The 57,671-nt window shown below is 66.0% G+C and carries 47 protein-coding genes (1 of these 47 running past the window's edge); 19 read left to right on the top strand and 28 right to left on the bottom strand.

Annotated elements, in window-relative coordinates; genetic code table 11:
• Nucleotides 1-485: the 3' portion of a protein phosphatase CheZ gene (locus QX070_RS25840; RefSeq protein WP_315739983.1), read on the top strand. The gene continues 37 nt to the left of window position 1, outside the view; only the last 485 of its 522 coding nucleotides appear in the window; its start codon lies beyond the left edge, outside the window; its stop codon occupies nt 483-485.
• A gap of 132 nt (nt 486-617) precedes the next feature.
• Here QX070_RS25840 and QX070_RS25835 read toward each other — a convergent pair whose 3' ends face one another.
• Nucleotides 618-1,952: a dihydroorotase gene (locus tag QX070_RS25835; protein ID WP_315740182.1), complete on the bottom strand. Its 1,335-nt coding sequence runs from the start codon at nt 1,950-1,952 to the stop codon at nt 618-620.
• Between the two features lie 198 nt (nt 1,953-2,150).
• On the opposite strand from QX070_RS25835, the gene QX070_RS25830 reads away from it, so the two are divergent.
• The 7 genes from QX070_RS25830 to QX070_RS25800 all read left to right on the top strand — a co-directional run bounded on the left by QX070_RS25830 (nt 2,151) and on the right by QX070_RS25800 (nt 8,236).
• Nucleotides 2,151-3,035: a folate-binding protein gene (locus QX070_RS25830; protein WP_315739982.1), complete on the top strand. Its 885-nt coding sequence runs from the start codon at nt 2,151-2,153 to the stop codon at nt 3,033-3,035.
• A gap of 9 nt (nt 3,036-3,044) precedes the next feature.
• Nucleotides 3,045-3,674: a DNA-3-methyladenine glycosylase I gene (locus QX070_RS25825; RefSeq protein WP_315739981.1), complete on the top strand. Its 630-nt coding sequence runs from the start codon at nt 3,045-3,047 to the stop codon at nt 3,672-3,674.
• Entirely contained in the window at nt 3,671-4,288 is a 618-nt protein-coding gene (locus tag QX070_RS25820; protein ID WP_315739980.1) for an HD family hydrolase, read from the top strand. The genes QX070_RS25825 and QX070_RS25820 overlap by 4 nt, the downstream gene beginning before the upstream one ends.
• Before the next feature lies 1 nt (nt 4,289).
• Nucleotides 4,290-4,529, top strand: coding sequence for a hypothetical protein (locus tag QX070_RS25815; protein ID WP_315717219.1), 240 nt, complete (start codon nt 4,290-4,292; stop codon nt 4,527-4,529).
• On the top strand, nt 4,526-4,750 hold the full coding sequence (locus QX070_RS25810; protein WP_315739979.1) for a hypothetical protein: 225 nt from the start codon (nt 4,526-4,528) through the stop codon (nt 4,748-4,750). The genes QX070_RS25815 and QX070_RS25810 overlap by 4 nt, the downstream gene beginning before the upstream one ends.
• Nucleotides 4,751-4,851: 101 nt before the next feature.
• Nucleotides 4,852-5,358 (top strand): tyrosine phosphatase family protein, encoded by a 507-nt coding sequence (locus tag QX070_RS25805; protein WP_315739978.1) that lies wholly within the window; start codon nt 4,852-4,854, stop codon nt 5,356-5,358.
• A 193-nt stretch (nt 5,359-5,551) separates the two neighbouring features.
• Nucleotides 5,552-8,236, top strand: a complete 2,685-nt coding sequence (locus QX070_RS25800; protein WP_315739977.1) for a DUF2339 domain-containing protein — start codon at nt 5,552-5,554, stop codon at nt 8,234-8,236.
• 12 nt (nt 8,237-8,248) lie between these two features.
• Here QX070_RS25800 and QX070_RS25795 read toward each other — a convergent pair whose 3' ends face one another.
• The 5 genes from QX070_RS25795 to QX070_RS25775 form a co-directional block, all read right to left on the bottom strand.
• The gene (locus QX070_RS25795; protein WP_315739976.1) at nt 8,249-9,937 is read right to left on the bottom strand and encodes a methyl-accepting chemotaxis protein; all 1,689 of its coding nucleotides are present in this window, start codon (nt 9,935-9,937) and stop codon (nt 8,249-8,251) included.
• Between the two features lie 459 nt (nt 9,938-10,396).
• Complete coding sequence (locus QX070_RS25790) at nt 10,397-10,630, bottom strand: DUF6894 family protein (protein ID WP_315739975.1); 234 nt, start codon at nt 10,628-10,630, stop codon at nt 10,397-10,399.
• A 176-nt stretch (nt 10,631-10,806) separates the two neighbouring features.
• Complete coding sequence (locus QX070_RS25785; protein WP_315739974.1) at nt 10,807-11,460, bottom strand: hypothetical protein; 654 nt, start codon at nt 11,458-11,460, stop codon at nt 10,807-10,809.
• 114 nt (nt 11,461-11,574) lie between these two features.
• Entirely contained in the window at nt 11,575-12,561 is a 987-nt protein-coding gene (locus tag QX070_RS25780; protein ID WP_315739973.1) for an MDR family oxidoreductase, read from the bottom strand.
• A 64-nt stretch (nt 12,562-12,625) separates the two neighbouring features.
• Nucleotides 12,626-13,873 carry an MFS transporter gene (locus QX070_RS25775; protein WP_315739972.1) on the bottom strand — a complete coding sequence of 416 codons (1,248 nt, stop codon included), beginning with the start codon at nt 13,871-13,873 and terminating at the stop codon, nt 12,626-12,628.
• Between the two features lie 357 nt (nt 13,874-14,230).
• Here QX070_RS25775 and QX070_RS25770 point away from each other — a divergent pair, with 357 nt between their 5' ends.
• From QX070_RS25770 to QX070_RS25760, 3 genes are all read left to right on the top strand, one after another.
• Nucleotides 14,231-15,829: an L-aspartate oxidase gene (locus tag QX070_RS25770; RefSeq protein ID WP_315739971.1), complete on the top strand. Its 1,599-nt coding sequence runs from the start codon at nt 14,231-14,233 to the stop codon at nt 15,827-15,829.
• 850 nt (nt 15,830-16,679) lie between these two features.
• A complete protein-coding gene (locus QX070_RS25765; protein WP_315739970.1) occupies nt 16,680-17,573 on the top strand; it encodes a hypothetical protein in 894 nt (297 codons plus the stop codon).
• A gap of 152 nt (nt 17,574-17,725) precedes the next feature.
• The gene (locus tag QX070_RS25760; RefSeq protein WP_315739969.1) at nt 17,726-20,071 is read left to right on the top strand and encodes an ABC transporter substrate-binding protein; all 2,346 of its coding nucleotides are present in this window, start codon (nt 17,726-17,728) and stop codon (nt 20,069-20,071) included.
• A 4-nt stretch (nt 20,072-20,075) separates the two neighbouring features.
• On the opposite strand, the gene QX070_RS25755 is transcribed toward QX070_RS25760, so the two are convergent.
• From QX070_RS25755 to QX070_RS25745, 3 genes are all read right to left on the bottom strand, one after another.
• Nucleotides 20,076-21,557 carry a cell wall hydrolase gene (locus tag QX070_RS25755; protein ID WP_315739968.1) on the bottom strand — a complete coding sequence of 494 codons (1,482 nt, stop codon included), beginning with the start codon at nt 21,555-21,557 and terminating at the stop codon, nt 20,076-20,078.
• Between the two features lie 439 nt (nt 21,558-21,996).
• On the bottom strand, nt 21,997-24,960 hold the full coding sequence (gene ppdK / locus QX070_RS25750; protein ID WP_315739967.1) for a pyruvate, phosphate dikinase: 2,964 nt from the start codon (nt 24,958-24,960) through the stop codon (nt 21,997-21,999).
• Nucleotides 24,961-25,067: 107 nt separating this feature from the next.
• Nucleotides 25,068-25,223, bottom strand: coding sequence for a DUF3096 domain-containing protein (locus QX070_RS25745; protein WP_012042558.1), 156 nt, complete (start codon nt 25,221-25,223; stop codon nt 25,068-25,070).
• Between the two features lie 250 nt (nt 25,224-25,473).
• Here QX070_RS25745 and QX070_RS25740 point away from each other — a divergent pair, with 250 nt between their 5' ends.
• The gene (locus tag QX070_RS25740) at nt 25,474-25,827 is read left to right on the top strand and encodes a DUF1236 domain-containing protein (protein ID WP_315739966.1); all 354 of its coding nucleotides are present in this window, start codon (nt 25,474-25,476) and stop codon (nt 25,825-25,827) included.
• Nucleotides 25,828-26,086: 259 nt separating this feature from the next.
• Here QX070_RS25740 and glyS read toward each other — a convergent pair whose 3' ends face one another.
• From glyS to QX070_RS25710, 6 genes are all read right to left on the bottom strand, one after another.
• Nucleotides 26,087-28,381, bottom strand: a complete 2,295-nt coding sequence (gene glyS / locus QX070_RS25735) for a glycine--tRNA ligase subunit beta (RefSeq protein ID WP_315739965.1) — start codon at nt 28,379-28,381, stop codon at nt 26,087-26,089.
• Nucleotides 28,382-28,734: 353 nt separating this feature from the next.
• The gene (locus tag QX070_RS25730; protein WP_315739964.1) at nt 28,735-29,673 is read right to left on the bottom strand and encodes a glycine--tRNA ligase subunit alpha; all 939 of its coding nucleotides are present in this window, start codon (nt 29,671-29,673) and stop codon (nt 28,735-28,737) included.
• Nucleotides 29,674-29,801: 128 nt separating this feature from the next.
• The gene (locus QX070_RS25725; protein WP_315739963.1) at nt 29,802-29,993 is read right to left on the bottom strand and encodes a hypothetical protein; all 192 of its coding nucleotides are present in this window, start codon (nt 29,991-29,993) and stop codon (nt 29,802-29,804) included.
• Between the two features lie 106 nt (nt 29,994-30,099).
• The gene (locus QX070_RS25720; RefSeq protein WP_315739962.1) at nt 30,100-31,002 is read right to left on the bottom strand and encodes a S49 family peptidase; all 903 of its coding nucleotides are present in this window, start codon (nt 31,000-31,002) and stop codon (nt 30,100-30,102) included.
• A 242-nt stretch (nt 31,003-31,244) separates the two neighbouring features.
• A complete protein-coding gene (locus QX070_RS25715; RefSeq protein ID WP_315739961.1) occupies nt 31,245-32,009 on the bottom strand; it encodes a tRNA1(Val) (adenine(37)-N6)-methyltransferase in 765 nt (254 codons plus the stop codon).
• Nucleotides 32,002-32,229: a DUF2007 domain-containing protein gene (locus QX070_RS25710; protein ID WP_315739960.1), complete on the bottom strand. Its 228-nt coding sequence runs from the start codon at nt 32,227-32,229 to the stop codon at nt 32,002-32,004. The genes QX070_RS25715 and QX070_RS25710 overlap by 8 nt, the downstream gene beginning before the upstream one ends.
• A 135-nt stretch (nt 32,230-32,364) precedes the next feature.
• Here QX070_RS25710 and QX070_RS25705 point away from each other — a divergent pair, with 135 nt between their 5' ends.
• Nucleotides 32,365-33,375: a polyprenyl synthetase family protein gene (locus tag QX070_RS25705; RefSeq protein ID WP_315739959.1), complete on the top strand. Its 1,011-nt coding sequence runs from the start codon at nt 32,365-32,367 to the stop codon at nt 33,373-33,375.
• Between the two features lie 227 nt (nt 33,376-33,602).
• On the opposite strand, the gene QX070_RS25700 is transcribed toward QX070_RS25705, so the two are convergent.
• From QX070_RS25700 to QX070_RS25690, 3 genes are all read right to left on the bottom strand, one after another.
• On the bottom strand, nt 33,603-34,505 hold the full coding sequence (locus tag QX070_RS25700) for a 4-(cytidine 5'-diphospho)-2-C-methyl-D-erythritol kinase (RefSeq protein WP_315739958.1): 903 nt from the start codon (nt 34,503-34,505) through the stop codon (nt 33,603-33,605).
• Between the two features lie 169 nt (nt 34,506-34,674).
• On the bottom strand, nt 34,675-36,471 hold the full coding sequence (locus QX070_RS25695) for a tetratricopeptide repeat protein (protein WP_315739957.1): 1,797 nt from the start codon (nt 36,469-36,471) through the stop codon (nt 34,675-34,677).
• Between the two features lie 241 nt (nt 36,472-36,712).
• Complete coding sequence (locus tag QX070_RS25690) at nt 36,713-38,371, bottom strand: electron transfer flavoprotein-ubiquinone oxidoreductase (protein WP_315739956.1); 1,659 nt, start codon at nt 38,369-38,371, stop codon at nt 36,713-36,715.
• A gap of 303 nt (nt 38,372-38,674) precedes the next feature.
• Between QX070_RS25690 and QX070_RS25685 the strand changes: the two genes are divergently transcribed.
• Nucleotides 38,675-39,496 carry a uracil-DNA glycosylase gene (locus QX070_RS25685; RefSeq protein WP_315740181.1) on the top strand — a complete coding sequence of 274 codons (822 nt, stop codon included), beginning with the start codon at nt 38,675-38,677 and terminating at the stop codon, nt 39,494-39,496.
• Nucleotides 39,497-39,619: 123 nt separating this feature from the next.
• Here the strand turns inward: QX070_RS25685 and QX070_RS25680 are convergent, their stop codons facing one another.
• From QX070_RS25680 to QX070_RS25665, 4 genes are all read right to left on the bottom strand, one after another.
• Nucleotides 39,620-41,128 carry a glycosyltransferase family 39 protein gene (locus QX070_RS25680; RefSeq protein WP_315739955.1) on the bottom strand — a complete coding sequence of 503 codons (1,509 nt, stop codon included), beginning with the start codon at nt 41,126-41,128 and terminating at the stop codon, nt 39,620-39,622.
• 209 nt (nt 41,129-41,337) lie between these two features.
• The gene (locus QX070_RS25675) at nt 41,338-42,192 is read right to left on the bottom strand and encodes a ribonuclease HII (protein ID WP_315739954.1); all 855 of its coding nucleotides are present in this window, start codon (nt 42,190-42,192) and stop codon (nt 41,338-41,340) included.
• 75 nt (nt 42,193-42,267) lie between these two features.
• Nucleotides 42,268-42,717 carry a VOC family protein gene (locus tag QX070_RS25670; RefSeq protein ID WP_315739953.1) on the bottom strand — a complete coding sequence of 150 codons (450 nt, stop codon included), beginning with the start codon at nt 42,715-42,717 and terminating at the stop codon, nt 42,268-42,270.
• Nucleotides 42,718-42,747: 30 nt separating this feature from the next.
• On the bottom strand, nt 42,748-43,926 hold the full coding sequence (locus QX070_RS25665) for a PA0069 family radical SAM protein (RefSeq protein WP_315739952.1): 1,179 nt from the start codon (nt 43,924-43,926) through the stop codon (nt 42,748-42,750).
• 190 nt (nt 43,927-44,116) lie between these two features.
• On the opposite strand from QX070_RS25665, the gene QX070_RS25660 reads away from it, so the two are divergent.
• From QX070_RS25660 to QX070_RS25645, 4 genes are all read left to right on the top strand, one after another.
• Nucleotides 44,117-46,534, top strand: a complete 2,418-nt coding sequence (locus QX070_RS25660) for a phosphoketolase family protein (RefSeq protein WP_315739951.1) — start codon at nt 44,117-44,119, stop codon at nt 46,532-46,534.
• A 176-nt stretch (nt 46,535-46,710) separates the two neighbouring features.
• Nucleotides 46,711-47,283, top strand: a complete 573-nt coding sequence (locus QX070_RS25655; RefSeq protein ID WP_315739950.1) for a glycosyl transferase — start codon at nt 46,711-46,713, stop codon at nt 47,281-47,283.
• Between the two features lie 64 nt (nt 47,284-47,347).
• The gene (locus QX070_RS25650) at nt 47,348-48,277 is read left to right on the top strand and encodes a helix-turn-helix domain-containing GNAT family N-acetyltransferase (RefSeq protein WP_315739949.1); all 930 of its coding nucleotides are present in this window, start codon (nt 47,348-47,350) and stop codon (nt 48,275-48,277) included.
• 136 nt (nt 48,278-48,413) lie between these two features.
• The gene (locus QX070_RS25645; protein ID WP_315739948.1) at nt 48,414-48,827 is read left to right on the top strand and encodes a hypothetical protein; all 414 of its coding nucleotides are present in this window, start codon (nt 48,414-48,416) and stop codon (nt 48,825-48,827) included.
• Between the two features lie 40 nt (nt 48,828-48,867).
• On the opposite strand, the gene moaB is transcribed toward QX070_RS25645, so the two are convergent.
• Both moaB and QX070_RS25635 read right to left on the bottom strand, forming a co-directional pair.
• Nucleotides 48,868-49,431, bottom strand: a complete 564-nt coding sequence (gene moaB / locus QX070_RS25640; protein WP_315739947.1) for a molybdenum cofactor biosynthesis protein B — start codon at nt 49,429-49,431, stop codon at nt 48,868-48,870.
• Nucleotides 49,432-49,440: 9 nt separating this feature from the next.
• A complete protein-coding gene (locus tag QX070_RS25635; protein ID WP_315739946.1) occupies nt 49,441-50,361 on the bottom strand; it encodes a neutral zinc metallopeptidase in 921 nt (306 codons plus the stop codon).
• A gap of 384 nt (nt 50,362-50,745) precedes the next feature.
• Between QX070_RS25635 and QX070_RS25630 the strand changes: the two genes are divergently transcribed.
• The gene (locus tag QX070_RS25630; RefSeq protein WP_315739945.1) at nt 50,746-51,879 is read left to right on the top strand and encodes a site-specific DNA-methyltransferase; all 1,134 of its coding nucleotides are present in this window, start codon (nt 50,746-50,748) and stop codon (nt 51,877-51,879) included.
• A 3-nt stretch (nt 51,880-51,882) separates the two neighbouring features.
• Here QX070_RS25630 and QX070_RS25625 read toward each other — a convergent pair whose 3' ends face one another.
• The 4 genes from QX070_RS25625 to QX070_RS25610 form a co-directional block, all read right to left on the bottom strand.
• Complete coding sequence (locus QX070_RS25625; RefSeq protein WP_315739944.1) at nt 51,883-52,899, bottom strand: hypothetical protein; 1,017 nt, start codon at nt 52,897-52,899, stop codon at nt 51,883-51,885.
• 432 nt (nt 52,900-53,331) lie between these two features.
• Nucleotides 53,332-55,866, bottom strand: a complete 2,535-nt coding sequence (locus QX070_RS25620) for an HWE histidine kinase domain-containing protein (RefSeq protein WP_315739943.1) — start codon at nt 55,864-55,866, stop codon at nt 53,332-53,334.
• Entirely contained in the window at nt 55,863-56,456 is a 594-nt protein-coding gene (locus QX070_RS25615; RefSeq protein ID WP_315739942.1) for a biliverdin-producing heme oxygenase, read from the bottom strand. Before QX070_RS25615 ends, QX070_RS25620 begins: the two co-directional genes overlap by 4 nt.
• Before the next feature lie 160 nt (nt 56,457-56,616).
• Nucleotides 56,617-57,237, bottom strand: a complete 621-nt coding sequence (locus tag QX070_RS25610; RefSeq protein WP_315740180.1) for a glutathione S-transferase family protein — start codon at nt 57,235-57,237, stop codon at nt 56,617-56,619.
• Nucleotides 57,238-57,671 lie beyond the last annotated feature (434 nt).

Genomic DNA, 57,671 nt, shown 5'->3' with positions numbered 1-57,671 from the left:
ACCTGGTCGAGATGTTCGGCCAGATTAGCAGCATGCGGCGCGAACTCGCCGCTCTTCAAGGCGACGGCAAGGGCAGTTTCGCGACGATGACCGACACCCTCGACGCGATCGTCGAGAATACGGAGGTGGCCGGGAACGCGATCCTCGAAAGCATGGAGGCGATCGGCGCCAGCGTCGCGAAGTTGCAGAGCGTCAAAGACCCGACGGCCGCGGCGGTCAGCGACGAGATCGTCGACAGCACGAACAAGGTGTTCGAGGCGTGCGCGTTCCAGGACCTCACAGGGCAGCGGATCACGCGGGTGGTCAAGTCGCTGCAGTTCATGGAGGACCACATCAACAAGCTCGTCCGCATCTGGGGAAAAGAGGAGCTGGCGCGGCTGGCCACCGAGCTTGCTGCCCCCTCGAGCGTCCCAGACTTGCTGGAGGGCCCGAAGCGGCCCGGCGTGGCGATTTCCCAGGACGACATCGACAAGCTGTTCGCGTGAACGACGGCCAGGCGTGATGCCCGCTCCGCGTCATTGCGAGGAGCAGAGCGACGAAGCAATCCAGGGCCGCGCAAGGACTCTGGATTGCGTCGCTGCGCTCGCAATGACGGAGCAAACTAACGCGTAGCGCCGCTACGGCCGCAGCGTCTCCATGAACCGCACCGGCTCGCCGGTCGCTGGCGTCAGCAGCTCGCTCTGCCACATCACGCGCTGGCCGCGGACGAACGTGCCGACCGGCCAGCCGGTGACGCGTAGGCCATCATAGGGCGTCCAGCCGGCTTTCGAGGCGACCCATTCGTTGGTGATGGTCTCGCTGCGCTTCAGGTCCACGATGGTGAGGTCGGCGTCGTAGCCGGCGGCGATGCGGCCCTTGCGGGCGATGTTGTAGATGCGGGCGGGGCCGGCGCTGGTGAGGTCGACGAAACGTTGCAGCGACAGCCGACCGGCGTTGACGTGGTCGAGCATGATCGGCACCAGCGTCTGCACGCCGGTCATGCCGGAGGGCGAGGCCGGATAGGTCTTGGACTTCTCCTCCGCGGTGTGCGGCGCGTGGTCGGAGCCGAGGATGTCGACGATGCCCTGGTGGACGCCCCACCAGATGACGTCGCGATGATCGACTGATCGCACCGGCGGATTCATCTGCGCGTAGGTGCCGAGCCGCTCGTAGCACTCCGGCGCCGCCAAGGTGAGATGATGCGGCGTCGCCTCGACGGTGGCGACGTCCTTGTGGTCGCGCAGATACACGATCTCCTCCTTGGTGGAGATGTGCAGCACGTGGATGCGCTTGCCGGTCTCGTGCGCGAGGGTGACGAGACGTTGCGTGGCGCGCAGCGCCGCCTCTTCGTCGCGCCACACCGGGTGTGAGCGCGGATCGTTCTCGACGCGCAGGTCCTTGCGCTCGTTGAGGCGGTACTCGTCCTCGGCGTGGAACGCGGCACGGCGGCGGATCACCTGGAAGATGCGGCGCAGGCTGTCGTCGTCCTCGACCAGCAGCGAGCCGGTGGAGGAGCCGACGAACACCTTTACGCCGGCGCAGCCCTCGGCGCGCTCCAACACCGGAAGCTGCTCGACATTCTCGCGGGTGCCGCCGATGAAGAAGGCGAAATCGCAATGCATGCGATGGCGGCCGGCAGCGACCTTGGCGGCGAACGCCTCTTCGGTCACCGTCAGCGGATTGGTGTTGGGCATCTCGAACACGGCGGTGACGCCGCCCATCACGGCGCTGCGCGAGCCGGTTTCGAGGTCCTCCTTGTGAGTGAGACCAGGCTCGCGGAAATGCACCTGGGTGTCGATCACGCCGGGCAGCACGTGCAGGCCCTTGCAGTCGATGATCTCGGCGGCCGAGGCTGTGCCGAGATCGCCGATCTCGACAATACGTCCGCCTGAAATGCCGATGTCGCGGACGCCCTCGCCGTCCTGATTGACCACGGTGCCGGATTTCAGAATGACGTCGAAGCGCGCGCTCATGAAGCCCTCATAGGATTTCATTCTCCTGACCGCCCCAAGACAGATCGATCATGCTGCGCGCCTGCCCATTTGCTGGCCTCCGGTGGCACGCGAGTCTCGATCTTTAGAATGAAGCCACCGCGCGGCGGCGTTTCAGCCTTGTGGTTTATGCCTGGGCGGCTTACGTTTCAGTGCGGCCTGTCGCAAGAGGTTTTTCGGATGAAGGCGACGTTTCTCGACGACCGGGGCGTGGTCCAGGTCAGCGGCGACGATGCACGCAAGTTCCTCAACGGTCTCTTCACCACCGACGTCACCAAGCTCACGCCCGGCGATGCCCGGTTCGGCGCGCTGCTGACGCCGCAGGGCAAGATCATCGTTGATTTCCTGGTGGCGCAGGTGCCGGCGACCGACGCCGGCGAGCGCTTCCTGCTCGACTGTCCGCGCGCGCTGGCGCAGGCGCTCACCGACAAGCTCAACCTCTACAAGCTCAGGGCCAAGGTCGCGGTCAGCAATCGCTCCGGAGAGCTCGGCGTGATCGCGGTCTGGGATGGCGCCATCGGCGCCACGCCGGAGCCGAGCTTCGTCGATCCGCGTCATGAGCGCCTCGGCGCGCGCGTCATTGCGCCGCAGGAGGCGCTCGCGGAGATCGCCGCACGGCTCGGGGCCGAGATCGTCGAGACCGACGCCTATGAGGCGCATCGTATCGACTGCAGCGTGCCGCGCGGCGGGCTCGACTTCACGTATGGCGATGCCTTCCCGCACGAGACCAACATGGACCGGCTGCACGGCGTCGACATCGGCAAGGGCTGCTATGTCGGCCAGGAGGTCGTGAGCCGCATGCATCATCGCGGCACCACGCGCACGCGCGCGGCGAAGGTGCTGCTCGACGGGCCGGGTCCCGAGCCGGGCACGCCGATTCTGGCCGGCGACAAGTCCATCGGCACCATGGGCTCGGCCGCCGCGCAGAGGGGCATGGCGCTGCTGCGCATCGACCGCGCCGCCGAGGCGTTGGAGGCGGGAACGCCGCTCACCGCCGGCGGCCTCGTTCTGCGCATCGCTGATCCCGACGCGCTGCAGGGCGCGCCGAAACAGACGGTCGCCTGAGCCGGTCTCATGGGTCGCGCTGCTGTCGTCCATCCCGATGGCCTGACGCGCTGCCCCTGGCCGGGCAGCGATCCGCTCTATGTCGCCTATCACGACACCGAGTGGGGCGTGCCGGAATATGACGACCGCGCGCTGTTCGAGAAGCTGATCCTCGACGGCTTCCAGGCCGGGCTGTCGTGGATCACGGTCCTGCGCAAGCGTGACAATTTCCGCCGCGCCTTCGACGATTTCCAGCCGGAGAAGATCGCTGGTTACACCGACAAGAAGATTCACGCGCTGATGAACGATGCCGGCATCGTGCGCAACCGCGCCAAGATCGAAGGGACGATTCTCAGCGCGAAATCCTGGCTCGACATCCAGGACAAGGGCCCCGGCTTCTCGAAGCTGCTGTGGAACTTCATGGACGGGGCGCCCAAGGTCAATCAGTTCAAGACCACCGCGAGCGTGCCGGCCTCGACACCGCTGTCGATCAAGATTTCCAAGGAGCTGGCCTCGCGCGGCTTCAAGTTCGTCGGTCCCACGATCGTCTACGCCTTCATGCAGGCGACCGGGATGGTCAACGACCATCTCGTCACCTGCTTCTGCCACGAGACCTGCAGCGGCAAGCGCCGCACCCCACGCCTCAAGCCTCCCAAATGACGACTGACAAGGCCCCGAGCGGGCACGACCGCGTCTGGCAGCGCATGCTGTCCGGCCGGCGGCTCAACCTCATCGATCCCTCGCCGCTCGATGTCGAGATCGCCGACATCGCCCACGGGCTCGCGCGTGTCGCGCGCTGGAATGGCCAGACCACCGGTGCGCACATCTTCTCGGTCGCGCAGCACACGCTGCTGGTCGAGACGGTGATGCGCGCGCGCAAGCCGAACATCGATGCCCGGCTGCGGCTCGCCGCGCTGCTGCACGATGCGCCGGAATACGTCATCGGCGACATGATCTCGCCGTTCAAGGCGGTGCTCGGCGACGGCTACAAGAGCGTCGAGAAGCGGCTGCTCGGGGCGATCCACATCCGCTTCGGGCTGCCGGCGGAGATTGCTCCTGAGATCGAGCGCCAGATCAAGGCGGCCGACCGCGGCGCCGCTTTTCTGGAGGCGACCCGGCTGGCCGGCTTCTCGGAGAGCGAGGCGAAGAAGCTGTTCGGTCGCGACCCCGGCCTGCCGGATGCCACCGTGGCGGACTATTTGACGCCCTGGAGCGCGGCCAAGGCCGAGAAGCAGTTCCTGACCCGCTTCCACGCGGTGCTGGGGTCGTGCTGAGATGCCGCTGACGCCGGACGAGCGCCGCAATGAACGGCTGAAGCTGGCGGCCAACTGGGTCAACACGCTGGCGACGGCCATCGTCACCGCCGGGACGTTCGTGCCGCTTGCCCAGTTCGTCTATGGGGTGCTGCCGCCCAGCACCCCCGCGGGCCTGATCTACGGGTCGGGCGTCGTTTGCATTATCACCGGAGTGCTCATACATTTGCTGGGTCAGTGGATCCTGGGAGGTCTTCGATGACCCTGCACCAGCTCGTTGCCCTGAGCTTTCCGCTTCTGACCGCCTTGGCCGTCGCCATCGTGGCCCTCTTCGTGCGCCGGCCCTGGTCCGAGAAACCGGTCGAGATCGCCCCCCAGAACCGTGAGCGGCTCCTCGACCATCTCGAGCGACTGAACGCGGAGATCGAAGGCAAGGCCCATCTGGTTCGCCAGGAGCTGCGGCAGCTCAAGAACACGCGCTGAGGGCTGTCGGCGCATATATGCGCCAGCCCGACAGCAGACATCCAAAACCCGCTTTTGCCCTTGTGCCCCCATTCGTATAATCGGGCCTCCAAAGGCTCGCCATGATCCACGTCTGCTCACTCGCCGCCCTGCCCGAGACCGTGCGCCTGACCGGCGCCAGCCACGTGCTGACCATCATGGCCAATGTCGAGCAGGTGAAGCGGCCGGAGACGATCCGCCCCGAAAACCATCTGCGGGTCTCGGTCGACGACATCACCGAGCAGCTTCCGGGCTTCATGGCGCCGAGCGAGGATCACGTCGCCCAGGTGCTGGAGTTCGTGCGCGGCTGGGATCGTGCGGCGCCGCTGGTGATCCACTGCTATGCCGGCATCAGCCGCTCCACCGCGAGCGCCTTCGCCACGGCCTGCGCGCTCAACCCCAATCGCGACGAGCTCGATATCGCCTGGGCGATCCGCCAGGCCTCGCCGATCGCCTCGCCGAACCGGCTGATCGTCAGCCTGGCCGACAGGGCACTGGGCCGCCAGGGGCGCATGGTGCGCGCGCTGGACGCGATCGGGCCCGGCGCCATGATGGTCGACAGCGCGCCGTTCCGGATCGATCTGGACTGAGTTGCGACGCGGCGGAGCCGCGTACCGGCGCGCCTTGAACTTTTGTTCCGCGGTTTGACACAGAGGGAACGACGGCCATCGGGTGACCCGCCGTGGGCCGTCGGCCGATTCGCTGCGCCAGCGGTCCACCCGCAGGCCGGCGCGTTCCACCCCTGACGCCCATCGGCGCCATCGATTGAGGATTCCCCGCGTGATGTTCGATTGGCCCCTGGATTGGATCGCGCTGCTGGTCGCGTTCGCGGCGCTCGCCTTCGCGCGCCGGATTTCCGATCGCCTGGCCGAGGTCCAGGCCCGGCTGGCCAAGCTCGAGGCGACACGCCCGATCGCGGCTGCGCCGGTGGTCGCGCCGCCGCTAAGCCCGCTTCAGGAGCCCGCTGAAGCCCCGCCAATGCCGCCGCCATTGCCGGAGCTGACCGAGCCTGCTCTCCAGCCCGCGGCGATGGCGAGCGACGACGCGGCCGAACAGCCGCCGCCGCTCGCGTCCCCGCCACCCGTGCCGCAGCCTGCGGCCGGCTTCGAGGAGCGCATCGGCACCCGCTGGGTGGTGTGGATCGGCGGGCTGACCTTGGCGCTCGGCGGCTTCTTCATGGTGCGCTATTCGATCGAGGCCGGCCTCGTCGGCCCCGAGGTGCGCGTCGCGCTCGGCGCGCTGTTCGCCGCCGCGCTGCTCGCGGCCGGCGAATGGACCCGGCGCAAGGAGAGCATCTCGCAGATCGCAGCGCTGCCGATCGCCAACATTCCGGCGATCCTGACCGCGGCCGGCACGGCGGTCGCCTTCGCCACGATCTACGCTGCCTACGCGCTCTATGAGTTCCTGCCGCCCGCGATCGCCTTCGTGCTGCTCGGCATCGTCGCGCTGGGCACGCTGGCGGCGGCGCTGCTGCACGGCCCGGCGCTGGCCGGGCTCGGCCTCGTCGCCGCATTCACGACGCCGGTGCTGGTGTCGACCGGCGAGCCGAACTACTGGGCGCTCTACATCTACCTCGCCATCGTCACCGCCGCCGCCTTTGCGCTGGCCCGCGTGCGGCTGTGGCGCTGGCTCGCGATGACCACGATCGGGCTGTCGTTCCTGTGGACCTTGCCCGGACTCGACGCGGGCGTCGAGACGGTGGCGCCGCATGTCTTCCACGTCGCTGTTGGTTTCGCGCTGGCCGCGCTGATCGTGGTCTGCGGCTTCATGTTCGGACCCGCCGCCGAGAACGACGAGGTCGAGCCGATCTCATCCGTCGGCCTGGCGGTTTATCTGCTCGGCGCCATGCTGGTCGTGCTGGCGAGCTTCCATGACGGCCTGGCGCTGATCGGCTTCACGGTGCTGGTCGCGGCGACGCTCGCGGTCGCCTGGCGCGCGCCGAGCGCCGTCGGCGCGGTGGCCGCCGCCGCTGCGACCGTGTTCCTCGTGTTCGCCGAATGGGCGCTGCGCGACAATCCGGACCTGCTGGTGCTGCCCGGCGGCGCGCTGCCCGGGATGGGGCCGAACCCGCTCGGCGCGTCGGTCACGTCGCATCTGGTGACGGCGGCGATCTTCGCGCTGGGCTTCGGCGGCGCCGGCTTCCTGGCGCAGGGCCGCTCGCACAACGCGGTCGTGCCGGTGGTGTGGTCGGCGGCCGGCGTGTTCACGCCGCTGGCGCTTCTTGTCGCGCTCTATGCGCGCATCGCCCATCTCGACCGCTCGATTCCGTTCGCGATCGTCGCCGTCGTGCTCGCCGCCGCGTTTGCCGTCGCCACCGAGGCGCTGACCCGGCGCGAGGAGCGTCCGGGCCTCAGTGCCTCGATCGCATTGTTCGCGACCGGCACGCTGGCCGCGCTGGCGCTGGCGCTGACCTTCGCGCTGGAGAAAGGCTGGCTGACGATCGCGCTGGCGCTGATGTCGCTCGGCACCGCCTGGATCTTCGAGAGCCGGCCGATCCCGTTCCTGCGCACGCTGGCGGCGGTCTTTGCCGGGCTCGTCGTGCTGCGCATCGGCTACGATCCGCGCATCGTCGGCGCCGATGTCGGCACCACGCCGATCGTCAACTGGCTGCTGTGGGGCTATGGCGTGCCGGCGGCGTCGTTCTGGGGCGCGAGCTATCTGATGCGCCGCCATGGCGACGACGCGCCGCTGCGCGCGGTGGAGGCCGCCGCCATCCTGTTCACGACCCTGCTCGCCTTCCTGGAGATCCGCCACGCCGTCAATGACGGCGACATGCTGGCGGTGCCGTCGCTCGCCGAAGTGGGGCTCGACGTCTGCGTGGCCCTGGCGCTGGCGATCGGGCTGGAGCGGCTGCGGGAGCGCAGCGGCAGCATCGTGCACAACATCAGCGCCGTGATCCTGACCGGCTTCGCCGGCGGCGCCACCGTGCTCGGCCTGCTGCTGTTCGAAAACCCGATGATCTCGGATGTCGCGATCAAGGGCGGCCTGCTCAACATCCTGATCCTGGCCTATGCGTTCCCGGCGGTGCTGATGCTGCTGTTGTCCTACGCGGTCGCAGGCCGCCGTCCGCCGGCCTATGGCAATACGCTGGCCGCGGGCGCACTGATCCTGGCGCTGTCCTATGTCAGCCTCGAGATCCGCCGGATCTATCACGGCCCCGATCTGACGGCAGGGCCGACCAGCGCGGCCGAGCAGTACACCTATTCGATCGCCTGGCTCGCCTTCGGCGTGGTGCTGCTCGGGATCGGAATCATCGTGCAGTCGCAACGCGCCCGTCTGGCGTCCGCCATCGTGATCGCGCTGACGATCCTGAAGGCCTTCCTGATCGACATGTCGGCGCTGACCGGCGTGTGGCGCGCTCTGTCATTCATCGGGCTCGGGCTGGTGCTGGTCGCGATCGGCTGGCTGTACCAGAAGGTGCTGTTCCGACGGCAGCAGCAGGCGCCGCCGGCTCAGCCGGCGGCGTAGCGCCATGTCGGATTAGGCCGCGCGCACCGACTCCAGGAACGACGCCACCTCACGCTTCAGCCGGTCGCTGTCCGAGGCCAGCGATTGCGCCGCGGCCAGCACGTGCGTGGAGGCCGTTCCGGTTTCCGTCGCGCCGCGCTGCACGTCGACGACGTTCACAGAAACCTGCTGCGTGCCCTCCGATGCCTGCTGGACGTTGCGCGAAATCTCCTGCGTGGCGGCACCCTGCTCTTCCACGGCCGCCGCGATCGCCGACGAGATTTCCGACAGCCGCTCGATGGTCGTGGAGATCGCCCGGATGGCGCCGACCGATTCCTGTGTCGCCGCCTGGATGCCGGACACCTGCTGGCCGATCTCGTCGGTCGCCTTGGCGGTCTGCTCGGCCAGCGCCTTCACTTCGGAGGCGACGACCGCGAAGCCGCGGCCGGCCTCGCCGGCACGAGCGGCCTCGATGGTCGCATTCAGCGCCAGCAGATTGGTCTGGCCGGCGATCGTGTTGATCAGTTCGACGACGTCGCCGATCCGCGCCGCGGCCTTGCTCAGCTCGCTCACGCGATCGTTGGTCATGCGCGCCTGGTCGACGGCCTCGGTGGCCATGCGGGCCGATTCCTGCACCTGGCGGCTGATCTCGGTGATCGACGACGATAGCTCCTCCGTCGCGGACGCGACTGACTGCACGTTGGTCGAAGCCTCCTCCGAAGCAGCCGCAACCGCAGTCGAGATCTCCTGCGAACGCGTCGCGGTGGATGACAGCGCGCCGGCGGAATGCTCGAGCTCGGTCGAGGCCGACGACACCGTCTGCACGATCTCGCCGATGGTCGCCTCGAACTGGCGGGTGATATTGTCGACGCGCCGGCCGCGTTCGATCTTGACCTCGGCATCGTGGGCCGCGAGCTCGTCGGCCTCCTTCTTGGCGATCAGCGCCTCCTTGAACACCTGCAGCGTATCGGCCATGGCGCCGATCTCGTTCGGCTCGCCGCGATGCGTGACTTCCGCGCCGAGATCGCCCTTGGCGAGCTCCTGCATCGGCTTGATGATCGACGCGATGCCGGACGAGACGTTCTGCACGAGATAGAATCCGACGGCGATGCCGGCGATGACGGCGGCGGCAATGATCGAAACCACGAGCCAGATCGCGCGCGAGAAGCTCTCGGCAGCCTGCCGCGTCGCGTTGTCGGCGCCCTTGTTGTTGAACTCGATGTCCTGGATGAAATACTTGTCGGCGTCGCGCGCGATCGCCGCGGCCGACTTTTCCAGCATTTCGGTGGCCTCGCGCGGAATCTTTCCGACGCTCTTGTTGGATTCATCCATCACCTGCTTGACGGCGACGACGTACTTCTCCCAGGACTGCACCCAGTTGTTGTAGATCGCGCGTTCCTCGGCCGAGGTGATCATCGGCTCGTAGGTCTTGCGGTCCTTGTTGATCGTCTCAAGGATTCCGTTGACGCGCTTCTCCGCGGCCTGCTTGGCCTCGGCCGTCTCCGACATCACATGCGCGCGCAAGGCGATGCGCAGCAGGTTGATGTCGGCGCGCAGCTCGCCGATCGCGCGCACGCTTGGCAACCAGTTGGTGGCGATGTCGACCGTGTTGACGTTGATCGACTGCATGCTGGTGACGGCGAGCACGCCGAGCCCGCACATGGTGACGAGCATGAAGGCGATGACCGAAATGATCTTCGTACGAATGGACATTGTTGACACGGAGGACCCCAGCTGACTGCGTGGTTCGGCCGCGTTCTGCCAGCGCCAGAGACGGCCCGAACATCCAGGTCTGCGCTGCGCTGCGCGGTCGAGGTCAGAGGATCAGAGGGCTCCGAAAATTCCGAACCCGCATGTCGTCTCTGACGACCTCATTGGGCGCGAAACAGGCTTATCGGAGGTTAATGCTTGGAACCGTAAGATTACTGACAATGCGCGTAAAATGATGGCCCTCAGGGACGGCGCGGTGCTCCTGAACCGGCGCCCGAGGCACCGGATCTCCCGATACCGTTGACGGATCGTGTGGAAGCAAAACCACGAACTGCGTTCGGCAACATCACAAACGCCGTCTGAGCGCGAGAAGTGTGACGGACGGAGAACACGCCCTCAGCGGACTGGCGCCACGGCGCACCGGACCTCGAATCCGATGGCCAGCGGCGCAATCACCCGGACAGTTGGAACTCAGCCGACCGCTTCGGACATCAGGCGGATCCGGAACACTGGCTGCTTGGCTTCGTCGAGCAGCTCCATCTGCCACTCGGCCCCCTGCTGCAACGACTTCGAGATGCCACCGATCAGGTCGGAGCAGACAGCCGTCAGCTCGTTCCAGGCGGTTTCCCGGTTGGCGAATTCATAAGGCTGATCAGCAGCGCCAGAATAGCGGCCCTGGCTGATTCGGAAGAAATAAAGCGACATAACGACCCTTTCTCGTGGGCCACCCCCCTGGTTGCAAACTGCACACGAGTCACTACCGAGGCATGAATTTAAGATTCCGTACGACTACGGCGCAATGACCACTAACGTGCGGTCAGCTTAAAATATTGCTCTATGTTAATAGGGGACTGGTTTTTCAATAATCGGTGAACTAACAACTAATCGGTCGAGCGACGCAGCTCCGGCGCCGCATCCGACTTCGCGTTATCGGATCTGGTAATTTCGGTCTTCGCGTTTTCGGCCTTGGCGTTTTCGGCCTTGGCGGCCTTCGCAGGATCCGCCTTCAGGGGTTCTACCTTGCTGCGCTCCACCCGCGGGGTCTCGACCCGCGCCGCCACTTCGGTGTGCAAGCCGTCGGCAGCGGGAACAGCAGCGCGCGCGGCGCGCGGCCGCGCCACGGCGCGCGCCATCAGCATGGTGGCTCCGCCCTGATGCTGGAAGTCGCAATAGGCGAAGGCGCCGAGCCCGGAGACCGAGCCGCGGAAGCTGCGGTCGTCCTTCTTGTCGAGGTTGAAGCACGGCTCGAACGGCATGCCCTTGATGGCAGCGCAAACGTTCTGGCCGCGAATCTGCAGGGTGTTGCCGGGCAGGCGGATATGACGCACCGGGCCAGAGCCGGAGAACTGCACCGCGCCCGCCGCGCCCATGTCGTCGAGGATGCGGCCCGCGCCACGGGTGCCGTCGACGCAGGTGAAGGCGAACACCTTTCCGGCGACGAATTTGCGGGCCTCGTCGGCTGTCATCGAACCCGCAACCGCAGGAGCAATCACGGCACCGGCAGTCACGGTCCCCAGCAATATACGCGCGAGCATGCATCAAACTCCCACTTAACCCAACGCAGCGGGTAAGGCGGTATCTTTACCCCATGCTTACCATACCAACCATGGCAACAATGGAGCAGCATGGTTTGAAAAGTCTGAACATCCTCAGGATATTCTTACCACCGTACGGCCGCGGACCTGGCCCGCGAGAATCTGCAGCCCCAGCGACGCCACTTGGTCCAAGGAAATTTCGTGAGTGATTTCAGCTAGTTTTGCGCGATCCAAATCAGTGGCGAGGCGCTGCCAGGCCGCCTTGCGCGCCGGCAGCGGGCACATCACCGAATCGATGCCGAGGAGGCATACGCCGCGCAAAATGAACGGCGCCACCGACGATGGCAAATCCATGCCGGCAGCGAGGCCACAGGCGGCGATGGCACCGCCATATTGGGTCATCGCCAGCAGGTTGGCGAGCGTATGCGAGCCGACGCTGTCGATGCCGCCCGCCCAGCGCTCCTTCGCCAGCGGCTTGGCCGGCCCGGACAGCTCGTTGCGGTCGATGATTTCGGCGGCACCGAGCGACTTGAGATAGTCGGCTTCGGCCAGGCGGCCGGTCGAGGCGATCACGTGGTAGCCGAGCTTGGCGAGCACCGCCGTCGCCACCGAGCCGACGCCGCCGGCCGCGCCCGTCACCACCACCGCCCCGCTGGCCGGCGTCAGCCCGTGCTTCTCCAGGGCCAGCACGGCCAGCATCGCCGTGAAGCCGGCGGTGCCGATGGCCATGGCATCCCGGGCCGACAGGCCCTGTGGCAGGCCGACGAGCCAATCGCCCTTGACCCGCGCCTTCTCGGCATAGGCGCCGAGATGGGTCTCGCCCATGCCCCAGCCGGTACAGATCACGGCATCGCCCGGCTTCCAGGCGGGATGGCTGGACTGCTCGACCGTGCCGGCAAAATCGATCCCCGCGATCATCGGGAAGCGCCGGACCACCGGCGCCTTGCCGGTCAGCGCCAGCCCGTCCTTGTAGTTCAGCGCCGACCACTCGACCTTGACCGTGACGTCGCCGTCCATCAGCTCGGCTTCATCGAACTGCGTCAGCGTCGCGGTCGTTCCCTTGTCCGCCTTGTCGATCCGGATCGCCTTGAACGTTCCCACAGCGGCACTCCCTGCGCTTTCTTTGTCTCACGCCATGTTTAGCCGATCGGGTCGGCCGCGCAACTCAGGTCGCGGGAACGGCACGCGCGACCGGCTTCTCGACGATCGGCAGGTTGATCAGCGCCGACAGCACGCCGAACAGGATCGAGAGCCACCAGATCGGCGTATAGGAACCGTAGCGCTCGAACACGATGCCGCCGAGCCAGACGCCGAGGAAGCCGCCGACCTGGTGGCTGACGAAGGCGAAGCCGTAGAGCGTGGCGAGCCAGCGGGTGCCGAACATGATCGCGACCAGCGACGAGGTCGGCGGCACCGTGGAGAGCCAGGCGAGCCCGGAGACCGCGCCGAAGGCGATCGCGGAGGCCGCCGTGACCGGGAACGAGATGAAGGCGAGCGTCGCCAGCGCACGGGTGAAATAGATGAAGGACAGGATGTAGCGCTTCGGCAGCCGGCTCTGCAGCCAGCCGACACTGAGCGAGCCGATGATGTTGAACAGGCCGATCGCCGCGATCACCCAGCCGCCAACCTGCGCCGACAGGCCACGATCGACCAGGAACGCCGGCAGGTGCACGGTGATGAAGGCGAGCTGGAAGCCGCAGGTGAAGAAGCCGAGCACCAGCAGCACGTAGGAGCGGTGGCCGAACGCCTCCATCAGCGCGGTCGTGAACGACTGCTGCTCGGCCTCCGACGGCTTGGCCTCGGCCGCCGGCGGCGTCGCCACGGCGAGCGACAGCGGCACGATGAACAGCATCAGCGTTGCGAACACCATCAGCGCGCTCTGCCAGCCGAACTGGTCGATCAGCGCGACGCCGAAGGGAGCGAACAGGAACTGGCCGAGCGAGCCGGCCGCCGTGCCGGCGCCGAGCGCGATGCCGCGGCGCTCCGGCGGCAGCAGCTTGCTGAACGCCGACAGGATGAGATTGAACGAGCAGCCTGACAGGCCGAAGCCGACCAGCACGCCGGCGCCGATGTTCAGCGACAGAGGCGAGCTGGAATAGCGCATCATCAGCAGGCCGCCGGCATAGAGCAGCGCGCCGACACAGATCACGCGCATCACGCCGAAACGATCGGCGATCGCGCCGGCGAGCGGCTGACCGAGCCCCCACAACAGGTTCTGCACCGCCACCGCAAGCGCGAACACGTCGCGTCCCCAGGCGAATTCACGGCTCATCGGCTGCACGAAGAAGCCGAGGCTGGAGCGCGGACCGAAGCTCAGCAGCGCAATCGCGCAGCCGCACACGATGATGACGACCGGCGTCCGCCAGCTCTGGCTGCGGGAGGCCGTGCCGAGATCGCCTGCCTGTACCGACATCCGTGTCCTCCCCTGCTGCGGTCGCTGTCCGCCGCGCCCTTCCGATTAATGCATCTGCATTGAACTCCCAAGCTCAAAAGCGGAACCCAGCCATGAAAAATTTCGATGCGGCGGCCAGCCATGAGCACGTGTCATCCGAAGCGAGTTCCCGCGGCGGAACTCGCTCATGCGTCCTTGTCCCGGCGCGAAACGTCCTGATGCGCGAGTCGCAAACGACGATTCATCCTGTGCGAGAGTGACCTTCAGAACAGCCGCTATTTGTCGCCAAACACCGATAAACAGCGAAGGAAGTCTCTGAAGAAGAACTAACAGGTACCGCGGTACACATGCGCACGGAATGTGGAATTTGGACATCACATGGACCACGATCAGATCGAGACATCCGGCCGCGTCGTGATCGTTGGTGCCGGAGTTGCCGGACTGTTCTGCGCGCTGAAGCTCGCACCGCAGCCGGTCACGCTGATCTCCGCGACCGCATTGGGTGAGGCCTCGTTCGGCGCGACGATGCAGGCCGACATCGCGGCAGCGGTTTCATCCGGCGACAGCCCCGATAGCCATGCCGCCGACATGATCGCTGCCGGTGGCGGCCTGGTCGACGCGACGGCTGCGCTGGCGCTCGCGCGCGACGCTTCGGCTGCAATCGAGGACCTGGTCCGCCTCGGCGTGGCTTTCGATCGTGATCACAGCGGCAGGCTGGCGACGTCTCGTGCGGCTGCGCACACCGCGCGACGGATTCTCAGCGTTCGCGGAGACTTCACCGGACAGGCGATCATCACCGCGCTGTCTCAAGCCGTGCGCGCAACGCCCTCGATCCGCATCATCGAGGGCCATGTCGCCGACGCGCTGCTGACGGAAGACGGCGCGGTGCGTGGCCTGCAACTGCGGCCGACCGACGACGATGCGGCCGCGCCGGTGCTGATCGCGGCGCCGGCAATCGTGCTGGCCACCGGCGGCATCGGCCGTCTGTTCGCCACGACCACCAATCCGCCGCACGCCACCGGCATCGGCCTCGCCATCGCTGCGCGCGCCGGCGCGGTCATTGCCGATCCGGAGTTCGTTCAGTTTCATCCGACCGCGATGATGACCGGTCACGATCCGGCGCCGGTTGTGAGCGAGAGCCTGCGCGGCGCCGGCGCCATCCTGGTCAACCGGCGCGGCCAGCGCTTCATGCTGCCGCGCCATCCGCTGGTCGATCTTGCCCCGCGCGACACGGTGGCGCGCGGCGTGATGGCCGAGATCATCGCCGGACGCGGCGCCTTTCTCGACGCACGCGACGTGCTCGATGACGACGTCGCCGAACGCTATCCGATGCTGCACCGGGCCTGTACCGCCGCGGGGCTCGATCCCACCCGGCAGCCGATTCCGGTGGCGCCGGCGGCGCATTTCCACATGGGCGGGATCGCGGTCGACGCGCAGGGCCGCAGCTCGATCGAGGGGCTTTGGGCGGCGGGTGAAGTCGCCGCGACGGCAACGGACGGCGCCAACCACATCGCCGGCAACGCGCTGCTCGCCGCGCTGGTGTTCGCCCAGCGGATCGCCGAGGATATCTCCGGCCGGACGTTCACCGCGCCCTCCACGCTACAGGACATTGCGTTCGCCGATCCGGCCGGCCCCTGTGCCGGCGCTGCGGCGAGCTCGCTGCGCGAGACGATGACGGCGCAGCTCGGCGTCATTCGCGACGAGGAGCGGCTGGCGGAGGCCATCGCCGCGATTGCCAGGATGGAGCGCGACGCCGGCAGCCCGAGGCTGCGCAACATGGCGAGCGCCGCGCTGCTGATCGCCACCGCGGCCTGGAGCCGGCGCGAGAGCCGCGGCGCGCATTGCCGCGCCGATTGCCCGGCCGAGAATCCGAGCTTCGCGCAGCGGACGATGACCACACTGGCCGCTGCCCGCGAGATCGCCGACGAGCTCGCGGCACGGCCGACGGCGCGGCAGTCGCGGCCGTTGAGCGCGTAGCAAGAGCTGATCCGACTGCGTCACGACGGAGCTCGGCAGTCGCGTTTTCACCGTCATTCGTGATCACCGTCATTCCGGGTTCAGGGCCTGCGGCCTTGTCCCGGAATGACGGTGCTCATGACGAAGCAGCCATCGTCGCCCAATACAGATATCACGACTCGTTGTTATTTGCTGCCTCGCCGGTATTTGGGAGCAGGCACGATGTAATTAGTGCGTGCCGTGTCGGCCGCGTGCATCCATTGATCCGCGGGCGCTGGACGAACAAATCGGCCGTACCGTTGCGCTGGTGCTCGTAGTCATCACGCGCACGATCTGAGCGGCCCTCGCCAATGAGTTGGACGAGGCCTTTCGTCGAAGCAGATCACCGGCTGACGCTGATGCGAATCGCCGCACGGATCGAGCACATCCTCTACGCGCGCGACTAATTCGCATCGATCTGTGGGGATACGCCACATGCTCCTGCGCCATGGCTTCAGATCGTTCTCGGCCAGACGCCGCCGCATTATCTCGTGCGCCCCGGCGCCGACGGCATTTACCAGCACCAACTAAATGGCTGGACAGGTTCGCCATGATTTCGGCAAAAGAACCGCAGAACCTGTACAAATAAGAAAAAGAGATGGTCGAAATTTAGCGGTGCTCAAGTAGTAGCGCGCGTTTTGTCCGTCCTGCTGACGAGGAAATGGGAATTCACGGCTGCCAGATCGCCGATTCACCGCTTGGCATGGCCATAGATTCGGTCATCGGTCTCGCCGCCGGTTTGGAAGCCGAGTCGCCGAGCAGAAAGGCGCCAAACGGTCCAGGGAGTGTTGCGGGGCGACGCGATGGCGCGTGTCCGCAGGAGTAGTTGAGGATGAGTTCCTTATTGCGGAGTAGCGGATCGCGGATCACCGTGGGTGATGCGCAGAGCGAACGTTGGCGCCCGGCAAAGCCTGCCGCTTTGTCCAACAGCCTCGCGCATGCGACGTCTGCGCCTGATGAGGATGCGGCCACCGATCTCTCCCGGCCGTGGTGGCAAACCGCTTCAGCGGTTGACGATGCGCCGATGCCAATGGCGCCAGCAGAAGCGGACCGATCCTGGCAGATCCCTTCACTCGATCCCGTCGTGATGCCTCCACCTCCGCCCGAACGGCTCGAATTCGATTCTGTTTTCCGGTTCGGTGCCGCAGTGGCCGCGCTTGCGTGCCTCGCGTTCTTTGCGGTGCGCATCATGCAGGCTCCGAACATTGAAACAGTTACGAAGTCTGAAGCGACCGCTTCATCGTCTCCCCGAAACTTCGGGACAGCGGGGAAATCGAAATCCGATGACGGCCAAGCATCGCTGGACGCCGCGGCGCACACGATCGGACGGGCCGATTCGATCGTGGCGTCGGTCCCGATCGTCAAGCCGGCTCCGGGCGGAGGCGAGACCCCGCAGTCAATTCCGCCGAAAGCATCTCGGACCATCGCGACCAGGAGCCCTGCACCGGCGGCCGCGTCTGCGCTGACCAAGAACGAGATCAGCGAAATGCTGAAGCGCGGACGCGATCTCATCGGCGCGGGCGACGTTGCGAGTGCCCGCCTGATCCTGGCGCATGTCGCGGAAGCGGACGCCGAAGCATCACTGACGCTGGCCGGCACCTATGACCCCGCGATCTTGTCCAACCTGAAAGCCGTTGGCGTCGCGCCCGATCCGGCCAAGGCCCGCGCCTGGTACGCGAGAGCCGCCGAACTCGGGTCACTCGAGGCTCGACGGCGGCTCGAGTGACCCGAGCTTCGAAACCGGGTGATCCAGCGCGGTCTCACGCCGGTCGCTGCGCAGGAATTGCGGCGGGGCGCGGACCGCCGGATCCTGGTCGATGGTGTCGTGCGGGCGACGCGCGTCCCCGCAAAGTGTTGTGTTGCGTGATGAGGTCCATGATGGGAATGTTTGATCGTCTGTTGCAACCGGCCTTGTCGTCGGCGCCCCGTGGTCCTCGGCTGCTTGGCGCGCCGGGTTCTCCGACCGTGGCGTTGCTCCTCGTGCTTGCCGCCGTGCCAGGCCTGGCGCATGCTGCCGAGGGCGAGATCCGGATCGGCAATACGACGCCCTACAGCGGGCCGGCGGCCGCCTACGGCAGCGTGAGCAAGGTCATCTCCGCCTATTTCCAGAAGGTGAATGACGAGGGCGGGATCAGGGGCCGCAAGATCACCTACATCTCCTATGACGACGGCTATAATCCGCAGAAGACGGTGGAGCTGACACGACGGCTGGTGGAGGAAGACAAGGTCGACGTCATCTTTGCGAGCGTTGGAACAGCGACCAGCGCGGCGGTGCGGCCTTATCTCAACGCGAACAAGATACCGCAATTGTTCGTCGGCTCCGGCGCCTCGATCTGGGATCAGCCTCGCGACTATCCTTGGACCATGGGAGCGCAACCCAGCTACCAGATTGAAGCTCATATTCACGCGCAATATCTGCTCGAGCAACATGCCGGTGGCACGCGCATCGGTGTGCTTTATCAAGACGACGAGTTCGGCAAGGACTATCTGAAGGGTTTGAAGGACGGGCTCGGCGGCAAGCTGCCGATCGTCGCGGAAGCGGCTTACGCGGTCACCGATGCCGACATCAATCAGCAGATCGCGAAGCTGAAGACCGCCGGAGCCAACATCCTGGTCGACGTCAGCACCCCGAAATTCACGGTGCTCGCGATCCGCCGCCTCGCCGAGCTCGGCTGGAGACCCGAGCACATCATCCCCACGGTTTCGGATTCGGTTGCCACCGTGCTGCAGCCTGCAGGCCTGCAGAACGCGGAAGGACTGCTTTCCGCCACCATCCTGTACGAGGGCGGTGTGCAGGGCGGCGATCCCGGCTTCGCCGAGTGGTCCGCGTTCATGGATCGCTACGCGCCTGCAATCAGCAAGAACAACAGCTTGGGAATCGTGGGCTACGCGCTTGCCAACCTGATGGTTGCGGTCCTGCGCAATTGCGGCGACGACTTCTCTCGCGACAACATCATGAGGCAGGCGCGTTCCTTGAAGGGGACGCCAATTCCCATGTTGATTCCCGGGATCGTCGCCAATACCAGCGCCAGCGACCACGCGCCGATCGAGCAGATGCAGATGAAGCGTTTCGTCGATGGCCATTGGGAACGGTTCGGGCCGGTGCGCAGCGGAATCGACCCGGGTGCGGTCAGCGATTCCTTCAAGGCGATCTTCCGCTATGCGTCGGCCAAGCGGGACCTCGCGAGCCAGCTCAACGCCAATACAGTGAGCCTGATGACGGGCTCGTATGGCAGCACCTATTCCCAGATGGGCGCCGACGTCGCCTCGGTCCTCAATGACGGCATCAACCTGCGGGTCATGCCGGTCCTCGGCAGCGGCTCGGTTCAGGCGGTGGCCGACATCCTCATGCTCAAGGGCGTCGACGTGGGAATCGTGCGCAAGGACACGCTGTCCTATCTCGAACGCAAGGACTTCGCGAGCAACATCCGCAATCAGCTCGTCTACGTCACCAAGATGTTCAACGAGGAAATGCATGTTCTGGCACCGCGATCGATCCGCACCATGCGGGAGCTCGACGGCAAGACCGTTGCGGTCGACCTGCCGGACGGCAGCACCTTCGTGACCGCGATCAACGTGTTCGAGCGGCTCGAGATCAAGCCGCATCTGCTCTATATCGAGCCGCGCATCGCGCTCGAAATGTTGCGCAAGGGGGAGATCGACGCGATGATTGCGGTCGACGGCAAGCCGGTGCCCTGGCTCAGCCAGATCACGGATGCCAATCTGCACCTCGTCCCGGTCGGCTACGACAAGACCTTGCGCGAGGATTACCTTCCATCCAAGCTCACCGCGGACGACTACCCCAACCTGATCTCCAATTCCGAGTCGGTGGAAACGATCGCAGCAGAGGCAATCCTGGCGTCGTATAATTGGCAGCCGGGAAGCGACCGCGATCGCCGGCTGTCGCTGCTGGTCGAGTCGCTGTTCTCGCGCATGTCGCAGCTGCAGCGGCCTCCCTTCCATCCGAAATGGCAGGAGATGGCGCCGCGCGCGCCGGTCGCCGGCTGGACCAGGTTCCGGGCCGCGCAGGAATGGCTCGATGGGACGACACGGATTCCGGCGGCCACTACGGCCACCGTTAAACCGTCGAAGCCGGTAGCGGCCGCCGCACCGTCCCCGCGCATTCCTGTCACGGCAAAGCCGGCGGCCGCAACGCCGCCGGACCAGGCGCGCCAGACCGAGTTGTATCGCCGCTTTCTCGAGTGGAATGCGACGCGTCGCTAGATGATTAGCGCCGCGTCCAGTTCGGATTGCTCTCGGCCTCGCTCTTGGCGGCCTCGGTGAGCTCGGCCGAAATGGCCGCGGTCTGCTGCGGCGTGCCCCAGCTCGGCGCGTCGCTGCCGTCGCCCCATTTCTTCGGCCGGTAGAAGGTGTGAACGCCGAACTTGTACATGCGCTTCATCTCGGCGACCCAGGACGGCCGCACCCAATAGGCATGATAGTGGGTCGACTTGCCCACCTCCGGCAGCCAGATCAGCCCATCCAGCATGGCCTTCGCGATCTTCTTGGCGCGATCCCACATCTCGGGCTCGCGGATCACATCCGGATTGTTGTCGCAGGCGAAGGTGAACTGGCAGGCGAAGTGGCGGTATTTGTTCTGGTAGACGACGCCGCACACCGTCGTCGGATAATAGCCGGAGAACGCCCGGTTCAGCACGACCTGCGCCACGGCCATCTGGCCGCGCACCGCCTCGCCGCGGGATTCGAAATAGATCGCTTCGGCAAGGCACTTCTCGGACTTGAAGCGCGCCTTCTCGTCCGTGAGGCTCAACCGTTCGGCCGGAGTCCTGTCGCGCTGATTGTCGGTGTTGACCTCGCCTTTCGGCGCGATGCTCTCGCCGCCATCACCGGCCTTGGCGGCATCGTCGGCCGGATGTGACAGCACCGCCATCGGCTTGAGGTCCGGATCCGGCATCACGATCAGCGGCGCCTCGCCCGGCAGCCATGTCTCCATGGTTCCGGCGGCAACGCCCAGCGACGACGTGCCGAAATAGAGGTTGGACGTCTTGATAGTGAGGCCGTCATAGCTGACGGCGCCATCTGCCAGAATTTGGTCGGCTGCAGGCTTCAGCTCGCCCGATGGCTGGATCTCGGACTTCGCCGCGTCGTACTGCACGAGCGGCGGCGCGCTCAGCGCCTCCTGCAATTCGGGATCGAGTGCAGAACGCTGCGGGAGCGGCGCCTGCGCCGGTGCTTCCGTCGTCTTGGCGCCGAACACCGAGGAGTTCGAATTGGGTTGCGTCGAGGGCGTGGGTGCAGGCTCGGAGGGCGCAGGCTCGACGGGCGCGGCCGATTCGGTCGGCTGCGCCGACGGCGTCGGGGGGCGCACGACGAGACGATCGCCCTTCAGCGTGCGATCGACCTTGGGGAAGTCGGAGGCCTGATAGCGTGGCGGAACCTGCAGCGCCGGATTGCGCGGCGTCGATCCGGTGATGTCGAGATCGCGCCCATCGAGGCTTGCGAGGCGGATGCTCACCGCCTGCGGCGCCGAGGTTCCGATCGGACGACCGAAACTATAGGTGGCGAGCTGAATGGAGGCCGCAGCCGAGAACACACGCTTCTGCCAGCGTTCGGCGACGCCCGGCTGGCGGGCGAGCAGAGAAGCGATGTCTTGATACCCGGTCTCTGTCGGCATCAGAGCGAAGACGCAGAGACCGAGTCCGAAGGACGCAAATCGCGCGCCCTTCGGATCGGGACGCAGAACTAACATCGATACGCTCAACGCAACGCTTACTGGATCGACCGAACAACAGTGCTTCCGTGCAATTCGATCTTCTCTCTTCGTATCGGGTTTAGGTTGCCGAGGAGTTAATCCGCGTTGCAATTGTGAAACAGGCAAGCGGGGAAGTTGCAGAGCGCCGAGCGATCGATATGTGTGGTAAACAGCGTACCGACGAGAACGGCGAACATTCAGTCAACAGACGCGGTGAATGAAAATCATCTGCACATCATGAGGCGGAGTGTTCCATCGGAACTGCAACGTTCGCTCTCTCCACTCGTCATTCCGGAGCGCCCCCGGAACGACGGCGGTGGTGGAGAAGAAGTGCACCTTGCGTCACGTGCGCGCCGCATCACGACGAACCCTCACCAATGAAAAAGGCCGGCAACATGTGCCGGCCTTCATCAGGATCAGATCGATCGCAGCAGGATCAGGCCTGGCTCGCGATCTCCTTGCCGAGCGCGGATTGCGCAGCGGCGAGGCGCGCGATCGGCACGCGGTAGGGCGAGCACGACACGTAGTTCATGCCGACCTTGTGGCAGAACGCGACCGAGGCCGGATCGCCGCCATGCTCGCCGCAGATGCCGACCTTGAGGTTGGGTCGCGTGGCGCGGCCGCGCTCGACGCCGATCTTGACCAGTTCGCCGACGCCCTCGCGGTCGATCGAGATGAACGGATCGATCTCGAGGATGCCCTTGGCGACGTAGGCGCCGAGGAAGCTGCCGGCGTCGTCGCGGCTGATACCGTAGGTCGTCTGCGTCAGGTCGTTGGTGCCGAACGAGAAGAACTCGGCGGCCTCCGCGATCTGGCCGGCCATCAGCGCAGCGCGCGGCAGCTCGATCATGGTGCCGACCTGGTACTCCAGCTTGGCGCCGGTCTCGCGGATCACGGCCTGCGCCATCGCGTCGATGCGCGCCTTGACCAGGTCGAACTCCGCCTTGGTCGCGATCAGCGGCACCATCACCTCGAGGCCGACGGCCTCGCCGGTGCGCTTCTCGGCCTCGACCGCGGCCTCGAAGATCGCGCGCGCCTGCATCTCGGCGATCTCCGGATAGGCGATGGCGAGACGACAGCCGCGGAAGCCGAGCATCGGGTTGAACTCCGACAGCTCGCGGGCGCGGTCGGCCAGGCGCCGCGGATCGGTGTTCATCGCGCGGGCGACTTCCTCGACCTCGGCCTGGGTGTGCGGCAGGAACTCGTGCAGCGGCGGATCGAGCAGGCGGATCGTGACCGGCAGGCCCTTCATGATCTCGAACAGCTCGACGAAGTCGGCGCGCTGCATCGGCAGCAGCTTGGCGAGCGCGGCGCGACGCTCCTGCTCATCCTCGGAGAGAATCATCTCGCGCACCGTGCGGATGCGCGTCTCCTCGAAGAACATGTGCTCGGTGCGGCACAGGCCGATGCCCTCGGCGCCGAACTTGATCGCGGTGCGCGCATCCTCCGGCGTATCGGCATTGACGCGCACGCCGGTCTCACGCACGGCATCCGCCCAGCCCATCAGGGTGCCGAACTCGCCGGACAGCTCCGGCTCGATCATCGGCATGCGGCCGGCCAGCACCTGGCCAACGGAGCCGTCGATGGTGATGACGTCGCCGGTCTTGAAGGTGCGGGAGCCGATGCTCATCGTGCCGCGGCCGTAGTCGACGCGGATGGTGCCGCAGCCGGACACGCAGGGCTTGCCCATGCCGCGCGCGACGACGGCGGCGTGCGAGGTCATGCCGCCGCGGGTGGTGAGGATGCCCTCGGCGGCGTGCATGCCGTGGATGTCCTCCGGCGAGGTCTCGATGCGGACCAGGATCACCTTGCGACCGTCGGCCTGCAGCTTGGTGGCCTCGTCCGAGGAGAACACGATCTCGCCGGATGCAGCGCCCGGCGAGGCCGGCAGGCCGGTGGCGACCACGTCGCGCTTGGCGGAGGGATCGATGGTCGGATGCAGGAGCTGATCGAGCGAGGCCGGATCGACGCGGAGCACGGCGTCACTCTGCGAGATCAGGCCCTCATTTGCGAGCTCGACCGCGATGCGCAGCGCCGCCTTGGCGGTGCGCTTGCCGCTGCGGGTCTGCAGCATCCACAGCTTGCCGCGCTCGACCGTGAACTCCATGTCCTGCATGTCACGGTAGTGCTTCTCGAGCAGCGTGTAGATGCGGGTCAGCTCGTGGAAGGCGTCGGGCATCGCGACTTCCATCGACGGCCGGTCCGAGCCGGACTCCCGACGCGCGTCCTCGGTGATGTCCTGCGGGGTGCGGATGCCGGCGACGACGTCCTCGCCCTGCGCGTTGATCAGGAACTCGCCGTAGAGCTTGCTCTCGCCGGTCGAGGGATTGCGCGTGAAGGCGACGCCGGTGGCCGAGGTGTCGCCCATGTTGCCGAACACCATGGCCTGGACGTTGACGGCGGTGCCCCAGGATTCCGGAATGTCATGCAGCTTGCGATAGGTCACCGCGCGCGTGTTCATCCAGGATGAGAAGACGGCGCCGATCGCGCCCCACAACTGGTCATGCGGGTCCTGCGGGAAGTCCTTGCCGGTCTCGTGCGCGACCGCGTCCTTGTACTTGCCGACCAGCATCTCCCAGTCCTCGGAGCTCAGGTCGGTGTCGAGCTGATAGCCCTGGGTGTCCTTGAAGCTGTCGAGGATGTCCTCGAAATGATGGTGCTCGAAGCCGAGCACGACATCCGAATACATCGTGATGAAGCGGCGATAGCTGTCGAAGGCGAAGCGGCGATCGCCGGACAGCGAGGCCAGCGCTTCCACCGTCTGGTCGTTGAGACCGAGATTGAGCACGGTGTCCATCATGCCCGGCATCGAGGCGCGGGCGCCGGAGCGCACCGAAACGAGCAGCGGGTTCTCCGGATCGCCGAACTTCTTGCCGGTCAATTTGCCGATGTAGTCGAGCGCCTTGTCGACCTGCGACTGCAGCTCCTTCGGATAGGTCTTGTCGTTGGCGTAGAAGTAGGTGCAGACCGAGGTCGGAATGGTGAAGCCCGGAGGCACCGGCAGGCCGAGATTGGCCATCTCGGCCAGATTGGCGCCCTTTCCGCCGAGCAGGTCGCGCAGGCCGGCTTTGCCTTCGGCCTTGCCGTCACCGAAGGTGTAGACCCACTTGTTCGGCTTGATCGCGGTGACCGCGCTCTTGGCCGGGGCCTTCGCAGCCGACGCCTTCACAGCCTTGGCGACCGGCTTGGCAGCCGTCTTGGCCGGCTTCTTCGGAGCGGTTTTCACTGGCGCTTTCGGTGCAGACCTGGGCGCGACCTTGGCCGGGGCCTTGGCGACGGGCTTCGACGCCGTCTTGAGCGCCTTGCGCGGTGGAGCGAGTGCTGCGGTCTTGGCCTTGCCGGGCTTGGAAGGCTTTGATTTCGCTGTAACTTTCTTAGACTTCGCTACCGCTTTGGCCATGAGGTGCTTCGATCCGCAAATGGGAGGAGAAATCGCGCGCCTTACACCACTTTGGGCGCCGCGGCGCAAGCTCGGGGGTTCCCGACCTTGGGACTAGAACGTGGGGACTAGAAGTGCAGCCACTTCAGCAGGCCCATGCCGATCAGGCCGTTCAGGATGAGGAAGATCGCGACGATCAGGTTCAGCAGGCGCGGCATGATCAGGATCAGGACGCCGGCGATCACGGACATGATCGGCGAGATATGGGCAACGGTCAGGGTCATCGACAAGCTCTGAATAATTGAATGACGAGGCTGGGGCGATTCGATTTGGCCGGACTTTATCCTGGCCCATCGTGGCGGAATAGGAGACGCACGGCACGAGTTCCGGTTCCCCCACCGCTGAATCTGCCGCAAAAATGCCACCGGTTCCACGTGGCCCCGCGCGGAACGATGACCTGTTGCCGGCATTGGGAAGCAGGTGCCGGCACGCGCCGGTCTCTCTCAGCGATCAACAGCTCAGGAGTCCCGTCCCATGCGAACCCATCTCACCCTTGCTGCCCTCATGGCCGCACTCGTGATACCGGCGGCGGCACAGGCGCAATCCTACACGACGGGCGTCGGGCGCAGCGTCGTGGTCGAGGAGGACGCTCCAGTGATCACGGTCGAGCGACGGCCGGAGTTTCGCGAATATGTCGTGCGCGAGCGTGTTCCCAACTATGTGATCCCCGATCGCGTCGTTGTTGGCACCGTGCTGCCAGAGTCCGGTGTTACATATTACGACGTTCCGCAGCGCTTCGGTGCGACACCTTATCGCTACACCGTGGTCAACGGCGAAACTGTCCTGGTCGAACCGCGATCGCGGCGGATCATTCAGGTCGTTGAATAGTTATAGAGCTGCATTTGGTCGCCAACGCCCCCGCAAGCGGCCAGATGTAAAAGGCCCTGCCCGGTTCCCCCCGCCGGGTAGGGCTAATTTTTATTGGCGCGTAACTTGTAGGGCGGGCAAAGCGGCCGCCGAAGGCGGCAGCGTGCCCACCATTCGGCAGCAACTCCGCTGCGAGACGGTGGGCACGGCGCCATTGCGATCGCGGGACGTGGGGATAGCACGGCAGCGCCTTTGCCCACCCTACGTTGCGATAGCGCGCTCAGCCCTCGATCTTTGAGAAGTCGGCCACCGCACGCGTCGCGCTGCGGATCTCGTTCAACAGCTTCAGCCGGTTCTCGCGGATCTTGGCGTCGTCATCGTTGACCTTCACCTTGTCGAAGAACGCATCGACCGCCGGCCGCAGCTTCGCCATCGCGTGCATCGCCGCGGCAAAGTCCTCCTTGGCGACGGCAGCGCCGGCTTCCGCCGCGACCTCGCCAATGGCCTTCGCAAGCGCCTTCTCCTCGTCGAGCTTGTAGAGCGCAGCGTCCGGCGCGCCGTCGAACTTGCGCTTGTCCTTCTTCTCCTCGATCGCGAGGATGTTGGACGCGCGCTTGGTGCCGGCGAGCAGGTTCTTGCCGTCGTCGGTCTCGAGGAATTTTCCGAGCGCCTCGACGCGGCGGACGACCATCAGGAGATCGTCCGCATCGGTCTGCTGGATCGGCGAATGTTCTACGCCTCCTAGAATATCCACCATCTGCTTTGATACGGCGGGCAACGCGAGGGTTGCATCCACCAGATCGAACCGAGCACCCTTTTCTCTAAGTTGAACCTTCAGTCGCTCTACGATGAAAGCGCGCAAATCTCTCTGTACTTGGATTGTACCATGATAGACATGGTCCACCCACGGCTCGATATGCTCGCCACTCTCTTTGAATCTCTCGACAAGGCTTGGATCATGTAGCAGCTCGGCGGCCTTTTGAACGAAGCCCGCATCTCTTTCGAAGAGACGATCCGCCTGATCTTCCAAGATTGGGCGGACGGCCTTATCAATCAGATCAAACAATCGAATTGAGAGTTCGTTCTCTAACACCAATCTGATGACACCCAGCGCCGCACGGCGCAGTGCATACGGATCTTTCGAGCCGGTCGGCTTCTCGTCGATCGCCCAGAATCCGACCAGCGTATCGAGCTTATCAGCGAGCGCCACGGCGACCGACACCGGATCGGTCGGCACGCGATCGCCGGGGCCCTGCGGCTTGTAGTGCTCCTCGCAGGCTGCGGCGACGGAGGCGTCCTCGCCCTGGGCCAGCGCGTAGTACTTGCCCATCAGCCCCTGCACTTCCGGGAACTCACCGACGACCTCGGTGAGCAGGTCGGCCTTGGCGAGCTTGGCGGCGCGCGCGGTCTTCGCAGCATCGGCGCCGACCAGCGGCGCGATCTCAGCGGCGAGCTTCTCGATGCGGGCGATGCGTTCGGCCTGCGTGCCGAGCTTCTCGTGGAACACGATCTGCTCGAACTTCGGCAGGCGCTCTTCGAGCTTCGTCTTCAGATCGGTCTCATAGAAGAACTTCGCGTCCGACAGGCGGGCGCGGATGACGCGCTCGTTGCCGGCGATGATGGTCTTGCCGCCGTCGGTGGCCTCGATGTTCGCGGTCAGGATGAACTTCGGTGCGAGGCCTCCCGTCTTGGGGTCGCGGACCACGAAGCATTTCTGGTTGTTGCGGATGGTGGCGCGGATCACCTCGCCGGGGACCTTGAGGTACTCCGGATCGAACGAACCCATCAGCACGACCGGCCATTCGACCAGGCCTGCGACCTCGTCGAGCAGGGCCTGGTCCTCGACCAGCTCATAGCCTTGCGCAAACGCGAGCTGCTTGGCGTCGGTGACGATGGTGTCCTTGCGGCGGTCAGGATCGAGCACGACCTTGGCGTCGAGCAGCTTGGCCTCATAGTCCTCGAAACGCCTCACCGAGATTGGCGCGGGCGCCATGAAGCGATGGCCGTAGGTGGTCTGTCCCGCCTCGATGCCGTCGACGGCGAAGCCGATGACGTCCGGCTCCTCGGTCTCAAGGCCGAACGTGGCGGTGATCGCATGCAGCGGCCGCACCCAGTTCAACGCGCCGGGCCTTTCCGAGCGCTTGCCCCAGCGCATCGATTTCGGCCACGGGAACGTTCTGATGATCACCGGCAGCATCTCGGCGAGCACGTCGAGCGTGGCGCGGCCGGGCTTCTCGATCAGCGCGACGTAGAAGTCGCCCTTCTTCGGATCGCGCTGAATCGTCGCCTCCTCGATCGAGGACAGGCCGGTCGCCTTGAGAAACCCCTGGATCGCCGCGTCGGCGCCGCCGACGCGCGGGCCCTTGCGCTCCTCCTTCAGGTCCGCCTGCCGCGCCGGGATGCCGTGCACGGTCAGCGCCAGCCGCCGCGGCGTCGCGAACGCCTTGGCGCCCTCATAGACGAGACCCTCGGCGACCAGCTTGTCGGTGACCATGCGGCGCAGATCCTCGGCCGCCTTGGCCTGCATGCGCGCAGGAATTTCTTCGGAGAACAGTTCGAGAAGGAGGTCGGGCATATTTAGAACTCGTTCGCAGGGCTGGCGGTGCTGCACTCCCCTCCCCCTTGCGGGGAGGGGTTGGGGGTGGGGGTCAGCGCGCGCTGAAGGTCGTGGGGAGCATCGTTGGCACAGCCGAGATCATCATTGTCGGCAAACGACCATGTGCGACCACGTACAAGGCCGTGGAGACCCATCAGGCATCTCGCCTGGGGACCCCCACCCCCGACCCCTCCCCGCAAGGGGGAGGGGAGCAGAGGCACCGCGTGTGTTGCGAGGTTGAGCTGCAAGACAAATCTCGATGCGAATGAGGAATTATTTTCCCGAGCGCCCCTCCCGCTCCAGGAATGATGAAGCGTCCGAGCCGCGAAGCTCTAACCAGCCCCCGCCCCGCCCGCTTCCGTGTGCAGCCAGGCTTCGCCGCAGGCTTTGGCCAGTTCGCGGACGCGCAGGATGTAGCTTTGGCGCTCGGTGACGGAGATGACGCCGCGGGCGTCGAGCAAATTGAAGACGTGGCTGGCCTTGATGCACTGGTCGTAGGCCGGCAGCGCCATCTGATGCTCCCGACGATTGCCATCGCGCCAGCCGGCATCGAGATATTTGCGGCAGGCGCCCTCGGCCATCTTGAACTGCTCGAACAGCATGTCGGTGTCGGCATGCTCGAAATTGTGCCGGGAATATTCGCGCTCGGCCTGCAGGAAGACGTCGCCATAGGTCACCTTGGCGTCGCCGTCGCGGCCGTTGAAGTTGAGGTCGTAGACGCGGTCGACGCCCTGCACGTACATCGCCAGGCGCTCGAGGCCATAGGTGAGCTCGCCGGCGACCGGCGCGCATTCGAAGCCCGCGACCTGCTGGAAATAGGTGAACTGCGACACCTCCATGCCGTCGCACCAGCACTCCCAGCCGAGACCCCAGGCGCCGAGCGTCGGGCTCTCCCAGTCGTCCTCGACGAAGCGGATGTCGTGCACGGCGGCGTCGATGCCGATGGCGCCGAGCGACTTCAGGTACAGCTCCTGAAGGTTCGGCGGCGACGGCTTCATGATCACCTGGAACTGGTAGTAGTGCTGCATCCGGTTCGGATTCTCGCCGTAGCGGCCGTCCTTCGGCCGCCGCGACGGCTGCACATAGGCGGCATTCCACGACTTCGGCCCAAGCGCGCGCAGGGTCGTCGCCGGGTGGAAGGTGCCTGCCCCCATCTCCATGTCGTAGGGCTGCAGGATCACGCAGCCCTGCTCGGCCCAGAACCGCTGCAGGGCCAGGATGAAGCCCTGGAACGAACGTTCGGGGCGCATGTGCAGAGGTAGCGAGTCCATCGTCGGTATCGGTCTTTCGCAGGCGTCGGAAAAGCGCGCGGACCGTATCGGCGGGGACATCAGGAATCAAGGCAATAGGGTCTCCGAACGGCGGCGACGTGCCGTCGCTCGAAGACCAGCGGCTCGCGTCAGCCCGGCCGGTAGGCGCCCGTGACGGGATCGCGGCGCAGAGTCTTGATCTCGGCGGTCTGCGCGGCCTCGGCGACGCGCGACAGTCGCGCCTCTTCGAGCTCCCGGTTGATCTTCTGAGCGGCCTTGTAGGCCCAGCGAACCACGGCAAGCCCGCCCAGCATACCCGCGAAAGCAACGAACGGCGGCATTGGTCGATCCTCGTTCATGAACAGAGCCACCCCGATTCCCATTGTCGCCGATCCCGGTTCCCCCCGCAATCCGGATTGCGAGGGGCGAAATGGCGCGGCCTCCAGTCTAGAACCCAAAACGGGCCCAGATCGCCCGGGTTTCGGCCGCGGAGATCAGCTCCTCGGCCAGCCCCGTCCAGCCGAATCCCAGGCTGCCGGCGCCCGCGGCGCGGCGGCCGAGCAGACCCGACAACAGGCCGGACGCCGGCGCCACGACAGGCGTTGCAACCTTGTCGCCGAAGCGGGTGCGCAGGACGGCGCGGAGGTCGCCGATAGCGTCCGCCAGCCCCAGCGTGACGGCGCTGTCGCCGGCCCAGTACTCGCCGGTGAACAACACATCGTCGGCGCCCTTCAGCCGGGTCGCGCGGCTCTCCTTGACCAGCGAGATGAACAGCGCGTGGATCTCGCGCTGGATCTTCTTCAGCCGCGCCACGTCGTCGGGATTCTCCGGCAGGAACGGATCGAGCATCGCCTTGTGCTCGCCGGCCGTATACAGCCGGCGCTCGATGCCGATCTTCTTGATCAGGTCCTGCAGCCCGAACGAGCCGCCGACCACGCCGATCGAGCCGAGGATCGAGGAGGGATCGCAGAAGATCTCGTCGCCGGCGCAGGCGATCATGTAGCCGCCGGAGGCCGCGACGTCCTCGACGAACACGAGCACCGGCAGCTTCTTCTCCGCGGCGAGCTGGCGGATGCGCAGATAGATCTGGCGCGACTGCACCGGCGAGCCGCCGGGCGAATTGATCACCAGCGCCACGGCCTTGGCGTTGCGCATGGAGAAGGCGCGCTCCAGCACCTTGGCGACGCCCGCAAGCGTCAGCCCCGGCCGCAGCGGCGTCACTGCGCCGATCACGCCGGACAGGCGGACGACCGGCACCACCGGTACGCCGCGCAGCCGCGCCGGAAGCAGCGTCTTCAGGCGATCGAAGAGTCCGGCTGCATCGCTGGGTTGTGTCAAATTGTCCACCATCCTGTTACCTCGGATTAACCACTTTTTATCGCGCCGCTGCCATTCAAAGGGCTGGAACGAGCCTTGCAATCTCCTGGGCAATCGCACGGCGAGCCAAGGTGCAGAGTGCGGCGGAGGAATACATGAAGGTCTACCTGTTGATGCTGCTGATCGGTACTCTATTGACTGCGATCCGTTTCACGACGGTAACCGAACGCCAGTCCGAAGCTCAGACGCAATAACGCCCGACCACGATCAACCGTTCAGGGGGTGCTCAAAGCCAGCGCCCCCTGCCCCGACAGCACACGCACGGCCTCGTCATTCGGCACGCCTGCCGCCTCATTCAGCACCACTCCGGCGAGAATCTGGGTCGGCGCCCGCCCTCCCTTAACGGCCCTGACCAGGATACGGATCGCCGGCTGCCCCGCTTGGCCGTGAACCGGTTGAATCGCGAGACTGCCGAAGCCGCGCGCCAGCGCCGCGACGACCTCGCTCAAACCATCGGCCCGCCAGATCAAGGTCAGCACGCCACCGGATTTCAGCATCCGCCGCGCGGCATGCGTCCAGATCTCCAACGTCGTCGCCGTTGCCATGTGCGCGGTCGCGCGCGCGGCGTCGGGCGAGGCACGGTGGCGCGCGGCATCGTGGAACGGCGGATTCATCAGCACCACGTCGACACTGTCGGGCCCGAGCCCTGCGGCAGCGAAAGCGGCCGCGTCCGCGGCGATGTCCAGCACCACGACCTCCGCCGGCAAGGCATTGGCGCGTGCGTTGTCGCGCGCGAGGCACGCCAGATCCGGCTCGCGCTCGACCAGCGTCAAGCCGAGACCGCCGACGCGCCGGGCCAAGGCCAGCCCGGCCGTCCCCACGCCGGCACCGAGATCGACCACGCGATCGCCCGAACGCGCGGCCGTCGCCGCCGCCAGCAGGATTGCATCGTGGCCGGCACGATGGCCCGTCGTGGGCTGCCGCAGCCGCAATTGGCCGCCGAGCACGGCATCCTCGGAAATGTCGACAGCGTCACTCATCAGGGCGCAGTTCATGCGCCAGACCGGCGTCGGTGAGAAGCCGCCGAGCCTGGAGATTGTCGTCCTCATGCACGAGGATCCTGCGCGGCAGGATGCCGAGCGAGCCCTCGATGACGCTCATGTTCTGATCGAGCACGAGGTGATGGATGTCGGCGCCGTCGAGTAGCGCCCCTATCGCCGAAACCAGCACGATATCATTGGTCCGAACCAATTCCTTCAATCGTTATGTCTCCATGCGGGCTTGGGTCAAGAAGGGTTGGGCAAGAAGGCTCGGGTCAAGGTTCCGTGTCTGCCCTTGCCGCCTGCGGCCGCAGTTTCTATTGTCGTTTCGAGCATAGCAAAATCGGAGACCAGAGTGGCGGTTATCGTACCTTTCGAGAGTCCATCGGGAGCCTCCATCGATGGGCTGGTCGCGCTGGTCGCAGCCGACATGGAACGGGTCAACGCTACGATTTTGTCGCGCACCGGCTCGGACGTCACGATGATCCCGGAGGTCGCAAACCACCTGATCTCCTCCGGCGGCAAGCGGCTGCGGCCGATGCTGACGCTGGCGATGGCTCATCTCACCGACTACACCGGCGATGGTCACGTCAAGCTCGCCGCGGCCGTCGAGTTCATGCATACGGCGACGCTGCTCCATGACGACGTGGTTGACGAGAGCGAAATGCGCCGCGGCAAATTGTCGGCGCGCATGCTGTGGGGCAACGAGGCCAGCGTGCTGGTCGGCGACTTCCTGCTCGGCCAGGCGTTCCGCATGATGGTCGAGGTCGGCTCGCTGCGCGCGCTCGACATTCTCTCGGCCGCCGCAGCCACGATTGCCGAAGGCGAGGTGATGCAGCTTGCCGCCGCCAAGAACACCGCAACGACCGAGGACGAATATCTCGCCGTGATCCGCGGCAAGACGGCGGAACTGTTCGCTGCCGCCTGTGAGGTCGGCCCGGTGCTCGCCGACCGTCCCAAGGCCGAGCAGGCCGCATCCCGGTCTTTCGGCATGAATCTCGGCATCGCCTTCCAGCTCGTCGACGACGTGCTCGACTATGGCGGCAAGGCCGCCAAGCTCGGCAAGAATGTCGGCGACGATTTCCGCGAGGGCAAGATCACGCTGCCGGTGGTGCTCGCGTTCCGCCGCGGCAGCGACAGCGAGCGTGCCTTCTGGATCAAGGCGCTGGAGCGCGGCGAGATCAGCGATCACGATCTCGACCATGCGATCGGGCTGATGAACAAGCACCGCGCCTTGGAGGACACGATCAGCCGCGCGCATCACTATGGCGCGATGGCCGTCGACGCGCTGGCGCTGTTCCCGGCGTCACCGATGAAGGCGGCGCTGGAGCAGGTGGTGGCGTTCTGCCTGGCGCGGTCGCATTAGTTCGTCCGTCTGCCGAGAGACCGTCACCCAAGCAAGTTCTGTAGGGTGGGCAAAGGCGCCCTGCCCAGCTGATGCGACAAATCACGCTGCAATGGCGCCGTGCCCACCATCGGGCGTCGTGCCCCGCGGTCAGACGGTGGGCACGGCACCACCACGACCTTGTGCCGGGCTGCAGCTAGGCTGCGCCTTTGCCCACCTTCGCTCGCTATGAGGGCCGAGCCAGCAAACTAGCTCAGCGTCCCCGCATGCACCCACCATTCAGGGTGCGCGGCTGCGATCGCAGCGCCGGCGGCCCTTGCATCCGCGACGTTGCCATAGATCGCAAAGCAGGTCGCGCCGGAGCCGGACATGCGAGCGAGCAGGACGCCTGAACTCGCGCGCAGCGCGTCGAGCACCGTGCCGATGATCGACTGCACCTTCAGGGCGGGCGGCTCCAGATCGTTCTTCACCTGATCGAGTGCAGCGACCCAGTCTCCGACCGACGCGCCGGCCTGCGGCCAGGACGGCGCCGTGAGGACATCGGTCACGCCGACCAGCAGCTCGCCAGGCTTCAGGCCGAGCGCCTGGAACACGTCCTTGGTCGCGACCGGCACCCGCGGATTGATCATCACGCAGGGCAGGACGGGAAGCGCAAGCGGCTGCAGGTTCTCGCCGACGCCGGTCATGGTGCAGGCGCGCGAGGGCACGCAAACCGGCACGTCGGCGCCAGTCTTCAAGGCAACCGCAGTGAGGCGCGGATCGTCCAGCGACAGGCCGTTCAGCTTCGCCAGCAACCGCAGCGCCGCTGCGGCATCGGCCGAGCCGCCGCCGATGCCGGCGGCGACCGGCAGCACCTTCTCCAGCGTGAACGCGCCGAGCTTCAGGCCGGGAACGGCCTCCGCCAGCAGACGCGCCGCCTTCAGCACCAGATTGTCCGTGGTCTCGCCACAGGCCTCTGCCAGAGGTCCGGTCGTGGTCAGCGTCAGCTCCGGCCCCGGTACCAGCGCGAGCTGGTCCGCGCAATCCGCAAAGGCGACGACGCTTTCGAGATCATGATAGCCGTCGACCCGGCGGCCGACGACCCGCAGGGTCAGATTGACCTTGGCGCGCCCCTGCTCCTGCAGCGCGCCGGTGACCGTGGACGCCAACATCGGCGCAATGCCCCCAGCATGTTCGGTGGTGGAGCTCAGATGCCAACTCGCCGCGGCCCGAGGCCGAAGCGAACGTGGCCGGCAACCGCCACACCCTTCATCAAAATCATCCGGGCTCCCCGGCAAGCCGAGGAGCCCGTGATGGCTCTCACATCGTAATCAGGACGACCTAGCCGCCCTTGCCGTCGTCCTTCTTGGCGTCGGACGGCGTATCCTTGGTGTCGTTGCTGGCCGCAGCGGGTGCCGGATCATCAGTCAGGCCGTTCTGGATCTTGGCCTCGATCTTCGGCAGCTCCTCGGCCTCGGGCTTCAGGTCGCGGGCATGGGCCCACTGGAACTTGGCTTCCAGCTTGCGGCCGATGCGCCAATAGGCGTCGCCGAGATGGTCGTTGATGGTCGGATCCTCAGGCTTGAGGTCGATCGCGCGCTCGAGGTTCTTGACCGCCTCCTCGTAATTGCCGATGCGGTAATAGGCCCAGCCGAGCGAGTCGACGATGTAGCCATCGTCCGGCCGCTGCTCGACGGCACGCTTGATCATCTTCATGCCTTCGTCGAGATTGATGCCCTGGTCGATCCAGGAATAGCCGAGATAGTTCAGCACATGCGGCTGGTCAGGCTGCAGCTCGAGGGCCTTGCGCATGTCGGCCTCAGCCTTCGGCCACTGCTTGGAGCGCTCCAGGCAGATGCCGCGGTAGTAGTAATAGACGCTGTTGGCCTTTTCATTGTTCACCGGCAGCGAATCGACGCCGAGCGAATAGGTCTTGGCGCAGTCGGCGAACTTCTTGCGGCCGCGCTCGATGTTGCCGAGCGCCATGATCGCCTCGAGATCCTTCGGATCCTGCGCAATGACGTCCTTGAGGATCTTGATCGCCTCGTCGCTGCGGTCGGCGCTGTCGAGATCGGTGGCGAGCTGGATCTGCGCATTGCGCTTCAACGGCGAGCTCGCCGGCACACGCTCATAGACCTTGATCGCCATCTGCGGCTTCTTCACGGTCTCGTAGAGATCGGCGAGCGACAGCAGCGCCAACGGATGATTCGGCTGCAGATGCAGCGCGAGCTGCAGATAGACCAGCGCCAGATCCTCGCCGCCGCGGCGGCTCAAAGTGGCGCCGATGCCGTACAGCGCCTCGGCGGCGCCGGCCTGCGCCGAATCGACCAGTGACGGCAGCTTCTTGCCGGCCTTGGTCTCGCGCAGGCCCTCCTGCACCAGCGGATGGCGCGCGAGCTTCTTGTCGAAGGCTTCATAGATCGCGGTCGCGGCGGCCGCATCCTTGTTGCGCGACAGCCAATGCGCATAGGCCTCGGTGATGCGCAGCATCGAATCGTCGAGCTTGTAGGCACGCTCGAACCGCGTGCCGGCGTCCTTCTCCTTGCCGGCCAGCTCCAGGATCATGCCGGCATGGAGGTCCTTGAACAGCGGATACCATTCGGGACCAGTCAGCTTGTCGATATTGGCGACGGCGGTCTTCGAATCGCCCGCACCGGCCGCGGCCCACGCCGACAGCAAGATGGCGACGAGATCGGTGATCGGCCCGCGCACCGACTGGTTGATGTTGGTCTGGGCGGCTGTGTATTTCTTCTGCTTGATGTCCTGCACGCCGACAACGAGGCGCGCGATGCGGTTCGCCTTGTCGATCGTGAGCACGCGCTCGGCCAGCTTCACGGCCTCGTCGATGTCGCCATCGGCGACCGAGGAGATGAAGGCGCGGTCGAGCAGCTCGTTGTTCTTCGGGTCGCTACGTAGCGCCGAGCGGTAGAACGCCGCCGCCGAGGCCGCGTCGCGCTCGACGCTGGCGTGGCGGGCCGCCAGATAGCTGCCCGAGGTGGTGAGCGACTTCAGATCGACGCTGGTCGGAAACTTCGCGGCGTTATCCGCAGGATGATCCGGCGTCTGGGCCAGGACGGCACCGGGGAGCAGCAAGGCAGAAACGGCAATTGCGGTCCAGCGATTGCGAATTGACAACATCACGGTGCGCTCTGGTTGTTGGAAATGACGGATCGGTACGGACAGGACCCCGATCGGCAGCTCTTCAAGGCGCCGACAATGCCGCGTTTGGCGGCCAACCGCAAGGATTTGCAGGATATTCGGGTCAGCCGGGAGCCCCTTTGGCGAAGGTGACCCGCGTCAAACCGCGCCAGTATGGCCGTATCGTGGCCGGCTGCCCTCCCGGGAGCAGCCGACTCACGCAATCGTGCGTTATGCGAGGCTACATCGCCTCGTAGTTCGGCCCACCGCCGCCTTCCGGAGGAACCCAGGTGATGTTGCCGTTGGGATCCTTGACGTCGCAGGTCTTGCAGTGGACGCAGTTCTGCGCGTTGATCACAAAGCGCGGGGTGGTGCCCTCCTCGACCCATTCGTAGACGCCCGCCGGGCAATAGCGGTTGGACGGCCCGGCATAGACGTCGTGCTCGGAGCTCTTCTGCAGCGCCATGTCGGCGACCTTCAGATGCACCGGCTGGTCTTCCTCGTGATTGGTGTTGGACAGGAACACCGAGGACAGCCGGTCGAAGGTCAGCTTGCCATCCGGCTTCATCGCAGGCTTCGGCTGATGCGCCTTGGCCGGATCAAGCGTGGCGCGATCGGGCTTGACGTGCGACTGAGTGCCGAACAGCGAGAAGCCAAGGGTGTTGCACCACATGTCGAAGCCGCCGAGCGCGACGCCGAGCACGGTGCCGAACTTCGACCATAGCGGCTTGACGTTGCGGACCTTGAACAGATCCTCGCCGACTGGCGAGCCGCGCCAGGCGTTCTCGTAACTGACCAGCTCGTCATTGGCGCGGCCGGATGCGAGCGCGGCATTGACGTGCTCGGCCGCGAGCATCGCGCTGCCCATCGCATTGTGCACGCCCTTGATGCGCGGCACGTTGACGAAGCCCGCCGCGCAGCCGATCAGCGCGCCGCCGGCGAAGGACAGCCGCGGCACCGACTGATAGCCGCCTTCGGTGATGGCGCGTGCGCCGTAGGCGAGGCGCTTGCCGCCTTCGAACACGCCGCGGATCGACGGGTGCGTCTTGAAGCGCTGGAATTCCTCGAACGGCGACAGATAGGGATCGTCGTAGTTCAGGTGGACGACGAAACCGACTGCGACGAGATTGTCGTCGTAGTGATACAGGAACGAGCCGCCGCCGGTCTTCATGTCGAGCGGCCAGCCGAAGGAATGCTGGATCAGCCCCTTCTGGTGCTTGGCGGGATCGATCTGCCAGACCTCCTTGAGGCCGATGCCGAATTTCGCCGGCTCGCTCTTGGCGTCCAATGCGAATTTCGCGATCAGCTGCTTGGACAGGCTGCCGCGCGCGCCTTCCGCGAACAGCGTGTACTTGCCGAGCAGCTCCATGCCGCGCGTGAACGAGGATTTCGGCTTGCCGTCCTTGCCGATGCCCATGTCGCCGGTGGCGATGCCGCGCACCGCGCCCTGCTCGTCATAGAGCACCTCGGTGGCCGCGAAGCCCGGATAGATCTCGACGCCGAGCGCCTCGGCCTTGCGCGACAGCCAACGGCAGACATTGCCGAGCGAACCGATGTAGCAGTGATGGTTGTCCATCAGCGGCGGCATCGCGAAGCCCGGCAGCGAGATCGCGCTGCTCTCGGTCATCCAGAAGAACTTGTCGACCTTGACCTGGGTCTTCAGCGGGCAATCGTCGTCCGAGCGCCAGTCGGGGATGAGCTTGTCGAGCGCCGCCGGATCGATCACCGCACCGGACAGAATATGCGCGCCGACCTCGGAGCCCTTCTCGACCACGACGATGTTGAGGTCGGCATTGAGCTGCTTCAGCCGGATCGCGGCGGACAGGCCCGAGGGGCCGGCGCCGACGATGACGACGTCGAACTCCATGGATTCGCGCGGAGGTAATTCTTCGGTGCTCATCTCTCTCGATCTCAGGCCCGGCCGGTGCAGGGGACCCGACCTCTGCCGCCCCCCGGCGCGTGCAAAGGTCAAACCCGGAGCTGCAATGGCAACAATGACTTAACTAGGGTTCCTGAAGGCGTTGACCGTTCGCTGAAGACTGGTCCGGAGGGGGAGCGACGGCTGGCGCCGGAACACTAGGGCGTTCCGTCCCTTTTTGGGTTATTCCAAACTCTTGTTTCCGATTTTTCGGGGCAGGACAACCACCGAAATGCATTCCGCCATGCGCCGAGGCAGCGTACACTGCCGCGGCGATCGATCATGATGACTCCCGAGCCCCTCCCCGACGTCCGGCAACTGCTCGCCTTCTATCTGGAGGCCGGGGTCGATTGCGCCTTGGCCGACGAGCCGATCAACCGGCTGGTCGAGCCCGAGGCGGTTTCGTTCCCCGCCGCGGCCCCCGTCGCCCGTCAGGCGCCGGCGCAGCCCGGCCGGCCGGCCGCGCCGGCGATCATTCCGCCGCGCGGAGAACCGCCGCCTCCGCCGGAAGCGGCCGTCGCCTCGGCCCGCGAGGCGGCGCGGACGGCGCCGACCCTGGAGGCGCTGCGCGAGCTCCTGGAGACTTTCGACGGCTGCGCGCTGAAGCAGACGGCGTCGCGGCTGGTGTTCGCCGACGGCAATCCGCAGGCGCGCATCATGCTGGTCGGCGAGGCGCCCGGCCGCGACGAGGACATCGAGGGCCTGCCATTCGTCGGCCGCTCCGGCAAGCTGCTCGACCGCATGATCGGCGCGATCGGGCTCGACCGCAGCAAGGTCTACATCGCCAATGTCATTCCCTGGCGCCCGCCCGGCAACCGTACGCCAACGCCGCAGGAGACGCAGATCTGCCTGCCGTTCATTCGCCGCCAGATCGAGCTGGTCGATCCCGATGTGCTGGTGACGCTCGGCAATCCCTCGACCCAGTCGCTGCTCGGTACGACCGAGGGCATCATGCGCGTGCGCGGCAAATGGCGCGACTACGACACCGGCAAGCGGACGATCCGCGCGATCGCGACCTTCCATCCGGCCTATCTGTTGCGCTCGCCGTCCTACAAGCGGCTGTCCTGGCAGGATCTGCGCGCAATCGCGACGGTGATAGCGGTCTGAGGACCCAATTCGCTTCCGTCATTGCGAGCGCAGCGGCGCAGCGAAGCAATCCAGAGTCACGCGCGCAGCCCTGGATTGCTTCGTCGCTTTCGCTCCTCGCAATGACGGCTCGCATGGAAAGCGCTAAGGCCCCCTCGGCCGTACGATGGCCCAGCCGATGCGCAGCACCGGCTGGCGGCCGTTGATCAGCCAGTCGAAGCTGCGCGGCACCTCCGGCACCAGCCCGGGAAAGCGCTGGGCGATGTCAGGCGGTGGGGTGCCGACCGTGTCGGAGGCGCGCCACACCACGACCCCGCCGCTCTCCGCGAATTTCGCCGGCGTGACCCAGGGCGTCCGCTGCGGGGTGGCATCGAGGAACAGATGCGCGCGGCGGCGACCGAGCGCGACCAGGCTAGCGAGTTGCGGATCGCCGGCGACCGCCTGCAGCCGCTGGTTGGTACGGCGCTCAAAACTCTCGACGAAGAAGCGGGCGATGTCGCGGGCCGGCATCGACGTCGCGACCTCGCCCTCGCCGATCACGGGCTGAATCACGGCGCTGCCGGCAACGAAAACCGCGGGTGCAGCGACCGCAGCCGCCCACACCGTGCGCAACAGCCGCTGGCGGCGCAGATAGATCAGATCGCCGGACGCGACCACCAGCGCGAGGCCGACCATCGTCAAGGTGACGGCGACGCCGCCGAACACCGTGGGCAGACCGAACAGGCCGGAGATCAGGCTGCCCGCCAGGGCCGGTGCGATCGCGAAGCAATAGACGAAGTCGCGGGCGAGCGGTGGGACCGAACGGCGGTAGATGATCGGGGCGTCGGTCTCGCTGCGGCTGATCCAGCTGGCGTCGAGCAGCACCAGCAGCACCATGGCCGAGATCGCCAGCAGCGCCCCGCCAGCCAAGGCGAGCCAATGCCAAGCGCGCACCGAGAGCTCGGCGAGAACGGGCAGCGCCGGCAGCCCGACGCTGTCGGCGCGCAGCACGAAGATGAGGTAGGGCAGCGCCAGCGCCAGCACCACCAGCAGCGCGAACAGCGGATCGAACGAGCGCAGCACCCGGCGGCCCTGCGCGGTGGAGACCACGAAGCCGGCGATCAGCAGCAGCAGGCCCGCCGCGGCCGAGGTGGTCAGCAGCAGCAGGCCGGCCTCGATCGACCAGGCAAACCAGGCGTTGCGCCGGCCCTCGCCGAGAATCCGCCAGCTATGGAGCAGCAGCAGCGCCCAGAGCGGACGCGCCAGCACCTCCGGACCGAATTCCAGCGTGGGTGCACCGAACGCGGTGATGGTCATGGTCAGCAGCACGGCGAGCACCGCCTGCTGGCCGCCGACGATCGCCCCCGCCAGGAGATACATCACCCACAGACCCAGGGCCGAGCACAGCACGGCCAGCACGTAGACGCCGAACAGGTGGTTGCCGGCGAGGCGATAGGCGATGTCCGACAGCCAGAACGACAGTGGCGGGCCGAGATCGGTGCCGACCTGGTACTCGCGTCCGAACGCGATGGTGGTGGCAAGCTGGCCGGGTGGACTGCGATAGAACAGCATGGCCACGCCGAGCCACATCAGGGCCTGGCACAGCACCACGATGACGACGACCAGCCGCGGCCTTGCGCGGATCAGTTCGACAACCAGTGACGTGAAACGCATGAACGGCTGGATCGCTTGGCTGAATCGCTGAGGACGTCGAGGAGGCCGGCAGGACCGTCGCTCATCCGCAGCAGCCTCGCTGTCCGACGCCCGCAATCGATACCGCACGATCGGGGCGCACAACACCGCCCCTGCTGCGAGGGGTGACACTTCGTGCTGGCTGGCTGACCAAAACTATTAAGACCGCGGCGCCCGCGAGGCAACCTGCATCAGACCTCGAACGAGATTTCGGTGGATGTCACCACGGTCACCTCCGCGAAAAGATCCGGCTCCGGCACATCGGTCCACGGCTGATGCTTGCGCCGGGCGGCGACGACAGGCGCGAACAGGCTGCGATGATGCACCGAGGGGCCGAGCCGGTCCAACGCGGCGAGATGCTCCGGCACAGCATAGCCCTTGTGCTGCTCGAAGCCGTAACCCGGGCAATCCTGGGCCAGCGCGCACATCAGCCGGTCGCGCGTGACCTTGGCGACGATCGAGGCGGCCGCAATCGACATCACCAGACCATCGCCGCCAATCACCGCCTCGCAGCCGCAATCGACGTCGATGCGGTCGCGGCCGTCGACGAAGACGTGCTTCGGCGCCTCGGGCAGCGCCCTCACGGCGCGCGACAGCGCCCAGAGCGAGGCACGCAGGATGTTGTCGCGATCGATTCGCGCCGGCGAGGCGACGGCCACCGCAAACGCCGACGTCTTGCAGATCTTGTCGAACAGCGCCTCGCGCTGCTCCGCGCTCAGGCGCTTGGAATCATCGAGACCCTTGGGGATGCGCGCAGGATCGAGAATCACGGCCGCAGCGACCACCGGACCGGCCAGCGGCCCCCGTCCCGCCTCGTCGCAGCCCGCGACCGGCCAGACGCCCTGCTTCAACAGCGCGCGCTCGCGCCGGAAGCTCGGCGGCGCCACCGCGATGACGCCCTTGCCGAGCTTGGCGCCCGACTTGCCGGCAGCACCCGGGGCAGCAGGCTTGGTCGCGGCCTTTGCAGGGGCGCTCTTCGCCACGGCACAGCTCGCTGCTTTCGCCCTGCCCGGCTTCTTTGACTGATCGCGAATCATGGCCGCCATGGTGCGAAACGGCTGGCGGCGGCGCAACCCGAACGGGCCTCAATTCCCCGCTATTCGCCCCCCGCCGGCGACCGACTACGCCGGCAGATGCACTCGATCATCCTCGCCGACATCAATCCCCGGCGCGACCACCACTTCCCAGACATGACCGTCCGGATCGGAGAAATAGCCGCTGTAACCGCCATAGTCGGTCCGTTGCGCCGGTTTCAGCAGCATCGCGCCTTTCTCCACCGCCGACGCGAGCGCCGCATCGACCTCAGCCTCCGAGCGGCAGTTCCATGCCAGCGTCACGCCTCGGAACGCCTGAGGACGCGGTGCGTCTGGCACGCCCGCGTCATCGGCGAGCGCGCCCCACGGGTACAGCGCCAGCACCGTCCCGCCGGTCTCGAAGAATGCCACGGCCTCGCCGGTCGCGCAGAATTTTCGGACGAAGCCGAGCAATGTATAGAAGGCGATGCTCCGCCGCATCTCGGACACACCGAGTGTGATGACGGTGAACCGCGGAACGCTCGCTTGTGCGCTCATCACTTACTCTCCACCTACTCTCCGCACGCTTCAGAACAGGCTGAGCTGCTGGCCGCCGCCCTTCGGCCGGACGAAATGATCGGTCGTCAGCTTGGTCCGACGCTTATTCAGCCCGAGCTTCTCGCAGGCGATCTCGAAGCGGCGGCCGATCATCCAGGCCATCGGGCCTGTCCCCTTCATTCGCGTGCCCCATTGCGAGTCGTAATCGCGGCCGCCGCGCATGTCGCGGATCAGGGTGAAGACGTGGCGGTAGCGGTCGGGATAATGCTCGAGCAGCCATTCCCGGAACAGGTCGCGCACCTCCAGCGGCAGCCGCAGCAGCACATAGGCCGCTTCCTTGACGCCGGCATGGGCGGCGGCATCGAGAATGCGCTCGATCTCGCTGTCGTTGAGCGCCGGGATCACCGGCGCCACCATCACCGTGGTCGGAATGCCGGCCTTGGACAGCGCCTGCAGCGCCTCCAGCCGCTTCGACGGCGTCGAGGCCCGCGGCTCCATCGTGCGCGCCAGCTTCGGATCCAGCGTGGTCACGGAGATCGCGACCTTCGCCAGGTTCTTCTTGGCCATCCGCGCCAGGATGTCGGCATCACGCATCACCAGCGCCGACTTCGTGACGATCCCGACGGGATGGCCAACCTTTTCCAGCACCTCGAGGATGCCGCGCATGATCTTCCGCTCGCGCTCGATCGGCTGATAGGGATCGGTGTTGGTGCCGATCGCGATCATCCGCGGCTCGTAGCCGCTGGCCGCGAGCTCCTTCTCCAGAAGCGCGGGCGCATCCGGCTTCACGAACAGCTTGGATTCGAAGTCGAGACCAGGCGACAGCCCGAGAAACGCATGGGTCGGCCGCGCGAAGCAGTAGACACAGCCGTGCTCGCAGCCCCGATACGGATTGATCGAGCGATCGAAACCGATGTCCGGCGAGTCGTTGCGGGTGATAACCTTGCGCGAGGTGTCGGTCGCGACCGTCGTCTTGAACGGCGGCAGCTCCTCGAGGCTCTGCCAGCCATCATCGAAGACAACGCGGGCCTCCGCCTCGTAGCGACCACTCGCGTTGGATTGAGCACCCCGGCCGCGGCGCCGGCCCCGTTCGATGGCGACCGCGAGTTCGGGAAAGTCCTTCCCAGGACCTGACGAAGGCGCGCCCGCCGGCTCGGAGGGCACCGGGACCGGCGGGCGCTTGAGGGCATGTGAAGATGCTCGGCTCATGGCCAAGACATAGCACGCAAACGGAACATTACAAGAACAAAATAGAACAAAGGCGCACGCATGCTCTGCGCGGGCGCAAGGCCAGCCATCACATTCCCGTTCTATCCTGCAGGTGCGCTGGAACAGGACGGTGCGGCGTTACTCTCATACAGTATCCCGCAGGCGCGAAGCGGAAGGCAAGCGAGGTCCCATGCAGATCACTTCTCCCCAACAGACCACCCCGGCCGACGATCTCGACCTGCTCGATCGCTACTGGCGCGCGGCGAATTATCTCTCGGTGGGGCAGATCTATCTGCTGGACAATCCGCTGCTGCACGAGCCGCTGAAACCGGAGCACATCAAGCCGCGCCTGCTCGGCCACTGGGGGACGACGCCCGGCCTGAACTTCATCTATGCCCATCTCAACCGCGCCATCGAGGCGCAGGATCTCAGCGTCATCTACATCTGCGGCCCCGGCCATGGCGGTCCGGGCATGGTCGCCAACACCTATCTCGAAGGCACCTACAGCGAGATCTATCCGGAGATCACGCGCGATGCCGATGGCCTGCGCAAACTGTTCCGGCAGTTCTCCTTCCCCGGCGGCATCCCGAGCCATGCCGCGCCTGAAACGCCGGGCTCGATCCATGAAGGCGGTGAACTCGGCTACGCGCTGGTCCACGCCTATGGTGCGGCGTTCGACAATCCCGATTTGATCGTGGCTTGCGTGGTCGGCGACGGCGAGGCCGAGACCGGCCCTCTCGCCGCGTCCTGGCATTCGAACAAGTTCCTGAACCCGGCCCATGACGGCGCGGTGCTGCCGATCCTGCATCTCAACGGCTACAAGATCGCCAATCCCACCGTGCTCGGCCGCATGGGCGATGCCGAGATCAAATGCCTGTTTGAAGGTTACGGATACGAGCCGCTGTTCGTCGAAGGCGCGGAGCCGAAGGCGATGCATCGGCAGATGGCGGACGCGCTCGATGTTGCGCTCGCGAGCATCCGCTCCATCCAGCAGAATGCGCGTCAGCCGGATGCAACGATCCAACGGCCGCGCTGGCCGATGATCGTGTTGCGCAGCCCGAAGGGCTGGACCGGGCCGAAGGAGGTCGACGGCCTCAAGGTCGAAGGCTTCTGGCGCGCCCATCAGGTGCCGATTGCCAACCCCCGCAGCAAGCCGGAGCATCTCGCGCTGCTCGAAGCCTGGCTGAAGAGCTACGAGCCGGAGACGCTGTTCGACGCCCATGGCCGTCTCAGGCCGGAATTGCAGGCGCTGGCGCCGAAAGGGCAGCGACGCATGGGCGCCAATCCGCATGCCAATGGCGGTCTGCTCAAGCGCGAGCTCAAGCTGCCGGACTATCAAGCTTTCGCGATCGAGGTGTCCTCACCAGGCCAGACCATCGCTGAAGCGACGCGCGAGCTCGGCAAGTTCCTGCGCGACGTGATCACGCTGAATGCGAAGACCCGAAACTTCCGCATCATGGGTCCCGACGAAACGGCGTCGAACCGGCTCGATGCGGTGTTCGAGGTCACCGAGCGCGTGTGGATGGAGGGCATCGAGCCCTATGACATCCATCTGGCGCATGACGGCCGCGTCATGGAGGTGCTGAGCGAGCATCTCTGCCAGGGCTGGCTCGAAGGCTATCTGCTCACCGGCCGCCATGGCCTGTTCTCCTGCTACGAGGCCTTCATCCACATCATCGATTCGATGTTCAACCAGCATGCCAAATGGCTGAAGGTGTCACGCGAGCTGCCGTGGCGGCGCCCGATCGCGTCGCTGAACTATCTCTTGACCTCGCATGTCTGGCGGCAGGACCATAACGGCTTCAGCCATCAGGATCCCGGCTTCGTCGACCTCGTCGCCAACAAGAAGGCGGATATCGTCCGCATCTACTTCCCACCGGACGCCAACACGCTGTTGTGGATCGCCGACCATTGCCTGCGCACCTACGACCGCATCAACGTCATCGTCGCCGGCAAGCAGCCCGCGCCGCAATGGCTGTCGATGCAGGACGCCGCCACGCATTGCGACGCCGGCATCGGCATCTGGTCTTGGGCCGGCACCGAGCCCGCCGACGAAGAGCCCGACGTGGTGATGGCCTGCGCCGGAGACGTCCCGACCCTGGAAACGCTCGCAGCCGTCGACCTCCTGCGCAAGGAATTGCCCGACCTGAAGATCCGCGTCGTCAACGTCGTCGATCTCATGACCCTGCAGCCGAAGCAGGACCATCCGCATGGCCTCAGCGACCGCGACTTCGACAGCCTGTTCACCGCCAACAAGCCAGTGATATTCGCCTATCACGGCTATCCGTATCTGATCCATCGCCTCACCTACAGCCGCACCAACCATGCCGGCATGCATGTGCGCGGCTTCATCGAGGAAGGCACCACGACGACGCCGTTCGACATGGTCGTGCTCAACGAGCTCGACCGTTTCCACCTCGCCATCGAGGCGATCGAACGCGTGCCCGGCCTCAGCGTGTCCGCGGCCCATGTGAAGCAGAAATTTCGCGATGCGCTGATCGAGCATACCCGCTACATCCGGGCGCATGGCGAGGACATGCCGGCGATCCGCGACTGGGTCTGGCCGAACAGCGCCGGCGGCACCACGCCGACACAGGCGGGCGACTGAACCAGCCAAGCGCGAGCTCCAGCAACGCAGCACCTTGAAATAGCAATCGTTCGGCGTTGCCCGAACGTGCGCGACCCGCTACGTGCTGCAAAATTCCGCAGCGCAGCGGGCTGATTTGGCTATGACAAGATGATAACAGTCATGCTGGAGGCGCGACAGATAACGATGCCAGGTTCATGCTGAGCGTGATCATCCCGACCGAAGGTGTCGAGCAGACCGCCGTGGCCACCCTGTCCGCGCTGGTGCCAGGCGCCGCGGCCGGTGTCGTCACCGAGGTGCTGCTGGTCGATCGCTCGCCCGATTCCAGCGTGATCGAGCGTGTCGCGGACGTCGCCGGCTGCCACTTCATGAAGTTCGAGGGCTCCCAGGCCGCAGCGCTCGCGGCAGGGGCCGCGAACGCGCGGGCGCCCTGGCTGATGTTTCTGCCCGCTGGCGCGATGCTCGATCCCGGCTGGATCGACGAAACCAGGCAGTTCGTCCAGAGCGTCGCCGCCGCCGGCCAGCCCCGCGCCGGCGTTTTCCGTTACGCCAGGTCTCCTTACGCTGCGATCAGTCTGCGCGAGCGGATGCGATCGGTCGCTCGGGCCCTGGTCGGACCGCTCGGCGACCAGGGCCTGCTGATCGCCCGCGATCATTACCGGCAGGTCGGCGGCTACCAGCCCGATCGAAAGCGTGCCGAGACGCGCCTGTTGCGTCAGCTCGGCCGCTCCTCGCGGACCATGCTGCGCAGCCGGATTGTCATGGTCTAGCATCGGGACGATACTTGCCAAAGTCAATCAATTGATTGACAATGGCAAGTATTGGAGGTGCCACATGATTCCTGCCCCATCCGACGGCCAGGTCGCCGCCGTTCGCGCGTTCAACCGCTTCTACACGAGGAAGCTCGGCGCGCTGGACCAGCATCTGCTCGACAGTCCGTTCTCGCTGGCCGAAGCGCGTGTGCTCTATGAGCTGGCGCAGTACGACGCCATCTCCGCCAAGGAGATCGGTCTCTCGCTCGGCCTCGATGCCGGCTATCTCAGCCGCATCGTCCAGAGCTTCGACGAGCAGGGCCTGATCACCCGCACGCCATTGCCGACCGATCGCAGACAGCAGCAGCTCGGGCTCACCGCCAAGGGACGACAGGCCTATGCCAGGCTCGACCGCAGCTCGCAGAAGGAGATCGCGGCCATGCTGGCGCCGCTGGCGCCATCCGTGCGCGACCGGCTGGTCGGTGCAATGACGACGATCGAGACCGCCCTGGAGCCGCAGCAGCTGGGCCGCTCCCCGGTGCTGCTGCGCAGCCATCGCCCGGGTGACATCGGCTGGGTGGTTTCACGGCACGGCGCCGTCTACGCCGAGGAATATGGCTGGGACGTCTCGTTCGAGGCGTTGGTCGCCGAGATCGGCGCGCAGTTCATCAGAAGCTACGACCCTGCGCGCGAGCACTGCTGGATCGCCGAGCTTGCGGGTGAGCCTGTCGGCTCGATCTTCCTGGTCAAGGGCAGCGACGAGGCCGCCAAGCTGCGGCTGCTGCTGGTCGAGAAGAAGGCCCGCGGTCTCGGCGTCGGCCGGGCCCTGACCGAACAATGCATCCGCTTCGCCCGCGAGAAGAACTACAGGACGATCGAGCTGTGGACGCAAAGCATTCTCACCGCCGCGCGCGACATCTATGCCCGCGCCGGGTTTCGCAAGATCGCCGAGGAGCCGCACGCCATGTTCGGCGTCCCGCTGACGGGCGAGACATGGCGGCTCGAGCTGTAGCGCGCGCCGCCCGGGTTGCAGCAACCGCCGGTAGGCCGAGATCACCCCCACAACACGTTGCGCATGCCGATTGCGAAGTTCCCGCGCGTCGGTAGTATCCCGCCAAACGGGGCGGGTATCAGCAGTGATGGAATCGATGGTGCGATCGAAGCTTGCGGCGCTTGCCGCGCTGGCAGGCTTGTTGGGGGTCGCGGCTGGGACGGCGGCTCACGCCGCGCCCAAAGGACGCGCAACGGTCGCGATTACGCGCACGGCCGATTTCCTCTATCTGGCGGCGCCCGCGGCGATCGAGATCAACGGCGCCAAGGTGGCGAGCCTTGGCCGCGGCGAGAGCTACAGCGGCCCGATTGCGCCGGGCGCCACGACGATCGCCGTATCGACATGGTCCTCGCCGGGCTCGTCGAACATTCGTTTCACCGCCGTGCCCGGCAAGACCTATCGAATGGTCGTGGGACCGCGCGGACAGAATTTCGCCGCCAGCATGATGGGCGGCCTCATTGGCGCGGCAATCGAAGGCGGCGGCGCTTTCGAGATCGTACCAACGAAGTGAGACGTGCGATGGACGCGCGGCGCGTCGTCGTGCCGGGGCCCTACGCCGTCGCGCCCTGCGCCTTGGGCCGGCGCAGATGCTCGTCGAGCCGCGGCATGATCTCGACGAAGTTGCAGGGTCGCGTACGGTAGTCGAGCTGGGCGGCGAGGATGCCGTCCCAGCCGTCGCGGCAGGCGCCCGGTGATCCCGGCAGGCAGAAGATGTAGGTCGCGCCGGCGACGCCGGCCGTGGCCCGGCTCTGGATCGTCGACGTCCCGATCTTGGCGTGGCTCAGCATGTGGAAAGCAATCGAGAAGCCGTCCATGCGCTTCTCGAACAGCGGCTCGATCGCTTCCGGCGTGACGTCGCGGCCGGTGAAGCCGGTGCCGCCGGTGGTGATGACGACGTCGACGCCGGGATCGGCAATCCACGACTTCACGACCGCGCGAATCTTCTCGACGTCGTCGGTGACGATCTCGCGCGCCGCGAGCCTATGGCCGGCAGCGGTCAGGCGGTCACTCAGGGTGGTGCCGGACTTGTCGTCGGCAAGCGAACGCGTGTCGGACACCGTCAGCACGGCGATGTTGAGGGGAATGAAGCTCTTGCTCTCGTCGATCGCCATCATCGCGTCTCCCTACAGCGAACTGGCGCTGAACGTATTGCAGGCCTGCACCGTGCCCTGCTGGTAGCCGATCATGAACCAGCGCTTGCGCTGCGCGGCGGAGCCATGGGTGAACGAATCCGGCACCACGCGTCCGGTCGCCTTCCGCTGCAAGGTGTCGTCGCCGATCGCCGAGGCCGTCGTCAGCGCGGCGTCGATGTCGCCCTCCTCGAGGAAGCCCGGGCGCTTCTTGGCCTCGCGATTGACCCAGACCCCGGACAGGCAGTCGGCCTGCAGCTCGACCTTGACCTGCAGCGCGTTGGCTTCGGCCTTGTTGTCCGACTGCTGCTGCATCCGCGTCACGCGCGGCAGGATGCCGAGCAGGTTCTGGATGTGGTGCCCGGCCTCGTGCGCAATGATGTAGGCCGCGGTGAACTTGCAGGCGCTGCCCGAGCAGCCCCGGAAGCGCGTCTCGACCTCGCGGAAGAAGTTGGTGTCGAGGAAGATCTGCCGGTCCGGCGGACAGTAGAACGGTCCCATCGCAGACTGCGCCATGCCGCAGCGGCCGCCATTGGTGCTGTTGCGAAACAGCACGATCTTGGGCCCGGTATAATTCTGGCCGCTGGCCTGGAAGATCTCGCTCCAGCGGTCGTCGATCTCGCCGAGCACGCCGGAGATCATGTCGCCCATCTCGTCCTTGGGTGCGCCCGTCCGGCCCGGCGAGCGCCGGTCCGCCTGCTGGGTCGGCGCGCCGCCATGGCTCAGCATCTCGGCGCCGCCGATCAGGATGCGCGGATCGATGCCGAAGGCATAGCCGATCAGGCCGAGCACGATGATGGTGCCGATGCCCAGCCCGCCGCCGCCGATCGGCAGACCCATACCACCGCCCATCCCGCCGCCTTCGTCGCGACGGTCGTCGATGTCGTCGCTGCGACGGAAATCATCGTAACGCATGGGCGGCCTTTCCTCACGATTCTTGCGCGGCTCTGCGCGAAATGCCTAACGCGGCAAACAGGTAAAATTTCCACTGTGTTAATCAATAACCCGGCCGGCAAATTTTGCCTAGCGCCGCCAAAAAAACCGGCCCGCGCCGAACCTCGATCGGCTGCGCTCGCGCGCGACCGGCGCGAAAAACCCATCGCAATCGGCGTCTTGCGCAGAGACCATCGTGCATCGACGAACGGAATTCGTCGCTGGTGCGCGTGATGAAAGCGTGCGCATCGATGCGAATAATTTTCCGGGTTAAGTCCATTTTTACTTTGCCGGGTCAATGTGTGGGCAGTCGGTTGTTAGGTCCCGCGTCGCCGACAGCGTCGCCTGAGTCAGAGTTCTTGAGTCATGGTAGAGTCGCGTCGCGGGGCGTCTGCAAGGGCGCCCCGCACTAAATTTCAGACCCTCGAAGAGCAACGAATCATCGTCGGCGACTGCGTCGCCGAGATGTCGAAACTGCCAGGCGCATCGGTCGACCTGGTGTTTGCAGATCCTCCCTACAATCTGCAGCTCAAGGGCGAGCTCAAGCGTCCCGACGAATCGCAGGTCGATGCGGTCGACGACGATTGGGACAAGTTCTCCTCGTTCTCCGCCTATGACGACTTCACGCGCGCCTGGCTGCTCGCCGCGCGCCGCCTGATGAAGCCGAGCGCAACGATCTGGGTGATCGGCTCCTATCACAACATCTTCCGCGTCGGCGCGATCATGCAGGATCTCGGCTTCTGGATCCTCAACGACATCGTCTGGCGCAAGTCCAACCCGATGCCGAACTTCCGCGGCCGCCGCTTCACCAACGCGCATGAGACGATGATCTGGGCCGCGCGGGACGAGAAGGCGAAGGGCTACACGTTCAACTACGAAGTGCTGAAGGCCGCCAACGAGGACGTCCAGGCGCGCTCGGACTGGCTGATTCCGCTGTGCACGGGCGAGGAACGGCTGAAGGACGGCGACGGCAAGAAGATCCATCCGACGCAGAAGCCGGAAGGCCTGCTGGCGCGGGTGCTGCTGTCATCCTCGAAACCCGGCGATCTGGTGATCGATCCGTTCAACGGCACCGGCACCACGGGGGCCGTGGCAAAACGCCTCGGCCGTCGCTACATCGGCTTCGAGCGCGACAAGGTCTATGCGAAAGCGGCAGAGCGGCGCATCGCCGCGATCGAGCCGCTGCCGGAGGCAACGCTCGCACCGTTCATGACGGCGCGCGAAGCGCCGCGCGTCGCCTTCTCGGAGCTGATCGAGCGCGGCATGATCGCGCCCGGCACCAAGCTCGTCGACTCCAAGCGCCGCCACGGCGCGCTGGTGCGCGCCGATGGGGCCATCATGCTGGGTGACAAGGTCGGTTCGATCCACCGCATAGGCGCGGTGGCGCAAGGTCTGCCGGCCTGTAACGGCTGGACCTTCTGGCACGTCGAGACCAAGGGCGGCCTCAGGCTGATCGACGAGTTGCGCGCCGAGATCCGCTCCGAGATGTCCGCCGCCTGACGCTCACGAATTCCGGCGCTCCTGTCCGGAATAGCGCGCCAGCAGGTCTTCGACCTCGTACTGCTCGTCGTAGCGAACGTCGTCGCGCGGCACGACCGAGACCTGCGCGGTGGACTGCGACGATTTACCCCTGCGTCCCGCCAGGGCCGGATAGTAGCTGTCCACCGGCGGCAGGTGCATGCGATCGAGCTCGGGCTCCGCCGGCCAACGCGTGACGCGCCGGGCGGCCACCGGCTCGATGCGAAGCTGCCGCCTGCCCCGGGCGCGCGCAAACAGCACGCTAATCGAGAAGCCCGCAATCGCGACTGCGCCGAGGAAAGCAAACATCCGCGTCCTGGACGCATCATCCCCGGACATGCCGAGCGTCACGGCCGGCGACGCATCCGCAGCGGCCAGCGCCGGCGTCGCGGGAGCAGCCGCTTCCGCGGCGCTCGTGTCACTGGCGGCCGCGAGCGTGTAGGAGGACGCGCGGGGCGCGGCGGGCTCCGCCGCTGCCGGCCGCGTGCCGGACTGGTCGGGCCAACGCGTCGCAACAGCAGATTCGTTCACGGCCGCACCGACCGGGTCGGGCGCCGCCGGCGCTGACGCGACGGGCGCTGGCGCGGCCGGAAATGCGGCAACCGACGGAAACGCAGACGTCGCCGGCACAGACGGCGCGGCGGTCGGTGTCGAGGACACGACCTTCACCTCATCGGCGGCGTCCTTGGACGACGATTGGATCTCGGCACGTGCATTGGCCGCGGTCGACGAGAGCTGAGCACGTTCCTTCTGCGAGGCGAGCTTGCGCGTGACGAGCGACGCGCCCTTCGCCTCGCGATCGTCGTCGCGCAGATACCAGCACTGCTTCTTCGTCGCGCGATCGATGCGATAGAACCAGTGCTTCCCCGCCGGCGTTCCCGCAGGCTTTGCAAGGCATTCGTCAGCAGCCGATGCCGGTGTAAACTCGATTGTCGCCGCAGCCACTCCCGCCAGCACGGCGACAGCAACGCGCGGCAACAAACTCGTCGTTCGATTCGTCATCACACCTCCGACGATTCAACGCGCCCCCGCGCGCCGTTTCGGCGATGACTTCGTTCGGAATAAGGCTGCGGAGGTTCCATTTGTCGAAACAATGTTAGAACAGCGGTGTCCTTTGGATGCGTTTTAATATTTTTGGGCTGTTTTGTCGCAGCAACAGTGGGAATTCGCGTTGATACGACGACGATACGCGTGCTGTGCCATTCGAGACAACACGCGGATGTGAGAAAACCCAAGACTGAAATCCTGAATGCCAATCACCGCAAGGCGTAGTCCAGACATTGATGCGCGGGCGCCTCACTTGATCTAAGTCAATGACTCTCGACGGTCCCACGCGTGTACGACGGCGTCGGACAAACTCGCCGCGTCATCGACGTACACTCGCCATGGCCGTTGCGAACATGACGCGCACATCGACCACACGCCGCGCCCCGCTCACTTCATCATCTTCGTCAACGCCTTCTCGACCAGCTCGCGCGTGTACGGCTTCTGAATGATCGGCGCGTCGGACAGCTCGGGCGGAATCGGCGCGCGCTCGCCATAGCCGGTGGCGAACATGAAGGGCACGCCGAGCTCCTTCAGCCGGTGCCCGACCGGCAGGCTGCTCTCCGCGCCGAGGTTGATGTCGAGCAGCGCGAAGCCCGGCACCGCGCGCTCGATCGCCTTCAGCGCCTGACCGACCGAAGCCGCCGTGTCGACTTGCCGCGCACCGAGCTCGAGCAGAATCACTTCGGCGCCCATCGCGATGATCAAATTGTCCTCGACGATCAGCGCGGCGCCTGAGAGACGCGGCGTCGGCTCCTGCTTCTGCTCGGGACGTGGGACCGCGCCGGTCGGCGCCGGAATCAGCTGGACGAAATTGGCGGGAATCATGAAGCGGGCCTGAACGCCGAGCAGATCGAAGCGAATCTCGGCGTCGCCCTTGAGATCGAATGGCACCGACCGCTCGATGATGGTGGTGCCGAAGCCGCGCCGCGTCGGCGGCTGCACCGGAGGTCCGCCGCTCTCCTTCCAGTCGATGACGAGGCTTGCGCCGGGATCCAGTCGCCACGCCACCTGAACCTGCCCGGTGGAGTCGGCCAGCGCGCCGTATTTCGCCGAGTTCGTCATCATCTCATGCACGACGAGCGCGAGCGTCCCGAACGCCTTGGGGTCGAGCGCGACGTCCGGCCCTTCCATCCGCACCCGCGCGGCCCGCGAGCCGAGATAGGCGCCCGCCTCCGACTCCAAGAGCGCGCGCAGCGCAACCGGCGCCCAGTTGAGATTGGTGATCTGGTCGTGGGCACGCGCCAGAGCCTGGATGCGGCCGCCGAGCAGCGCGGCGAAGTCCTCGACCGAGGTCGAGGTCTCCTTGCTCTGCGCGACCAGGCCGCGCACGAGACTGAGGATGTTGCGAACGCGGTGATTGAGCTCGGCGATCATGAGCTCCTGCCGCTCCTGGGCGCCGCGGCGCTCGCGCGCGGCGAGCTCCGACAGTTGCAGGATCACCTCCAGCAGGGTGATGCGCAGGCTCTCGGCGATGCGCAGATCCGCCGCTGACCATGGCTTCGACTGGCCGGCCACCGTCTGCTGCCAAAGCTCGAAGCTCTTGCGTGGCGTGAGGCGCGGCCCGAGCGGGCCTTCGGCGTAGGTCTTGTTGGGATCGCCCGCCCAGTTGACCGAGCGCAGCACTTCGCGCCGGAAGAAGATCAGGCAGTCGCGCGGCGTCCGCGAGATCGGAACGGCGAGAAATCCGGCGGCACGATCGCGGAACGCCTCGCCGGCGGCATAGACCTTGGCGATCTCGGCACTGGCGCAGATGCGTCCCGGCGAGGTCCGGTTGATGAAGCCGATCAGGTCCAGCACGTGCTCTTCGGACGGCGTCTCGCCGTCGAGCGTGATCTCGTCATCGGACCACACGGCAATGCCGTCGCATTCGATCATCTGCCGATAGTCGGCAACGAAGTCGAGGATCGCTCGCTTGCTGTGGGCGTGCAGAGCCGCACGCTCGATCAGACGCTCCTGGATCTGATGCGCGCGCGTCTCATAGGCGACGTCGGCCTCCCGCTCGCGGGCCTCGAGCAGCCAGGAGTACATCTGGCCGAACAGCTCGGCCGCGGTGCGCTTCTCGAACGACAGGTGATGCGGCGCATAGTGATGACAAGCGAACAGGCCCCAGAGCTTGCCTTCGCGCAGGATCGAGACCGACATCGACGCGCCGACGCCCATGTTGCGGAGATATTCGATATGGACCGGCGAGACCGCGCGCAGCACGCTCATCGACAGGTCGAGCAGGCCGGCATTGTGCGCAGGCGTCGACAGCAGCGGCGCCGGCGCGGCGTTGATGTCGGCGATGATCCGCAGCCAGTTGCGCTGATAGAGCTGCCGCGCCTGCTTGGGAATGTCCGAGGCCGGATAATGCAGCCCGAGGAACGGCTCCAGGCCGGAGCCCGCGACCTCGGCGATCACCTCACCCGAGCCGTCGGGATGAAACCGATACACCATCACCCTGTCGAAGCCGGTCAGCAGCTTGAGCTGGCGCGCCGCCTCCTGCGCCAGGTCCATCATCCCCGTCGTCTTGCGGATGCGGCCGAGCATCAGCCGGACCAATTCGCCGGAATTGACGCCGGGCTCGATCAGGCTCGGCTCGGCCTCGACGACGAGATACGCACCGGAAAAGTGGATGGCGAGGTCGAACAGCCGGCCCCGGCCCTGAAGATCGACGCCGAACACACGCTCGACCGCGTCCGGACCGCTGAGATAGTCGACCCGGGCACGGATCGCCGTCACGGCGGCTTCCGAGAGCACGGCGTCGAGCGGCCGCTGCAGCAGCCAACCGATGTCGCCGCCGAGAAAGTCCGGCGCGTTCTCCGAAGCCATGCAGATGGTGAAGTCCGACACCAGCGCCAGCAGGAAGCCAAACGGCTGGACGCTCCCGGGAACATGGATCGGCTCGCGATCGCAATTGGTGAGGTTGACCGGCTCGTTCATGCTGCTGCCATTGCCTTCGCAAACATCGCGAACGCTGCGCCCGCACTCACGATCATCCTGACTTCATCATCGGCTGTCGTCCTCTCTTGCGCGAGTTGCGACAGGAAGCTGCGCCACAAGCCCTGCCCCGCGCCATGACCGAGATAGCGCGTCGCGCGTCTCACCCGCGGATCGGCGGAGGCCGCGACCATGCGCAGCAGATAGGCTGCTCCGAGCCGCGATCCTTCCAGCACGTAGAGCGTGCCGAATACGCCCGCACGGTCGAGCGAGGGTGCGGGAAGGTCCATCGGAACCGGCAGGGCACCGAAATCCGCGAGATCGCTGGCGATCGCCTGCGATCGTCGGCGCTGCGGCCAGTCCTCGATCAGATCATCCACCCCGGCCTGATCGAGCGCCGCCTCCAACGGCAGCAGAGCGGCTGCGCTGGCCTGCAGGAACCGGCGGTAATGAGCCGTCGTGGTGAGATCGAAATGAACGAGCCCCTCATCCAGCGCGCGGTGCGCCGAGGCCGTTGCCGCCTTCAGTCTCTCGCGGATGCCCTCGGTGCCGGTCGCGCGCAAACGGTCATCTGAAACGGCAGCCGGCAACATCAAGGGGTCCCAGAAAAGGAGATCGGTCGCAGGCGCGCCACGGCTTCCTGCAACGTCGATGGCCGGAGCTGGGTTCCGGCTCCGCGCTGCTATTTTTTCCGCTCTCCGATGCGCCGTGCTGGCGGACGCTGTTCCGACGCCATGGCCTCGAGGATGGCCGTCAGCCCGCCAGCTCGGCCAGCGCCTTCTTGACGGCCGGCCGCCCGGACATGCGGCCAAAATGGGCGGCGACCTTCGGGAAGGCGTTGATGTCGACGCCGTCGCCTTCGAGCCATTGCGCGATCGTGAACAGATAGGGATCGCAGATCGTGTACTGCTCGCCCATCACCCACGGGCCGCGCAGCATCTTCTGCTCGATCAGCGCGAAGCAGGCGCTCATCGTCTCCGGCACCTTCTTCTTCATGTCGGCGAAGGAGGACTCTTCGGTGGCCCAGCGATAGCCCCTCATCTTGTGCGCGTGGGCGATGTGGACCGTCGAGCAGAGATAGCTGTTGAACGACTGCACCTCGGCAAAGGCGAAGACGTCGTCGAGCGGCGCAAGCCGCGCTTCCGGAAAGCGCTGCGCGATATAGGCGAGCATCGCCGGCGTCTCGGTCAGAACGCCCTGCTCCGTCACCAGCGCCGGCACGCGCCCTTTGGGATTGATCGCGAGATAGTCCGGGCTGTTCTGCTGGTTGGTCTTGAAGCTGAGCTTCTCGGCGACGTAGTGGGCGCCGGTCTCGGCGAGTGCAATGTGTGAAGCGAGCGCGCAGGTGCCCGGCGCGACATAGAGCTTGAGCATGGTGATCCCTGACAGATGATGTCCGACCCTATCTGCACCCATCCAGACCGTCCACCCCTGGCCGCCCGCGTGCGCCGTCATGGGCGATCTGCATTCTGCGGGCCGCGTGCTCGACCCGCGCGGATCCGGACACGACCCGGGCCGATCGATGGCGATGCGACGACCGACATCCCGATGAAGGACATCCCGATGAAGGACATGACCTCACCCTCTCGCGGCGCGCCGCGCCCGAGGTGTTGCCGAGAAGGACCCTCGCAAATGAGGAGGGCGCAGGGAATGCCGGGTGCTGGCCGCAACCCATGGCCCGCCTGCAGAAAGATAAGCAGGCGGCAGTCACCACAGGTCCAGCCGGAACATCCGGCGGGCTCAAGCGGTGGTCGCAACACCCAGTGTTTTCATTCGTGACAGCAGCTCGTCAAGCGCCTCTGCTGGAG

The sequence above is a fragment of the Bradyrhizobium sp. SZCCHNR1093 genome, assembly GCF_032381175.1.
In the GTDB taxonomy this organism is placed as follows: Bacteria; Pseudomonadota; Alphaproteobacteria; order Rhizobiales; family Xanthobacteraceae; genus Bradyrhizobium.
Note: the sequence above shows the minus strand (reverse complement) of the source record. Positions and strands in the feature narration are given on the sequence as shown.

Coding starts and splice junctions, on each gene's coding strand:
- QX070_RS25730 (WP_315739964.1), bottom strand. CDS start 29,673: ATGGACTCGCTACCTCTGCACATGCGCCCCGAACGTTCGTTCCAGGGC.
- QX070_RS25615 (WP_315739942.1), bottom strand. CDS start 56,456: ATGTTGCCGGCTGCCGTTTCAGATGACCGTTTGCGCGCGACCGGCACC.
- QX070_RS25620 (WP_315739943.1), bottom strand. CDS start 55,866: ATGAACGAGCCGGTCAACCTCACCAATTGCGATCGCGAGCCGATCCAT.
- moaB (WP_315739947.1), bottom strand. CDS start 49,431: ATGATGGCGATCGACGAGAGCAAGAGCTTCATTCCCCTCAACATCGCC.
- QX070_RS25715 (WP_315739961.1), bottom strand. CDS start 32,009: ATGAGTGACGCTGTCGACATTTCCGAGGATGCCGTGCTCGGCGGCCAA.
- QX070_RS25790 (WP_315739975.1), bottom strand. CDS start 10,630: ATGTCGCTTTATTTCTTCCGAATCAGCCAGGGCCGCTATTCTGGCGCT.
- QX070_RS25680 (WP_315739955.1), bottom strand. CDS start 41,128: ATGCGTTTCACGTCACTGGTTGTCGAACTGATCCGCGCAAGGCCGCGG.
- QX070_RS25775 (WP_315739972.1), bottom strand. CDS start 13,873: ATGTCGGTACAGGCAGGCGATCTCGGCACGGCCTCCCGCAGCCAGAGC.
- QX070_RS25660 (WP_315739951.1), top strand. CDS start 44,117: ATGCAGATCACTTCTCCCCAACAGACCACCCCGGCCGACGATCTCGAC.
- QX070_RS25630 (WP_315739945.1), top strand. CDS start 50,746: ATGGTAGAGTCGCGTCGCGGGGCGTCTGCAAGGGCGCCCCGCACTAAA.
- QX070_RS25805 (WP_315739978.1), top strand. CDS start 4,852: ATGATCCACGTCTGCTCACTCGCCGCCCTGCCCGAGACCGTGCGCCTG.
- QX070_RS25800 (WP_315739977.1), top strand. CDS start 5,552: ATGTTCGATTGGCCCCTGGATTGGATCGCGCTGCTGGTCGCGTTCGCG.
- QX070_RS25830 (WP_315739982.1), top strand. CDS start 2,151: ATGAAGGCGACGTTTCTCGACGACCGGGGCGTGGTCCAGGTCAGCGGC.
- QX070_RS25690 (WP_315739956.1), bottom strand. CDS start 38,371: ATGAGCACCGAAGAATTACCTCCGCGCGAATCCATGGAGTTCGACGTC.
- QX070_RS25650 (WP_315739949.1), top strand. CDS start 47,348: ATGATTCCTGCCCCATCCGACGGCCAGGTCGCCGCCGTTCGCGCGTTC.
- QX070_RS25610 (WP_315740180.1), bottom strand. CDS start 57,237: ATGCTCAAGCTCTATGTCGCGCCGGGCACCTGCGCGCTCGCTTCACAC.
- QX070_RS25635 (WP_315739946.1), bottom strand. CDS start 50,361: ATGCGTTACGATGATTTCCGTCGCAGCGACGACATCGACGACCGTCGC.
- QX070_RS25815 (WP_315717219.1), top strand. CDS start 4,290: ATGCCGCTGACGCCGGACGAGCGCCGCAATGAACGGCTGAAGCTGGCG.
- QX070_RS25720 (WP_315739962.1), bottom strand. CDS start 31,002: ATGGTGGACAATTTGACACAACCCAGCGATGCAGCCGGACTCTTCGAT.
- QX070_RS25655 (WP_315739950.1), top strand. CDS start 46,711: ATGCTGAGCGTGATCATCCCGACCGAAGGTGTCGAGCAGACCGCCGTG.
- QX070_RS25825 (WP_315739981.1), top strand. CDS start 3,045: ATGGGTCGCGCTGCTGTCGTCCATCCCGATGGCCTGACGCGCTGCCCC.
- QX070_RS25675 (WP_315739954.1), bottom strand. CDS start 42,192: ATGGCGGCCATGATTCGCGATCAGTCAAAGAAGCCGGGCAGGGCGAAA.
- QX070_RS25625 (WP_315739944.1), bottom strand. CDS start 52,899: ATGACGAATCGAACGACGAGTTTGTTGCCGCGCGTTGCTGTCGCCGTG.
- QX070_RS25695 (WP_315739957.1), bottom strand. CDS start 36,471: ATGTTGTCAATTCGCAATCGCTGGACCGCAATTGCCGTTTCTGCCTTG.
- QX070_RS25700 (WP_315739958.1), bottom strand. CDS start 34,505: ATGTTGGCGTCCACGGTCACCGGCGCGCTGCAGGAGCAGGGGCGCGCC.
- ppdK (WP_315739967.1), bottom strand. CDS start 24,960: ATGGCCAAAGCGGTAGCGAAGTCTAAGAAAGTTACAGCGAAATCAAAG.
- QX070_RS25770 (WP_315739971.1), top strand. CDS start 14,231: ATGGACCACGATCAGATCGAGACATCCGGCCGCGTCGTGATCGTTGGT.
- QX070_RS25745 (WP_012042558.1), bottom strand. CDS start 25,223: ATGACCCTGACCGTTGCCCATATCTCGCCGATCATGTCCGTGATCGCC.
- QX070_RS25665 (WP_315739952.1), bottom strand. CDS start 43,926: ATGAGCCGAGCATCTTCACATGCCCTCAAGCGCCCGCCGGTCCCGGTG.
- QX070_RS25645 (WP_315739948.1), top strand. CDS start 48,414: ATGGTGCGATCGAAGCTTGCGGCGCTTGCCGCGCTGGCAGGCTTGTTG.
- QX070_RS25765 (WP_315739970.1), top strand. CDS start 16,680: ATGAGTTCCTTATTGCGGAGTAGCGGATCGCGGATCACCGTGGGTGAT.
- QX070_RS25725 (WP_315739963.1), bottom strand. CDS start 29,993: ATGCCGCCGTTCGTTGCTTTCGCGGGTATGCTGGGCGGGCTTGCCGTG.
- QX070_RS25755 (WP_315739968.1), bottom strand. CDS start 21,557: ATGTTAGTTCTGCGTCCCGATCCGAAGGGCGCGCGATTTGCGTCCTTC.
- QX070_RS25820 (WP_315739980.1), top strand. CDS start 3,671: ATGACGACTGACAAGGCCCCGAGCGGGCACGACCGCGTCTGGCAGCGC.
- QX070_RS25740 (WP_315739966.1), top strand. CDS start 25,474: ATGCGAACCCATCTCACCCTTGCTGCCCTCATGGCCGCACTCGTGATA.
- glyS (WP_315739965.1), bottom strand. CDS start 28,381: ATGCCCGACCTCCTTCTCGAACTGTTCTCCGAAGAAATTCCTGCGCGC.
- QX070_RS25685 (WP_315740181.1), top strand. CDS start 38,675: ATGACTCCCGAGCCCCTCCCCGACGTCCGGCAACTGCTCGCCTTCTAT.
- QX070_RS25760 (WP_315739969.1), top strand. CDS start 17,726: ATGGGAATGTTTGATCGTCTGTTGCAACCGGCCTTGTCGTCGGCGCCC.
- QX070_RS25785 (WP_315739974.1), bottom strand. CDS start 11,460: ATGCTCGCGCGTATATTGCTGGGGACCGTGACTGCCGGTGCCGTGATT.
- QX070_RS25835 (WP_315740182.1), bottom strand. CDS start 1,952: ATGAGCGCGCGCTTCGACGTCATTCTGAAATCCGGCACCGTGGTCAAT.
- QX070_RS25670 (WP_315739953.1), bottom strand. CDS start 42,717: ATGAGCGCACAAGCGAGCGTTCCGCGGTTCACCGTCATCACACTCGGT.
- QX070_RS25810 (WP_315739979.1), top strand. CDS start 4,526: ATGACCCTGCACCAGCTCGTTGCCCTGAGCTTTCCGCTTCTGACCGCC.